Origin of the sequence: Paraburkholderia ultramafica, from assembly GCF_902859915.1 — a bacterium.
Taxonomy (GTDB): domain Bacteria; phylum Pseudomonadota; class Gammaproteobacteria; order Burkholderiales; family Burkholderiaceae; genus Paraburkholderia; species Paraburkholderia ultramafica.
In genome coordinates this window covers 57,672-112,398 of sequence record NZ_CADIKK010000027.1, presented here as the reverse complement: position 1 = coordinate 112,398, position 54,727 = coordinate 57,672, and the positions used below count along the sequence as shown (strand labels likewise).

48 protein-coding genes and 3 pseudogenes are annotated in these 54,727 nt (G+C 64.6%); 21 read left to right on the top strand and 30 right to left on the bottom strand.

The features are described from left to right. Together HV744_RS25660 and pdxH are read right to left on the bottom strand one after the other, a co-directional pair. A partial coding sequence (locus HV744_RS25660) for a class I SAM-dependent methyltransferase (RefSeq protein WP_175152177.1) occupies window positions 1-669 on the bottom strand: 669 nt, incomplete at its 3' end. A 141-nt stretch (window positions 670-810) separates the two neighbouring features. Beyond that, on the bottom strand, window positions 811-1,452 hold the full coding sequence (gene pdxH / locus HV744_RS25655; protein WP_175152176.1) for a pyridoxamine 5'-phosphate oxidase: 642 nt from the start codon (window positions 1,450-1,452) through the stop codon (window positions 811-813). 287 nt (window positions 1,453-1,739) lie between these two features. Between pdxH and tcdA the strand changes: the two genes are divergently transcribed. Next, window positions 1,740-2,597 carry a tRNA cyclic N6-threonylcarbamoyladenosine(37) synthase TcdA gene (tcdA, locus tag HV744_RS25650; protein ID WP_175152175.1) on the top strand — a complete coding sequence of 286 codons (858 nt, stop codon included), beginning with the start codon at window positions 1,740-1,742 and terminating at the stop codon, window positions 2,595-2,597. A gap of 127 nt (window positions 2,598-2,724) precedes the next feature. Here the strand turns inward: tcdA and trxA are convergent, their stop codons facing one another. Further along, window positions 2,725-3,573, bottom strand: coding sequence for a thioredoxin (gene trxA, locus HV744_RS25645; protein ID WP_175152174.1), 849 nt, complete (start codon window positions 3,571-3,573; stop codon window positions 2,725-2,727). A 92-nt stretch (window positions 3,574-3,665) separates the two neighbouring features. Continuing rightward, on the bottom strand, window positions 3,666-4,541 hold the full coding sequence (locus HV744_RS25640; protein ID WP_175152173.1) for a pirin family protein: 876 nt from the start codon (window positions 4,539-4,541) through the stop codon (window positions 3,666-3,668). A 176-nt stretch (window positions 4,542-4,717) separates the two neighbouring features. Between HV744_RS25640 and vapB the strand changes: the two genes are divergently transcribed. The 3 genes from vapB (at window position 4,718) to HV744_RS25625 (ending at window position 6,314) form a co-directional block, all read left to right on the top strand. After that, window positions 4,718-4,951 (top strand): type II toxin-antitoxin system VapB family antitoxin, encoded by a 234-nt coding sequence (vapB, locus tag HV744_RS25635; RefSeq protein ID WP_175152172.1) that lies wholly within the window; start codon window positions 4,718-4,720, stop codon window positions 4,949-4,951. Then, on the top strand, window positions 4,951-5,352 hold the full coding sequence (locus HV744_RS25630) for a type II toxin-antitoxin system VapC family toxin (RefSeq protein WP_175152171.1): 402 nt from the start codon (window positions 4,951-4,953) through the stop codon (window positions 5,350-5,352). Before vapB ends, HV744_RS25630 begins: the two co-directional genes overlap by 1 nt. 80 nt (window positions 5,353-5,432) lie before the next feature. Beyond that, on the top strand, window positions 5,433-6,314 hold the full coding sequence (locus tag HV744_RS25625) for an EamA family transporter (RefSeq protein WP_175152170.1): 882 nt from the start codon (window positions 5,433-5,435) through the stop codon (window positions 6,312-6,314). Window positions 6,315-6,397: 83 nt separating this feature from the next. Here HV744_RS25625 and HV744_RS25620 read toward each other — a convergent pair whose 3' ends face one another. Then, window positions 6,398-8,014, bottom strand: coding sequence for an N-acetylmuramoyl-L-alanine amidase (locus tag HV744_RS25620; protein ID WP_175152169.1), 1,617 nt, complete (start codon window positions 8,012-8,014; stop codon window positions 6,398-6,400). Further along, window positions 7,996-8,568, bottom strand: a complete 573-nt coding sequence (gene tsaE / locus HV744_RS25615) for a tRNA (adenosine(37)-N6)-threonylcarbamoyltransferase complex ATPase subunit type 1 TsaE (RefSeq protein WP_175152168.1) — start codon at window positions 8,566-8,568, stop codon at window positions 7,996-7,998. Before tsaE ends, HV744_RS25620 begins: the two co-directional genes overlap by 19 nt. A gap of 17 nt (window positions 8,569-8,585) precedes the next feature. Here tsaE and queG point away from each other — a divergent pair, with 17 nt between their 5' ends. From queG to xerD, 3 genes are all read left to right on the top strand, one after another. Next, window positions 8,586-9,824 (top strand): tRNA epoxyqueuosine(34) reductase QueG, encoded by a 1,239-nt coding sequence (queG, locus tag HV744_RS25610; protein ID WP_175152167.1) that lies wholly within the window; start codon window positions 8,586-8,588, stop codon window positions 9,822-9,824. A 145-nt stretch (window positions 9,825-9,969) separates the two neighbouring features. Beyond that, window positions 9,970-10,440, top strand: coding sequence for a methylated-DNA--[protein]-cysteine S-methyltransferase (locus HV744_RS25605; protein WP_175152166.1), 471 nt, complete (start codon window positions 9,970-9,972; stop codon window positions 10,438-10,440). After that, window positions 10,437-11,381, top strand: coding sequence for a site-specific tyrosine recombinase XerD (xerD, locus tag HV744_RS25600; RefSeq protein WP_175152165.1), 945 nt, complete (start codon window positions 10,437-10,439; stop codon window positions 11,379-11,381). Before HV744_RS25605 ends, xerD begins: the two co-directional genes overlap by 4 nt. 47 nt (window positions 11,382-11,428) lie before the next feature. On the opposite strand, the gene HV744_RS25595 is transcribed toward xerD, so the two are convergent. Continuing rightward, entirely contained in the window at window positions 11,429-12,991 is a 1,563-nt protein-coding gene (locus HV744_RS25595; RefSeq protein ID WP_175152164.1) for a class I adenylate-forming enzyme family protein, read from the bottom strand. Between the two features lie 246 nt (window positions 12,992-13,237). On the opposite strand from HV744_RS25595, the gene ybaK reads away from it, so the two are divergent. Together ybaK and plsY are read left to right on the top strand one after the other, a co-directional pair. Then, window positions 13,238-13,729 carry a Cys-tRNA(Pro) deacylase gene (gene ybaK / locus HV744_RS25590; protein WP_175152163.1) on the top strand — a complete coding sequence of 164 codons (492 nt, stop codon included), beginning with the start codon at window positions 13,238-13,240 and terminating at the stop codon, window positions 13,727-13,729. Window positions 13,730-13,850: 121 nt separating this feature from the next. Beyond that, entirely contained in the window at window positions 13,851-14,486 is a 636-nt protein-coding gene (gene plsY / locus HV744_RS25585) for a glycerol-3-phosphate 1-O-acyltransferase PlsY (RefSeq protein ID WP_175152162.1), read from the top strand. A 318-nt stretch (window positions 14,487-14,804) separates the two neighbouring features. Here the strand turns inward: plsY and HV744_RS25580 are convergent, their stop codons facing one another. After that, complete coding sequence (locus HV744_RS25580; RefSeq protein WP_007180572.1) at window positions 14,805-15,290, bottom strand: YajQ family cyclic di-GMP-binding protein; 486 nt, start codon at window positions 15,288-15,290, stop codon at window positions 14,805-14,807. 184 nt (window positions 15,291-15,474) lie between these two features. Between HV744_RS25580 and murB the strand changes: the two genes are divergently transcribed. Further along, window positions 15,475-16,542: a UDP-N-acetylmuramate dehydrogenase gene (murB, locus tag HV744_RS25575; protein WP_175152161.1), complete on the top strand. Its 1,068-nt coding sequence runs from the start codon at window positions 15,475-15,477 to the stop codon at window positions 16,540-16,542. Window positions 16,543-16,812: 270 nt separating this feature from the next. On the opposite strand, the gene HV744_RS25570 is transcribed toward murB, so the two are convergent. Both HV744_RS25570 and argF read right to left on the bottom strand, forming a co-directional pair. Then, window positions 16,813-18,039 carry an argininosuccinate synthase gene (locus tag HV744_RS25570; RefSeq protein WP_175152160.1) on the bottom strand — a complete coding sequence of 409 codons (1,227 nt, stop codon included), beginning with the start codon at window positions 18,037-18,039 and terminating at the stop codon, window positions 16,813-16,815. Between the two features lie 246 nt (window positions 18,040-18,285). Next, window positions 18,286-19,215 (bottom strand): ornithine carbamoyltransferase, encoded by a 930-nt coding sequence (argF, locus tag HV744_RS25565; protein ID WP_175152159.1) that lies wholly within the window; start codon window positions 19,213-19,215, stop codon window positions 18,286-18,288. 459 nt (window positions 19,216-19,674) lie between these two features. Between argF and HV744_RS25560 the strand changes: the two are divergent. Further along, window positions 19,675-20,024: pseudogene (locus HV744_RS25560) on the top strand (DUF3579 domain-containing protein). Window positions 20,025-20,247: 223 nt separating this feature from the next. On the opposite strand, the gene rpsT reads toward HV744_RS25560, so the two are convergent. Then, window positions 20,248-20,526 (bottom strand): 30S ribosomal protein S20, encoded by a 279-nt coding sequence (rpsT, locus tag HV744_RS25555; RefSeq protein ID WP_012434165.1) that lies wholly within the window; start codon window positions 20,524-20,526, stop codon window positions 20,248-20,250. Between the two features lie 574 nt (window positions 20,527-21,100). Here rpsT and murJ point away from each other — a divergent pair. After that, the gene (murJ, locus tag HV744_RS25550; RefSeq protein ID WP_175152157.1) at window positions 21,101-22,651 is read left to right on the top strand and encodes a murein biosynthesis integral membrane protein MurJ; all 1,551 of its coding nucleotides are present in this window, start codon (window positions 21,101-21,103) and stop codon (window positions 22,649-22,651) included. Window positions 22,652-22,656: 5 nt separating this feature from the next. Further along, window positions 22,657-23,499 (top strand): SirB1 family protein, encoded by an 843-nt coding sequence (locus HV744_RS25545; RefSeq protein ID WP_175152181.1) that lies wholly within the window; start codon window positions 22,657-22,659, stop codon window positions 23,497-23,499. Window positions 23,500-23,607: 108 nt separating this feature from the next. On the opposite strand, the gene HV744_RS25540 is transcribed toward HV744_RS25545, so the two are convergent. From HV744_RS25540 to lpxK, 5 genes are all read right to left on the bottom strand, one after another. Continuing rightward, window positions 23,608-24,366 carry a 3-hydroxyacyl-CoA dehydrogenase gene (locus HV744_RS25540; RefSeq protein ID WP_175152156.1) on the bottom strand — a complete coding sequence of 253 codons (759 nt, stop codon included), beginning with the start codon at window positions 24,364-24,366 and terminating at the stop codon, window positions 23,608-23,610. 294 nt (window positions 24,367-24,660) lie between these two features. Beyond that, window positions 24,661-25,326, bottom strand: coding sequence for an adenylate kinase (gene adk / locus HV744_RS25535; RefSeq protein ID WP_175152155.1), 666 nt, complete (start codon window positions 25,324-25,326; stop codon window positions 24,661-24,663). A gap of 214 nt (window positions 25,327-25,540) precedes the next feature. Then, entirely contained in the window at window positions 25,541-26,341 is an 801-nt protein-coding gene (gene kdsB / locus HV744_RS25530) for a 3-deoxy-manno-octulosonate cytidylyltransferase (RefSeq protein ID WP_175152154.1), read from the bottom strand. A gap of 162 nt (window positions 26,342-26,503) precedes the next feature. Beyond that, window positions 26,504-26,707 (bottom strand): Trm112 family protein, encoded by a 204-nt coding sequence (locus tag HV744_RS25525; RefSeq protein WP_007180583.1) that lies wholly within the window; start codon window positions 26,705-26,707, stop codon window positions 26,504-26,506. Continuing rightward, the gene (gene lpxK / locus HV744_RS25520) at window positions 26,688-27,704 is read right to left on the bottom strand and encodes a tetraacyldisaccharide 4'-kinase (protein WP_175152153.1); all 1,017 of its coding nucleotides are present in this window, start codon (window positions 27,702-27,704) and stop codon (window positions 26,688-26,690) included. The genes HV744_RS25525 and lpxK overlap by 20 nt, the downstream gene beginning before the upstream one ends. Before the next feature lie 582 nt (window positions 27,705-28,286). On the opposite strand from lpxK, the gene xseA reads away from it, so the two are divergent. The 4 genes from xseA (at window position 28,287) to HV744_RS25500 (ending at window position 33,873) form a co-directional block, all read left to right on the top strand. Further along, a complete protein-coding gene (xseA, locus tag HV744_RS25515) occupies window positions 28,287-29,666 on the top strand; it encodes an exodeoxyribonuclease VII large subunit (protein ID WP_175152152.1) in 1,380 nt (459 codons plus the stop codon). Between the two features lie 219 nt (window positions 29,667-29,885). Continuing rightward, window positions 29,886-30,464 carry a superoxide dismutase [Fe] gene (gene sodB, locus HV744_RS25510; RefSeq protein ID WP_175152151.1) on the top strand — a complete coding sequence of 193 codons (579 nt, stop codon included), beginning with the start codon at window positions 29,886-29,888 and terminating at the stop codon, window positions 30,462-30,464. A 760-nt stretch (window positions 30,465-31,224) separates the two neighbouring features. Then, entirely contained in the window at window positions 31,225-31,776 is a 552-nt protein-coding gene (locus tag HV744_RS25505) for a glycine zipper family protein (RefSeq protein WP_175152150.1), read from the top strand. A 297-nt stretch (window positions 31,777-32,073) separates the two neighbouring features. Then, the gene (locus HV744_RS25500) at window positions 32,074-33,873 is read left to right on the top strand and encodes a PQQ-binding-like beta-propeller repeat protein (RefSeq protein WP_175152149.1); all 1,800 of its coding nucleotides are present in this window, start codon (window positions 32,074-32,076) and stop codon (window positions 33,871-33,873) included. A 306-nt stretch (window positions 33,874-34,179) separates the two neighbouring features. Here HV744_RS25500 and HV744_RS25495 read toward each other — a convergent pair whose 3' ends face one another. Together HV744_RS25495 and clpP are read right to left on the bottom strand one after the other, a co-directional pair. Next, complete coding sequence (locus HV744_RS25495) at window positions 34,180-35,619, bottom strand: NYN domain-containing protein (RefSeq protein WP_175152148.1); 1,440 nt, start codon at window positions 35,617-35,619, stop codon at window positions 34,180-34,182. 372 nt (window positions 35,620-35,991) lie between these two features. Continuing rightward, a complete protein-coding gene (gene clpP, locus HV744_RS25490) occupies window positions 35,992-36,639 on the bottom strand; it encodes an ATP-dependent Clp endopeptidase proteolytic subunit ClpP (RefSeq protein ID WP_175152147.1) in 648 nt (215 codons plus the stop codon). A gap of 261 nt (window positions 36,640-36,900) precedes the next feature. Here clpP and HV744_RS25485 point away from each other — a divergent pair, with 261 nt between their 5' ends. Continuing rightward, window positions 36,901-37,887: a sigma-70 family RNA polymerase sigma factor gene (locus HV744_RS25485; RefSeq protein WP_175152146.1), complete on the top strand. Its 987-nt coding sequence runs from the start codon at window positions 36,901-36,903 to the stop codon at window positions 37,885-37,887. Here the strand turns inward: HV744_RS25485 and HV744_RS25480 are convergent. The 3 genes and pseudogenes from HV744_RS25480 to HV744_RS25470 all read right to left on the bottom strand — a co-directional run bounded on the left by HV744_RS25480 (window position 37,843) and on the right by HV744_RS25470 (window position 41,937). Next, entirely contained in the window at window positions 37,843-39,117 is a 1,275-nt protein-coding gene (locus tag HV744_RS25480; protein ID WP_175152180.1) for an EAL domain-containing protein, read from the bottom strand. The two genes, HV744_RS25485 and HV744_RS25480, sit on opposite strands and share 45 nt — an antisense overlap. 239 nt (window positions 39,118-39,356) lie before the next feature. Then, window positions 39,357-40,445 (bottom strand): annotated as a pseudogene (locus HV744_RS25475) (MFS transporter). Between the two features lie 73 nt (window positions 40,446-40,518). Further along, window positions 40,519-41,937, bottom strand: coding sequence for an aminotransferase-like domain-containing protein (locus HV744_RS25470; RefSeq protein WP_175152145.1), 1,419 nt, complete (start codon window positions 41,935-41,937; stop codon window positions 40,519-40,521). A 200-nt stretch (window positions 41,938-42,137) separates the two neighbouring features. On the opposite strand from HV744_RS25470, the gene HV744_RS25465 reads away from it, so the two are divergent. After that, window positions 42,138-42,443 (top strand): DUF2917 domain-containing protein, encoded by a 306-nt coding sequence (locus HV744_RS25465; RefSeq protein WP_175152144.1) that lies wholly within the window; start codon window positions 42,138-42,140, stop codon window positions 42,441-42,443. Window positions 42,444-42,611: 168 nt separating this feature from the next. Here the strand turns inward: HV744_RS25465 and HV744_RS25460 are convergent, their stop codons facing one another. Continuing rightward, window positions 42,612-43,853 carry a citrate synthase family protein gene (locus HV744_RS25460; RefSeq protein ID WP_175152143.1) on the bottom strand — a complete coding sequence of 414 codons (1,242 nt, stop codon included), beginning with the start codon at window positions 43,851-43,853 and terminating at the stop codon, window positions 42,612-42,614. 140 nt (window positions 43,854-43,993) lie between these two features. Here HV744_RS25460 and HV744_RS25455 point away from each other — a divergent pair, with 140 nt between their 5' ends. Beyond that, window positions 43,994-45,385, top strand: a complete 1,392-nt coding sequence (locus HV744_RS25455; protein ID WP_175152142.1) for a CoA transferase — start codon at window positions 43,994-43,996, stop codon at window positions 45,383-45,385. 32 nt (window positions 45,386-45,417) lie between these two features. Here HV744_RS25455 and HV744_RS25450 read toward each other — a convergent pair whose 3' ends face one another. Next, a complete protein-coding gene (locus HV744_RS25450) occupies window positions 45,418-46,164 on the bottom strand; it encodes a GntR family transcriptional regulator (RefSeq protein ID WP_093635740.1) in 747 nt (248 codons plus the stop codon). A 190-nt stretch (window positions 46,165-46,354) separates the two neighbouring features. Between HV744_RS25450 and HV744_RS25445 the strand changes: the two genes are divergently transcribed. Then, window positions 46,355-47,200, top strand: a complete 846-nt coding sequence (locus tag HV744_RS25445; protein WP_175152141.1) for an aldo/keto reductase — start codon at window positions 46,355-46,357, stop codon at window positions 47,198-47,200. Between the two features lie 48 nt (window positions 47,201-47,248). Here HV744_RS25445 and HV744_RS25440 read toward each other — a convergent pair whose 3' ends face one another. The 7 genes and pseudogenes from HV744_RS25440 to HV744_RS25415 all read right to left on the bottom strand — a co-directional run bounded on the left by HV744_RS25440 (window position 47,249) and on the right by HV744_RS25415 (window position 54,657). Next, entirely contained in the window at window positions 47,249-47,722 is a 474-nt protein-coding gene (locus HV744_RS25440; protein ID WP_175152140.1) for a hypothetical protein, read from the bottom strand. 193 nt (window positions 47,723-47,915) lie between these two features. Further along, the gene (locus HV744_RS25435) at window positions 47,916-50,093 is read right to left on the bottom strand and encodes an ABC transporter ATP-binding protein (protein ID WP_175152139.1); all 2,178 of its coding nucleotides are present in this window, start codon (window positions 50,091-50,093) and stop codon (window positions 47,916-47,918) included. Beyond that, entirely contained in the window at window positions 50,090-50,956 is an 867-nt protein-coding gene (locus HV744_RS25430) for an ABC transporter permease (protein WP_175152138.1), read from the bottom strand. The genes HV744_RS25435 and HV744_RS25430 overlap by 4 nt, the downstream gene beginning before the upstream one ends. After that, the gene (locus tag HV744_RS25425) at window positions 50,953-51,963 is read right to left on the bottom strand and encodes an ABC transporter permease (protein ID WP_175152137.1); all 1,011 of its coding nucleotides are present in this window, start codon (window positions 51,961-51,963) and stop codon (window positions 50,953-50,955) included. The genes HV744_RS25430 and HV744_RS25425 overlap by 4 nt, the downstream gene beginning before the upstream one ends. A gap of 31 nt (window positions 51,964-51,994) precedes the next feature. Further along, window positions 51,995-53,668, bottom strand: coding sequence for an ABC transporter substrate-binding protein (locus HV744_RS25420; protein ID WP_175152136.1), 1,674 nt, complete (start codon window positions 53,666-53,668; stop codon window positions 51,995-51,997). 304 nt (window positions 53,669-53,972) lie between these two features. Continuing rightward, window positions 53,973-54,092 (bottom strand): annotated as a pseudogene (locus HV744_RS37605) (HoxN/HupN/NixA family nickel/cobalt transporter); the annotation flags it as partial. Window positions 54,093-54,141: 49 nt separating this feature from the next. Further along, the gene (locus tag HV744_RS25415; protein WP_175152135.1) at window positions 54,142-54,657 is read right to left on the bottom strand and encodes a cupin domain-containing protein; all 516 of its coding nucleotides are present in this window, start codon (window positions 54,655-54,657) and stop codon (window positions 54,142-54,144) included. Between the last annotated feature and the right edge of the window lie 70 nt (window positions 54,658-54,727).

Sequence of the window (54,727 nt, the reverse complement as noted above, 5' to 3'; positions counted from 1 at the left end):
AATCTCGATCTGGCCTTCCAGCCCCGCGGCTCTCACGCGTGCGGTGGCGAGGTCGAACTGGTTCTGCGAGAGCGTCACGCCCACGCACTTCGCCCCGAACTTCTGCGCCGCACGCAGCACGAGCGCACCCCAGCCGCAGCCGATGTCGAGCAGACGCTGGCCGGGCTGCAACTGGATTTTGGTGAGGATGTGGTCGATCTTCTTGATCTGCGCGGTGGCGAGATCTTCGTTACCGTTCTCGAAGTACGCACACGAGTAGACCATGTTCTCGTCGAGCCACAGCTTGTAGAACTCGTTCGAGACGTCGTAGTGGTACTGGATCGCCTTCTTGTCCGACGCCTTCGAGTGATGGAAGTAACGTCGTACGCGCGCCAGCTTGCTCGCGCTGGTCACGGTGTTGCGCGCCAGCTGATAACTGATATTGATGATGTCCGACAGCTTGCCTTCGATGTCAATCTTGCCCTTCACGTACGCCTCGCCAAGATTGTCGAGACTCGGTTTGAGCAGATAGGGCAGCGCCGTGGCGCTTTTGACATGTAGCGTGACCCGGGGCGCGGCGAACTGCCCGAAATCATGTTGCTGACCGTCCCACAGCACGAGGCGTGCAGGCAGGTTAGCCCTGGTTTTTACGTCGTCCACCCACTGCGCCAGCTTCTTCTCCCAGAACATGCGATCTCTCCGTGTTCGTTGAATTAAAGCAAAGCTTGTGTGGATCGTCGCTCGGTGCGGCGCAACTCCCATGCCGCGAGACGCGATCCGGCCGGCGCGCGCTGCTGCGTTGGCGGCACGCTGCCGACGTTATATTCCGATTCAAGGCGACAGGCGGGAGATTTGCCAGTTGCCGGTTTCGCTCGTACGCGTGTAGAGCAGACGGTCGTGCAGACGCGACGGCCGCCCCTGCCAGAATTCGATTGCTTCGGGGACCAAACGATAGCCGCCCCAGTGCGGCGGACGTGGTGGCTGGTCGCCGTATTGCAGGCGCATTTCGCGCTCGCGCGTTTCGAGCTGCGAACGGCTTTCAATTACCTGACTCTGATTCGATGCCCACGCGCCGATGCGTGAATCGAGCGGACGCGAAGCAAAATACGCATCGCTTTCCGCCGCGCTGGTTTTGACAATGCGGCCCTCGACGCGCACCTGGCGTTCGAGTTCGATCCAGTAAAACAGCAGGCTCGCGTACGGATTGGCGGCCAGTTCGCGGCCCTTGCGGCTTTCGTAATTGGTGAAGAACACGAAGCCACGCTCGTCGACACCCTTGATCAGCACGATACGGGCAGACGGCCGGCCGCGCGGGTCGACGGTGGCCAGCGTCATCGTATTCGGTTCGGGCAGTTTGGCGTCGACAGCCTGTTGAAACCATATGTCGAATTGACGAAACGGGTCGTGGTCGACATCGGCAACGTCCAAAGAACCCAGCGAATAGTTTTTTCGAAGTTCGGCGAGTGAGGTCATGTTCTTATGCGAACGCTACAGTCCAACCAGTATAGCTAAGGAGTCGATTCTTTGCGCGCGAACGGATCAAGACCACACGCCGTGTGGGGTGCGCCGGCGCATGCCGCGGGTGCTTGCGATTGCCGCCATCGGCGTCGCGGCGTCGCTGCGATGCCCGCGGCGATGCGGATCGATACGTTCAGGCAAAATACTGGCTGAATACGTTTGAACCCGCCTGCACCCGCCTGAGCGCCGTCGCTTTCTGTTTTCTGTTTTCTGTTTGCCTGTTTTCAACGAGCCCTGCCACCATGTCCAGCACCACCGCGCAATCCGATCTTACTACCAGCCTCGACGGGAGTGAAACCGCCGACCGCGCGCGGCGCTTCGGCGGCATCGCCCGCCTGTACGGCGCCCCGGCGCTCGCCGCGTTCGAAGGCGCGCACGTCGCGGTGATCGGCATCGGCGGAGTGGGGTCATGGGTGGCCGAGGCGCTGGCGCGCAGCGCGGTCGGCACGCTCACGCTGATCGATCTCGACAACGTCGCCGAAAGCAACACTAACCGGCAGATCCATGCGCTCGACGGCAACTACGGGAAACCGAAGGTCGAAGCGATGGCCGAACGGATCGTGGCGATCAATCCGCATTGCGACGTGCGGCTGATCGAAGACTTCGTCGAGCCGGATAACTTTGCGGCGACGCTCGGCGGCGGCTTCGACTACGTGATCGACGCGATCGACAGCGTGCGCACGAAGACCGCGTTGATCGCATGGTGTGTCGAGCGCAAGCAGCCGTTGATCACGGTGGGCGGCGCGGGTGGCCAGCTCGACCCGACGCGCATTCGCATCGACGATCTCGCGCTGACGATTCAGGATCCGCTGCTGTCGAAAGTGCGCGGGCAGTTGCGCAAACAGCATGGTTTTCCGCGCGGGCCGAACGCGAAGTTCAAGGTGAGCGCGGTGTATTCGGACGAGCCGTTGATCTACCCGGAAGCCGCCGTTTGCGATATCGACGAGCAAGCCGAGCACGTGAGCACGTCGCCGGGTCATACGGGACCGGTCGGGTTGAACTGTGCGGGATTTGGTTCGAGCGTGTGTGTGACGGCGAGCTTCGGTTTTGCCGCGGCCGCGCATGTGTTGCGGGCGTTGGCGAAGCAGGCTGTGGCTTGAGGCGGTGGGTGCCGCGGAACATGCGCGGCATATCTACAGCATATCTACGACATATACGCGGGTAGTGCGCGGCACATTCAGGCGCGGTAGCCGCCTTCGCGGCGACCGCGCCTGAACCCGGCGCCAATCAGAACAACGACGCGCTCAGCTTGCGCCGCCAGTGCGACACCAGCTCCGGCTGATGCCCGGCCAGATCGAACACCGACAACATCGTCTTGCGGCCGATATCGTCGCGGAACGAGCGATCGCGTTGCACGATCGCCAGCAGATGTTCGAGCGCTTCCGAGTATTTGCGGCGCGCGATCAGCGCGCTAGCCAGATCGAAACGCGCTTCGAGGTCGTCCGGATGAGCGGCGACTTTTGCCTCCAGCGCATCCGTCGGCGGCAGATCGGCGGCGGCATCCACCGCGTCGAGCCGCGCCTTGATCGCGTTGAAGCGGGTGTCGGTGCCTTGTGTCGTTTTCGGCGACAGCAGATCGACTTCATTGCGGGCTTCGTCGATCCGGTGGTCTTCGAGCAGCAGTTCGATGCGGTCCATGCGCGCTTCGTCGAAGCCCGGGTCGTAGGCGAGCGCGGCTTGCAGCGCGTCGTACGCATCGTCGCGACGGCCGTCGGCCAACGCGGTCTGCGCTTCGAGGCGCGCGGCATCCGCGCCTTGCGGCACGAGCCGTTCGATAAATTCGCGCAGCTGACCTTCAGGCAATACGCCGACAAACTGATCGACCGGTTGGCCGTCGGCAAACGCCATCACGTGGGGAATGCTGCGCACCTGGAAGTGCGCGGCCAGTTCCTGGTTCTCGTCCACGTTGACCTTCACCAGCTTCCATTTGCCGGCGGCTTCGGCTTCGAGCTTCTCCAGCATCGGGCCGAGGCTCTTGCAGGGGCCGCACCACGGCGCCCAGAAATCGACCAGCACGGGGGCCAGTGTCGACGCCGTGATGACGTCCTGTTCAAAAGTGGCCAGAGTGGTGTCCATTGCGTCCTCGTCGATAAAACGGTTTGACATTAATTGGGGCCGAACGGCACGGATTCAATGCGGCTGGCTTGCGCGCCAACGCTTATTTGCGCTCACTTGTGTTCGGGCAGCGGAATCCAGTCGGTTTCTCCGGGCACTTGGCCCATCTCCTGATTCGTCCACGCGAGTTTCGCGGCTTCGATCTTCTCGCGCGAACTGGCGACGAAATTCCACTCGATAAAGCGCTCGCCGTCCAGTTTCTCGCCGCCGAGCAGCATCACGCGCGCGCCGTGGGTGCTGGCGAGCGTGACCGTTTCGTCGAGCGCGAGCACCGCCATCTGGCCGACTTCGAGCGGCGCGCCGTCGATCTCCAGATCGCCGTCCACCAGATAGACGCCGCGTTCCTCATGCTCCGGTTCGAGCGCGAAAGCGCCGCCCGGCGCGAACCCGGCGGCGACGTACAGGGTGCCGGAGAACGTCGTGACCGGCGAGACCGCGCCGAAGGCCGTGCCCGCTATCACGCGCAGCGTGACGCCGTTGCGCTCGACGACCGGCAGCGTGTCGGCGGCGTGATGCGCGAACGACGGCTCGATCTCTTCGTCCGCGAGCGGCAGCGCGACCCAGGTCTGGATGCCGTGGATGGTCTGGCCGCTCGCGCGATCTTCGGCGGGCGTGCGCTCGGAGTGGACGATGCCGCGCCCCGCGGTCATCCAGTTGACGTCGCCGGGGACGATCTTCTGCTCCGAGCCAAGGCTGTCGCGGTGCATGATCGCGCCTTCGAACAGATAGGTCACGGTGGCGAGGCCGATGTGCGGATGCGGGCGCACGTCGAGGCCGACACCGGGTTCGTGGGTCGCGGGGCCCATGTGGTCGAAGAAGATGAACGGGCCGATCAGGCGCGCCGCCATGGCGGGCAGCACGCGCCGCACGGTCAGGCTGCCGACGTCGCGCAGATGCGGTTTGAGGACTGCTTTGATCGAGGAAGTCATGGGCGGGCTCGGCTGGAATGGTGAGTGGGGATTGGGGTCACTGGACGATTCTACTGCGATTGAGGCGGCGCCCGCATTCCGCGCCGCTCTTGTACACACGTGTATTTACAATGCCGCGATGGGTGGCTATAGTGGAACAATGTACATCCAACGTACATCCGCATCAGGAGGCGGGCATGCTGACCAAGGTTTTTCGTAACGGCAATTCGCAGGCGGTGCGAATTCCCTCTGAATTGGCATTCGACAGCGTCGACATCGAAGTCGAAATTGAGCGTGTCGGCGACGAGTTGCGGATTCGCCCCACACGCCGCCCGCTCGCCGGTGTGCTCAAGAAATTCGCCAGGTTTGGTCCGGATTTCATGACGGAAGGCCGCGGCGAGCATGAGCAGGCCGAGCGCGAGGATCTGTAATGCCGCGCTACATGCTTGACACCAACATCTGCATCTACCTGATGAAGAGCCAGCCGGAGCAGGTCGCGAAGCGCTTTGCGGCATGTTTCGTCGGCGACGTCGTGATGTCCGCCATTACGTTTGCCGAACTCGAATATGGCGTCGCGGTATCGGCGAACCGCGCGCGGGAGCGTCGCAACCTGGCGTCGCTCGTCGAGGATATTCAGGTCATGCCATTCGATAGCGCGGCGGCGAGCGCTTACGGCCCGATTCGCGAAGCGACACGCGAGTGCAAAAAGGACCAGCTCGACAAGCTAATTGCCGCGCACGCGGTATCGCTCGACGTTGTGCTGGTGACCAACAATGAACGCGATTTCGCAGCTTACCCGGGACTGCGGATAGAAAACTGGCTGAACGGCTAACCACGCCTTAACCCGTAACCCACTTGAAACTACGCGACCTCCGCTAAACTGCCGGATCGGACAATCAATTGGAGACCGGGATGTCGCCCAAGGATTTGCTGCTCGCGCTGGTGGTCGTGCTGGCGTGGGGCGTCAATTTCGTCGTGATCAAGGTGGGCCTGCATGGCGTGCCGCCGATGCTGCTCGGCGCGTTGCGCTTCACGCTCGCCGCGGTGCCGGCGGTGTTTTTCGTCAAGCGGCCGAATCTGCCGTGGCACTGGCTGTTCGCGTACGGCGCGACGATCTCGTTTGGGCAGTTCGCTTTTCTGTTCTCCGCGATGTACGTCGGCATGCCGGCGGGGCTCGCTTCGCTGGTGCTGCAGGCGCAGGCATTTTTCACGCTGATGTTCGCGGCGGTCTTTCTGCATGAGCGCTTTCGCTTGCCGAACATCGCGGGTTTGCTGATCGCGGCGGCCGGGCTTGCGGTGATCGGCCTGCAAGGCGGCCATGCGATGACGCTGGCCGGTTTTTCGCTCACGTTGTGCGCCGCGTGCATGTGGGCGCTCGGCAACATCGTCACGAAGAAGGTCGGCAAGGTCGATCTCGTCGGGCTGGTGGTGTGGGGCAGCCTGATTCCGCCGCTGCCGTTTTTTGCATCGTCGTATCTGTTCGAGGGGCCGCAGAAAATTGCCGCGGCGCTGTCGGGCATCAGCGCAATGTCGATTTTCGCCATCGTGTATCTGGCTTTCATCGCGACGTTGATCGGCTACGGGTTGTGGAGCCGCCTGCTGTCGCGCTATCCGGCCAGCCAGGTCGCGCCGTTTTCGCTGCTGGTGCCGATCGTCGGGCTGGCGTCGGCGTCGCTGTTTCTCGATGAGCAACTGTCCGCGGCGCAGATCGCCGGCGCGCTGCTGGTGATGGCGGGGCTCGCCGTGAACGTGTTCGGCGGCTGGGTCGTGCAGCGGCTCACGCTGGCGCGCTGAGCGCCGGTCTTGCGTGCGAACGCATCATGAAATACGGCCGCATCGAGCGGCCGTATTTCATCGCATCGCGGCAAGCAACTGCATCACGTCATGCGGTTCTTCGCCAGCGGCGGATTCGCCGCGAAATAGCGCTTGATGCCGTTCATGATCGCATCGGCCATCTTGTCGCGATACGCGTCGTCGTTCAGGCGGCGCTCCTCGTCCGGATTGCTGATGAACGCGGTCTCCACGAGGATCGACGGAATGTCCGGCGCCTTCAGCACCGCAAACCCCGCCTGTTCGACCGCGCCCTTGTGCAGCTTGTTGATCCCGCCGATTTCCTTCAGCACGAAGTTGCCGTAACGCATCGAGTCGCGAATCTGCGCGGTGGTCGACATATCGAACAGCGCGCGGTTGACGGTGGCGTCGGCGGACTTGATGTTGATTCCGCCGATCTGATCCGACGAGTTCTCCTTGTTCGCCATCCACCGCGCCGCGGCGCTCGACGCGCCATGCTCGGACAACGCGAACACCGACGAGCCCTTCGCCTCCGGCGTGGTGAACGCGTCCGCGTGGATCGACACGAACAGGTCCGCGCCGACGCGCCGCGCCTTTTGCACGCGCACGTTCAGCGGCACGAAGAAGTCGGCGTCGCGCGTCATCATTGCGCGCATGTTCGGTTGTGCGTCGATCTTCGCGCGCAGCTTCTTCGCGATGTCGAGCGCGACGTGCTTCTCGTACGTGCCCGAGCCGCCGATCGCGCCCGGGTCTTCGCCGCCGTGGCCCGGATCGATCGCGACCGTCAACAGACGCACCGTATTGCTCTTGCCGGATTTCGGCGTGCTGAACGCGTAGGTGTCGTCGCCGCCAGCGTCGTCGCTGTCCGGATTGCGCGTGCTGTTGGCGCTATTGGCGCTGTTGCCGCCTTTGTTACGCGCAATCGCCGTGGGCGGCACGAGCGGCGCTGCCGGCGTGGCCGGTTTGCCGGCGATGAGCGGCGCAGTGGGCGTCGGCGTGATATGCACCGGCGGACGCGGCACGCCCGGCGCGGCGTTGCCGGCGGTGTTGCCACCGCCGCCGTTCTGCGCGTAGCGCTCGAAGAAAGCTTCGCTGTTGTCGGCAGCGGGCGGCGTCGTGCCGGGGCCGCTCAGCGTGGCGGGCGGCGCACTGTTCTCTTCGTCGAGCGTCTGTTGCTTGCGTTCGGTCTGCGCGAGCAGGTCCATCAGCGGATCGGGCGCGACCGCCGGATACAGGTCGAACACCAGCCGGTACTTGTACGCGCCGACCGGCGGCAGCGTGAACACCTGCGGCTTCACCGAACCCTTCAGGTCGAACACCATGCGCACCACGTGCGGCTGATATTGCCCGACCCGCACCGACGAAATCTGCGGATCGTTCGGCGTGATCTTCGACACCAGATCCTTCAGCGCCTGATCGAGATCGAGGCCGCTCAGATCGACCACCAGCCGGTCCGGTCCCTGCAACAGATGCTGCGTGTTCTGCAACGGTTGATCGGATTCGATCGTCACGCGCGTGTAGTCGCGCGCCGGCCAGACGCGCACGCCGAGCACCGAGCTGGCCCATGCGAGACGCGGCGCGATGAGGCCGAGCACGAGCGTGGACGCGCTCGCCCGTAAAATCTGCCGGCGCCGCCAGTTATGCGTTGCGGTAGCCGCCGATTCGATCGAGCGGAACGGTTTGATCAACATCTTTCGAGACATGCCTTTCCTGATTCGCTGTAGGCCCGTGCGACGAGTACGCGGCCGTTACCGTCGCCGTCGAGGTCGAGCGAGAAGACCAGATCCGGCACGCCGAGCAGACGCCCCGCGCGTTGCGGCCATTCGACGAGGCAGATCGCGCCGCTATCGAAGTATTCGCGAAAGCCCGCGTCGGCCCATTCGGCCGGATCGGTGAATCTGTACAGATCGAAGTGATAAAGCGCGAGTTCCCCTGCGGGCCGCTCGAGCACATAAGGTTCGACGAGTGTGTAGGTGGGACTGCGTACGCGGCCGGTATGGCCGAGGCCACGCAAGGTCGCGCGCACGACGGTGGTTTTGCCGGCGCCGAGGTCGCCGGCGAGTTGCACCTGCAGCCCGTGGAATGCGTTGCTGCCGCTGGCGCCCGACGCCTGCCGCGTGGCTGCGCGCACGCTTTCGATCGCTTGTGCGAAGCGCTCACCGAACGCGTGCGTGGCGGCTTCGTCCGCGAGCGCGAAAGTGCGTTCGAGCAGGACAGCGGCGGGCGGTTGGATCGCGTGAGCGGGATTGACAGGCATTCTCGTAAAATGGCGTGATGAACCGAAGTCCGGAGTCCCCTGTTTCCAGCACGCCCGCGTCCGTCGACGCCGCGCGTGCCGTGCGTCATTTCGATGAAGCGGCGCTGAATGCGCTCGCGCTGAACATCAAAAGCTGGGGCCGTGAACTGGGTTTCGGGGCGATCGGTATTAGCGACACCGATCTCTCCGCGGCCGAAGCGCCGCTTGCAGCGTGGCTGGAAGCGGGTTGCCACGGCGAGATGGATTATATGGCGAAACACGGCATGAAACGCGCGCGGCCCGCCGAGCTTGTGGCCGGCACGCGACGCGTGATTACCGCGCGCATCGCTTATTTGCCGTTCGAAACGCTGAGCGGCGGCGCGAACCAAACCACCACGCAGGACGGCCCGCTCGCGCGAGAGTGGCGCGCAGCCGAGCATGCGCGGCTCGCGGACCCATCGGCGGCGGTGGTATCGATCTATGCGCGCGGCCGTGACTATCACAAGGTGATGCGTAACCGTTTGCAACAACTTGCCGAGAAGATCGCAGCCGAGATCGGTGCGTTCGGCTACCGCGTATTTACCGATTCGGCACCGGTGCTGGAAGTCGAACTTGCGCAGAAGGCCGGCATCGGCTGGCGCGGCAAGCACACGCTGCTGCTGCAACGTGATGCGGGCTCGCTGTTTTTCCTCGGCGAAATCTATGTCGACGTGCCGTTGCCGACCGACGCCGAAACCTTGCCCGAAGTCGCGCCCGAAATGCCGGGCTCGCATTGCGGCAGTTGCACGCGCTGCATCGGCGCGTGTCCGACCGGAGCGATCGTCGCGCCTTACAAGGTCGATGCGCGCCGGTGCATCTCGTATCTCACGATCGAACTGAAAGGCAGTATTCCCCTGGAAATGCGGCCGCTGATCGGCAATCGTGTGTATGGCTGCGACGATTGCCAGCTCGTGTGTCCATGGAACAAGTTCGCGCAGGCTGCGCCGGTCGCCGATTTCGATGTGCGGCATGGGCTCGATCGCGCGTCGCTGGTCGAGCTGTTTGCGTGGAGCGCGGACGAGTTCGATACGCGCATGCAGGGCAGTGCGATTCGGCGGATCGGCTATGAGAGCTGGCTGCGCAATCTCGCGGTGGGGATGGGCAACGCGCTGAGAACTCCTGCGGGGAGTTTGAGCGCCGAGGCCCGCGAGGCGATCGTGCACGCATTGAGACTACGCGCCGACGACCCTTCCGCCGTGGTGCGCGAGCATGTGGAATGGGCGTTGGAAGCGGCGTAAAGTAGCGTCAGTCCGGCGGCCTTCGTTTTGCAAAGCGGTTTGCGCAAGGTGCTTTGCGCTGAGTGGTTCGCGTAGAACGCCTGCCACTCATGCAGGTACGCTATGTCGCAAACCGGGCCGCCATGCAAGTGAGGAGCAGGCAATCATGTTCAACGCAGTGATCGATGCGCCGTTCGGCAAGGTCGGCATTCGCCTCGAAGGCGAGGCCGTGCGCGAGATCGTCTATCTGCCGGATTCAGTGCCGAGCGTCGCGCCCGACACGCCATTGGCGCGGCAAGCCGTCGAGCAGATCGAGCGATATTTCGAGCGTGCGTCCGCGAAGTTCGAGTTGCCGCTGGCGCCGGTCGGCACCGCGTTTCAGCGGCGCGTCTGGCAGGCGCTCAGCGAGATTCCGCCGGGCGTCGTGCTGACCTACGGGCAGTTGGCGAAACAGTTGGGCAGCGTGCCGCGCGCGGTCGGTCAGGCGTGTGGCGCCAATGAATTTCCGATTGTGATTCCATGTCATCGCGTGGTGAGTTCGAGCGGCATCGGCGGGTTCGCGCATCACGCCGAAGAGGGCTTCTTCCGCAACGTCAAGCGCTGGCTGCTGGCGCATGAAGGCATTCCGTACGCATGAGCGATACCTTGGCTGACGACGCGGGCATCGCGTCACCTTTGTCGCCGCTGCTTCTGACGAGCTCGGCGTCGATCGATGCGTTCTGCGACGCGCTGTGGCTCGAGCACGGCCTGTCGCGTAACACGCTCGATGCGTATCGGCGCGATCTGCGTCTGTTCTGCGAATGGCTCGCGCAGAGCCGCAACGCGTCGCTCGACACCGCCAGCGAAGCCGATCTCAACGCTTATAGCGCCGCGCGGCAGAAGGACAAATCGACCTCGGCGAACCGGCGGCTCTCGGTGTTTCGCCGCTATTACGCGTGGGCGGTGCGTGAGCATCGCGCGACGGTTGATCCGACACTGCGCATCCGTTCGGCCAAGCAGCCGCCGCGTTTTCCGTCGACGCTCACCGAGGCGCAAGTCGAAGCGCTGCTAGGTGCGCCCGACATCGACACGCCGTTGGGTTTGCGCGATCGCACGATGCTGGAACTGATGTACGCGAGCGGTTTGCGCGTCACCGAACTGGTCACGCTGAAGACGGTGGAAGTGGGTCTGAACGAAGGCGTGGTGCGCGTGATGGGCAAGGGCTCGAAAGAGCGCCTGATTCCGTTCGGCGAAGAGGCGCACGGCTGGATCGAACGTTATCTGCGCGATGCGCGCCCGGCGCTGCTCGGCGCGCGCGCGACGGATGCGCTATTCGTGACGAGCCGCGCGGAAGGCATGACGCGCCAGCAGTTCTGGAACATCATCAAGCGTCACGCGATGGCGGCCGATGTGCATGCGCCTTTGTCGCCGCATACGTTGCGGCACGCGTTTGCCACGCATCTGCTCAATCACGGTGCTGACCTGCGCGTCGTGCAACTGCTGCTTGGCCACACTGATATTTCGACCACGCAAATTTACACGCACGTGGCTCGCGAGCGCTTGAAGTCGCTGCATGCGATGCATCATCCGCGTGGGTGATGTGCGCTTGCGTTCGTGCTTGAGCTTGTGCTTGTGCGCTTGTCGTTTCAGACGAACTCACGCAGCCGATGTTTGAGAATCTTGCCGGTCGATGCGGCCGGCAGCGCGGCGAGCACCTTCAATTCGGCCGGCCGCTTGTACGGTGCGAGACGCGCGCCGCACCACGCGATCAGTTCAGCGGGCGTCACTGTCGCCCCCGCGATCAATTCGACGAACGCGATCACTTCCTCGTTGCCCTCGACCGCGCGTCCGATCACCGCCGACTGCACGACCTGCGGATGCGCGTTCAACACATGTTCGACCTCGGCCGGATAGACGTTGAAGCCCGAGCGGATGATCAACTCCTTGCTGCGCCCGACGATATGCAGCGCGCCGTCCGCGTCCTGCCGCGCGAGGTCGCCGGTCTTGAGCCAGCCGTCTTCGGTCACGGCCGCGCGGGTTTGCTCCGGGCTGCGGTAGTAGCCGAGCATCACGTTCGGCCCACGCACCCATAGCTCGCCGATTTCGCCCGGCGCGGCATCCACGCCGTCGAGTCCGACGAACCGCACCTCGACGCCCGGAATGACCTCGCCGACCGAGCAGTCGCTGCGCGGTGCGTCGAGCATCGTGTGCGAAATCGTCGGGCTGCTCTCGGTCATGCCGTAGCCGTTGTGCAGCGGCAGACCGTAGACGGCTTCGACCTGCGCCTTCAACGCGGCGTCGAGCGGCGAGCCGCCCGAATAGGCAAAGCGCAGATGCGGCGCGGACCACGGGTGGCCGTGCGTCTGCAAATGTTCGAGCAGTTTGGCGTGCATGGCCGGCACGCCCTGGAAGATCGACACGCGTTCGTCGGCGAGCGCGCGGCGCACGGCTTCCGGCGCGAAGCGCGGCGCGAGCCGCAAGGTCGCGCCGGCGTGCAGGCTGCCCAGACACACCGATGCGAAGCCGTACACGTGCGAGATCGGCAGCACTGCATACACGACGTCGCCGGGCCCGACTTTGCGCAGGCGGCTCGACACCGCGGCGATGTACAGCAGATTGCGATGCGACAGCATCACGCCTTTCGGTGCGCCGGTGGTGCCGGTGGTGTAAATCAGCGCGGCGCATTGACGGTCGTTCGCGGCTTCGACCGGCTCGGCTTGCACCGTGTTGTCCACCGTGTACGACCACGCGCCGATGTCCGGCTTGATAGCCGGCGCGGCCAACGCCTGGTGCCGCTGCGCATGCTGCTGCGCGTCGCCGGAGCTTTCCACCGCGTACGCGACCACGCGAGGCTGCGCGTGTGCGCGGATCGAATCGAGCTCGGCGGCGGACAGCCGCGCGTTCGACACTAGCGCCCACGCGTCGAGCCTCGCGGTCGCGAACAGCAGCACGATCTGCGCGATGCTGTTCTCCGCGACGATCATCACGCGGTCGCCGCCGCGAACGCCCCATTCGCGCAACAGCGCGGTGGCGGCGTCGACGGCTTGCAGCAGTTGCGCGCTGGTCAGCCGGCGCGCATCCTCGATCAAGGCGATGTGCTGCGGGTCGCGCGCGGCGGCGAGCGCCGGAATCGCGGCGATGCGCGCGGGCAGCGCGGCCAGCAGCGCGGAGATGTCGATCGTGGAACGGGTGGATGAATCGAGGCTCACTGGTGTCTCCTGTCGATCGGAGTTGGCGCTTTAGCGCTTACTCCGATCCCATGCAAAGCGGTCGATCGGAGTTGGCGCTTTAGCGCTTACTGCGATCCCATGCAAATAATGGTTGCTGAAAACGATTCGGTGCGCGGCGTACAGTACGCCGGAAGATTTTCGAACGATCGTGCCACAGTCGCCCGACCCGCACAATTGGCCATTCGGCAAATAGCCGTCGTGCAAACTCGCCATTACAATGCGCCGATGAGCAAATCCAGACACGTTTCCGAAACGCCGGCCACCCAGTTTCTGCGCCGCCATGGCGTCACGTTCGGCGAGCATCCTTACGATTACGTCGAGCACGGCGGCACCGGGGAATCGGCGCGCCAGCTCGGCGTGGACGAACATCATGTCGTGAAGACACTCGTGATGGAAGACGAGCACGCGAAGCCGCTGATCGTGCTGATGCACGGCGACCGTACCGTCAGCACCAAGAACCTCGCGCGGCAGATCGGCGCAAAGCGCGTCGAGCCGTGCAAGCCCGAGGTGGCGAACCGGCATTCAGGCTACCTGATCGGCGGCACATCGCCGTTCGGGACGCGCAAGCAAATGCCGGTTTATGTCGAGTCGAGCATTCTCGAGATGGACCGTATCTGGCTGAACGGCGGCCGGCGCGGTTTTCTGGTCAGCATCGAACCGAAGGTGCTGACCGACTTGCTGGTGGCGAAGGCGGTTCAATGCGCGAGCGTCGATTGACGTTTGCATGAATGTTTTCCGGGCGGGTGCGTTCGGTAGAATGTGCGCCGCCTTGTTCCGAGTTCTCCTGTTGCGGTTGGAGTACCGGGTTTCAGACCGCCGAACCTTATAAGAGTCCCAGATGCAAAACCTGATCGTTGCTGTCGTTGCCTACCTGATCGGTTCGGTGTCGTTCGCCGTGATCGTGAGCGCCGCGATGGGCCTCGACGACCCGCGCTCGTACGGTTCGGGCAACCCGGGCGCAACCAACGTGCTGCGTAGCGGCAGCAAGAAGGCGGCGATTCTCACGCTGATCGGCGACGCCTTCAAGGGCTGGCTGCCGGTCTGGTTCGTCGTGCACTTCGGCGCGCGTTACGGGCTCGACGATACGTCGGTGGCGATTGCGTCGGTCGCCGTGTTTCTCGGCCATCTGTATCCGGTTTTCTTCCGCTTCAAGGGCGGCAAGGGCGTGGCGACCGCGGCGGGCGTGCTGCTCGCGATCAATCCGACGCTCGGCGTCGCGACCTTGCTGACGTGGCTGATCGTGGCGTTCTTCACGCGCTATTCGTCGCTGGCGGCGCTGGCCGCGGCGGTATTTGCGCCGCTCTTCTATGCGTTTCTGTTCGGGCCGCGCGTCATCGCGCTGGCGATCGTCGTGATGAGCTCGCTGCTGGTGTGGCGCCATCGCGGCAACATCGCCAAGCTGATGCGCGGGCAGGAAAGCCGTATCGGCGCTAAGAAGAAGGCGGCCAGTCCGGCGGCGGGCCATGATCTTTGAGGCCTGGATGCGCTGACGTGCCGAGTGCCGCGTGCCGCGGCGGTAATGTGTGCACGCCACGTGGGTCGCTCGCAGAACGGTCGTTGCGGATGCCACTCGCGGGCTGTGCGCCGTTAGTACGAGATGCTATGCAGGTGGCTCGCCGGGAAGCTGCAGGTGCTGACTGGGCGGCGCGCTGGCAAGCTGAGACCCGGCGCGGGTTGTTCGCAAACCTCGCGCGGGGGCATCGGGGGGAGTTGCAGCGGTTGCCTGTTTATGACCCGCTAACCGTCGCCCCGCCGCCCGTTTCCCCGGGCAACATACCCGCGCACCTGAATCTCAGTCGCGGAAGTTGTTGAAGTCGAGCGGCGTGTCGGTCACGTCCTTGCGCAGCATCGCGATCACGCTTTGCAGATCGTCGCGCTTGCCGCCGGTGATGCGCACCGCGTCGCCCTGAATGCTCGCCTGAACCTTGATCTTGCTGTCCTTCACGAGGCGCACGATTTTCTTCGACAGATCGCCGGACACGCCCTTCTTGATCTTGATGACCTGCTTGACCTTGTCGCCGCCGATCTTCTCGATCTTGCCGTAGTCGAGGAAGCGCACGTCCACGTTGCGCTTGGCCATTTTCGACAACAGCACGTCTTTCACCTGGCCGAGCTTGAAGTCGTCGTCGGCGTAGGCGGTGATTTCGTTTTCCTTATGTTCGACGCGCGCGTCCGACCCTTTGAAGTCGAAGCGCGTGGAAATTTCCTTGTTGGACTGTTCGATCGCGTTCTTGACTTCGATCATGTTCGCTTCGCAGACGACGTCAAACGATGGCATTGCATTCTCCCAATAGTGCTGCGGTGCGTGATGCGGCCGGTCGGCTGCTCACGGGGCACTCGCTATAATCACGGACCGGACGTCATTTTACCGACGCCACTCCCTTTTGCCCAAGGCTGCCGCGCATTGTCGCGCGGCCGGGGGCCGATCTGGTCTCATTCGTCGTTTCATTGTCCTCAATCCGATGTCCCAATCCGATTCCGCCGCGTTCCTTGCCGGCTATCCGCTGAAGGCGCACAACACCTTCGGCTTCGATGTCCGTGCGCAGTTTGCGTGCCGGATCGAGCACGAAGCGCAATTGATGGCTGCGGTGCACGATCCACGCGCGGCCGGCCTGCCGCGCCTCGTGCTGGGCGGCGGCAGCAATGTGGTGCTGACCGGCGACTTCGCCGGGCTGGTGCTGCTGGTGGCGCTGCGGGGCCGCCGTATCGTGCGCGAGGACGACCACGCATGGTACGTCGAGGCGGCCGGTGGCGAACCGTGGCACGAGTTCGTCGCGTGGACGTTGTCGCAGGGATTGCCTGGGCTGGAGAATCTTGCGCTGATTCCGGGCACGGTCGGCGCGGCGCCGATCCAGAACATCGGCGCGTATGGGCTGGAGATGTGCGAGCGGTTCGCGTCGCTGCGCGCGGTTGAGCTGGCGACGGGCGCCGTGGTCGAGCTCGACGCGCAGGCTTGCCGGTTCGGCTACCGCGACAGTTTCTTCAAGCGGGAAGGGCGCGACCGTTTCGTGATTACGTCGGTGACGTTCCGTTTGCCGAAGGTTTGGCAGCCGCGTGCCGGTTACGCGGATCTGGCGCGTGAACTGGCCGCGGGCGGTTATGTTGCGAGCGTCGATGGTCATGCCGGTGCCGATAAGCAGCCGACCGCGCAGGCCGTCTTCGATGCGGTGGTGGCGGTGCGGCGCGCCAAGCTGCCCGATCCGCTGGAACTCGGCAATGCCGGGAGTTTCTTCAAGAATCCGGTGGTGGACGCGGCGCAGTTCGACGCGCTGAAGATCAGGGAGCCGGACGTCGTCTCCTATCTTCAGCCGGACGGCAGGGTGAAGCTCGCCGCGGGCTGGCTGATCGATCGATGCGGCTGGAAAGGCCGTGCGATGGGCGCGGCAGCAGTGCACGAGCGGCAGGCGCTAGTGCTGGTGAATCGTGGCGGCGCGACCGGCGCGGAGGTGTTGGCACTCGCGAAAGCGGTGCAGCGCGACGTGTTGGAGCGATTTGGCGTGGAGTTGGAAGCGGAGCCGGTCTGTTTGTAATGCGGCGGGTGAGGGTGTCGGTCAATCGCGGTGGGGCAAGCGGCGTGGGGTTGCGCTAGCGCTCGCAAAAGCGGTTCGGCGGGACATGTCGCTTACGGAGTTGGAATCGAGCCGGCGCGTCGTGACCGGGCAAGCGGGACGCTGAAAATGAAAAAAGCGCCGGGAGAAAACTCCTGGCGCTTTTTTATTGTCCGCGCTTCGGATCTGGTCGCGCCTCACGGCGCTGAACTTTCACTTACGCGAAGTTAGCCTTCACCGAAACACTCACCATCAGCCACGCTGACGTCGCGCGTTCTCGGCAATCCGCATACGCAGCGCGTTCAGCTTGATGAACCCACCAGCGTCGGCCTGGTTGTATGCGCCGCCGTCGTCGTCGAACGTCGCGATGGTCTTGTCGAACAGCGTTTCCTTCGAATCGCGCGCGACCACCGATACGCTGCCCTTGTACAGCTTCACACGCACCCAGCCGTTGACCTTTTCCTGCGTGTGGTCGATCAGCACCTGGATCGCGCGGCGCTCCGGGCTCCACCAGTAGCCGTTATAAATCAGCGACGCGTAACGGGCCATCAGGTCGTCTTTCAGGTGAGCCACTTCACGGTCGAGCGTGATCGACTCGATGCCGCGGTGCGCCTTGAGCATGATCGTGCCGCCCGGCGTTTCATAGCAGCCGCGCGACTTCATGCCGACGTAACGGTTTTCCACCAGATCCAGACGGCCGATGCCGTGCTTGCCGCCCAGGCGGTTCAGCTCGGTCAGCATTTCCGCCGCCGACAGACGCTTGCCGTTGATCGCGACCGGATCGCCGTGCCCGTACTCGATGTCGATGTATTCAGCCTGATCCGGCGCCTGTTCCGGCGACACGGTCCAGCGCCACATATCGGCTTCGGCTTCCGCCTTCGGGTCTTCCAGGTGACGGCCTTCGAACGAGATGTGCAGCAGGTTCGCGTCCATCGAATACGGCGCGCCGCCTTGCTTGTGCTTCATTTCAATCGGAATGCCGGCTTTTTCCGCATACGCGAGCAGCTTTTCGCGCGACAGCAGGTCCCATTCACGCCACGGAGCGATCACCTTGATGCCCGGTTCCAGCGCGTAGTAACCGAGTTCGAAGCGAACCTGGTCGTTGCCCTTGCCGGTTGCGCCATGCGACACCGCTTGCGCGCCGGTTGCACGGGCGATCTCGATCTGACGCTTGGCAATCAGCGGACGCGCGATCGACGTGCCCAGCAGGTACTCGCCTTCATAGATCGTGTTGGCGCGGAACATCGGGAACACGAAGTCGCGCACGAATTCTTCGCGCAGGTCTTCGATGAAAATGTTTTCCTGCTTGATGCCGAGTTGCAGAGCCTTCTTGCGCGCCGGCTCCAGCTCTTCGCCCTGGCCGATGTCGGCCGTGAACGTGACGACTTCGGCGTCGTAGTTGTCCTGCAACCACTTCAGGATGACGGAGGTGTCGAGGCCGCCCGAATAGGCGAGCACGACTTTCTTGATATCGCTCATGGTGAACTCGTAGCTGGAAAAAGCGGGAAAACAACGCGCACCGGCGGTTCCGGAGCGCGGAAAAGCATTATTTTGACACTAAACCGCCGGGCGCCCGCGTTTTTGGGGCAGTGCGGTGGTGTAGCCGGGTCCGCTTGCAACCGGGGACGCCGGTCCGCTGCGCGGCGCTGACGTGGCTGCCTTGCCTCGGATGCAAGGCCCCGCCGCGCTTCACGCAGATGCTGCTGATGGTGAAAAGGGGCGCGCTCAATGATTCAGTTTGCCGAGCAGCAGGTATTCCATCAACGCCTTTTGCACGTGCAGGCGGTTTTCCGCCTCGTCCCACACGACGCTTTGCGGGCCGTCGATCACTTCCGCGCTGACTTCCTCGCCGCGGTGGGCGGGCAGGCAGTGCATGAAGAGCGCATCCGGATTGGCGCGCGCCATCATGTCAGCGTCGACGCACCAGTCCGCGAAGGCTTTCTTGCGCGCTTCGTTTTCGGCTTCGAAGCCCATGCTGGTCCAGACGTCGGTGGTGACGAGATCAGCGCCCGCGCAGGCCTCGTTCGGGTGATCGAATTCCTCGTAGAACGGCGCGCTCTCGGCGGCGACCATGGCGCGGTCGAGCTTGTAGCCCGGCGGCGTGGACAGGCGCAGCTTGAAGCCGAGAATCTGCGCGGCTTCGATCCACGTGTACAGCATGTTGTTGGCGTCGCCGACCCACGCGACCGTCTTGCCGCGAATCGGGCCGCGATGCTCGAAGTACGTGAAGATGTCGGCCAGCACCTGGCAGGGGTGATACTCGTTGGTCAGCCCGTTGATCACCGGCACGCGCGAATTCTCGGCGAAGCGCTCGATGATGTCCTGGCCGAACGTGCGGATCATGATGATGTCGACCATGCGCGAGATCACTTGCGCGGCGTCTTCGATCGGTTCACCGCGGCCGAGCTGCGTGTCGCGGGTGCTCATGAACACGGCGTGGCCGCCCAACTGGAAGATGCCGGCTTCGAACGACAGGCGGGTGCGTGTCGAATTTTTCTCGAAGATCATCGCCAGCGTGCGGTCGTGCAGCGGGTGGTAGGTCTCGTAGCTCTTGAATTTGCGTTTCAGAATGCGCGCGCGTTCCAGCACGTACTCGTAGTCTTCCAGCGAGAAGTCCTTGAACTGCAGGTAGTGGCGAATTTTCTTGGCGGTCATGAAACAAATACGGCGGTCTCACCCGGCAGGATTGCCGGACGGCGCCGCCGTCGTTTGTGGTAACTCAATGCAGCATAAAGGATTTCGCTCCGTTTGACGAGTCGGCCAAAAGGCCAGGAAAGCTGCGTGAAAGCCTCGCGCAACTATCATGCGAAGCTTGTGTGCGCTGCGGAAAAAGGTCCGCTGCGCTATAATCTGCCGGTTCTCCCAAAGCCCGGCAGGCGGGTATTTCGCTTGCGGGACACGGCTCGCGCGGTTCGCAAAGTTTGCTCGCGGTGCGCCGTCATGACAAAGCGCCGAGGCCGCTCAGCCGGCCCATTGCGGTTCTGGCTGCGCGGCTCGCCATCGCGGCGGCGTGTGCAACATGCGCAACATGTGCGGCGACGAGTCAGGCGTTGCAAGCCGGCGTGCCGTCAGCTTTGCCGTCATCCCGCTGGGCAGTCACACAGGTATTCCTACATGGCCGAAGCAGCTCCAACCGAATTTTTCATTCAGGGCATCACGTCGACGGGCAAGAAGTTTCGGCCGAGCGACTGGTCGGAGCGGCTCGCAGGCGTGATGGCATGTTTTGGCCCCGGTGCAAGGAAGGGGCCGAACGCTTATATGCAGTACTCGCTGTATGTCCGGCCGACCATGATCGGCGACCTCAAGTGCGTGATTCTCGATTCGCGTTTGCGCGACATCGAGCCGATGGCTTTCGATTTCGTGCTCAACTTCGCGAAAGACAACGACCTCGTCGTGACGGAAGCGTGCGAGTTGCAACTCGAGCACGCCACGCCACGCGGCAAGCCAAAAGACACGTGATATAGCGCAAGCCAGCCGGATCGGCAAAAACAAAAACCCGCGAGCGCGGGTTTTTTTGTGTTTGATACAAAGGCTCGAGCAGGGCGAGCAGCCGCAACATCACCGCGATCGTATCGATGCGCACGGCCCAGCGTGTCGGCGGCGAGTGCAAAGCAAAAAAGCCCGCCGAAGCGGGCCTTTCTGTGCAGCGGAAACAGGAGGTAGCCCACCGAAGCGGGCTGACCGGAATTACTGCGCTGCGGACGCTTGCAGACCCTTGATGGCTGCAGCGAGGCGGCTCTTATGGCGAGCTGCCTTGTTCTTGTGAACGATGTTCTTGTCGGCGATGATGTCGATGGTCTTCGACGATGCCTGGAAGATTTCAGCGGCCTTAGCCTTGTCGCCGGCGTCGATCGCCTTGCGGACAGCCTTGATAGCCGTGCGGAACTTCGAGCGCAGTGCCGAGTTGTGCGAGTTTGCCTTGGCGGCCTGGCGGGCGCGCTTGCGTGCTTGTGCGGAGTTAGCCATGACGGTTCCTTATCCTGTTCCTGTTTCCAGTACCTGACCTTCAAGTGGTGAGGTGCTGCTTTTAGATCCGAACTCTTGGAAGCGATTGCCCAAGAGCGCAAAAAGTGTCGAAAAAAATCGATCGAACTACGCGAAGGCGGGCCCGTGTTTCCGGGGATTCGCGACTGTTGCCAGGCGGCGTGGCGCCGACCTGAACCCCGTCCAAAAACTGAGCGAGCTTCGAAACCGATGATTATAGCAACAAAATCAGGCACGTGGCAACGGGAATGCACGAGCTAGCCGCGCGCGCCGGTCCGCGCGAAGGTCGGCGCCCTTGCGCGAGCGTTCAGCGGGTTCAGCGGGTTCAGTGGGTTCAGTGGGTTCAGTGGGTTCAGTGGGTTCAGTGGCGCGAGCGTGTCGGCGCGATACCGGAACCCGCGTTCCGGGCCACGTATCAGGAGCAGCAGCGCGCTGCGGCAGGCCGCAAAAAAATGCGCTGATCGGCCCATCGGCGCGAACGTCTGCGCAGCAAATCGGTCCGAATCGCGTTCCGGCTCGTCGTCCGCGCCTGCGGCACCCGTATAATAAGCGCCCCATGAATCTATTCCGAGCCCTGCTGACGGTCAGCGGCTTCACGCTGCTGTCACGCGTGACCGGACTGGCCCGCGAAACGTTGATCGCTCGTGCGTTCGGCGCCAGTCAATACACTGACGCGTTCTACGTCGCCTTCCGTATTCCGAACCTGCTGCGCCGCATTTCCGCCGAAGGCGCGTTTTCGCAGGCCTTTGTGCCAATCCTCGCCGAGTTCAAGAACAGCCAGGGCCACGACGCCACCAAAGCGCTGGTCGACGCGATGTCGACCGTGCTCGCGTGGGCGCTCGCGGTGCTGTCTGTGATCGGCGTGGTGGGCGCGTCCGGCGTGGTGTACATCGTCGCCTCGGGCCTTGCGCATGAAGGCCACGCGTACGAGCTCGCGGTCACGATGACGCGCATCATGTTCCCGTACATCATTTTCATCTCGCTGACGTCGCTGGCGTCCGGCGTGCTGAATACGTACAAGAACTTTTCGCTGCCCGCGTTCGCGCCGGTGCTGCTGAACGTGGCGTTCATCATCGCGGCGGTGTTCGTCGCGCCGCGTCTGCAAACGCCGGTCTATGCGCTCGCGTGGGCGGTGATCGCCGGCGGCATCTTGCAGTTCATCGTGCAGTTGCCGGGTCTGAAGAAGATCGACATGGTGCCGCGCATCGGCCTGAACCCGTTGCGCGCGCTCGCGCATCGCGGCGTGAAGCGGGTTCTGTCGAAGATGGTGCCGGCGATGTTCGCCGTGTCGGTCGCGCAGATCAGCCTGATCATCAACACGAATATTGCGTCGCGCATCGGCCCGGGCGCGGTGTCGTGGATCAACTACGCCGACCGGCTCATGGAGTTTCCGACCGCGCTGCTCGGCGTCGCGCTGGGCACGATCCTGCTGCCGAGCCTGTCGAAAGCGCACGTCGACGCCGATTCGCACGAATATTCGTCGCTGCTCGACTGGGGGCTGCGCGTCACGTTCCTGCTGGCCGCGCCGAGCGCGATCGCGCTGTTTTTCTTCGCGCAGCCGCTGACCGCCGTGCTATTCAATTACGGCAAGTTCGACGGCAACTCGGTCGTGATGGTCAGCCGTGCGCTGTCGGCGTACGGCGTAGGCCTGATCGGCCTGATTCTGATCAAGATTCTCGCGCCTGGCTTCTACGCGAAGCAGGACATCAAGACCCCGGTGAAGATCGGCATCGGCGTGTTGATCGTCACGCAGTTGAGCAACTACGTGTTCGTGCCGGTTTTCGCGCATGCGGGCCTGACGCTGAGCGTCGGGCTCGGTGCCTGTGTGAACGCGCTGCTGCTGTTTTTCGGTCTGCGCAAGCGTGGCATCTATATGCCGTCGAGCGGCTGGCTCAAATTCTTCGTGCAGTTGTTCGGCGCCTGTCTGGTGCTGGCCGGCGCGATGCGCTGGCTGGCCATCAGCTTCGACTGGATCGGCATGCATAGCCGGCCGGTCGACCGGATGGTGCTGCTGGGTGCGTGCCTCGTGCTGTTCGCCGCGCTATATTTCGGTATGCTTTGGCTGATGGGCTTCAAGTACGCGTATTTCAAAAGGCGAGTGAAGTGATCACGATGACGCGGGTTCTCGACTATTTCAGCACGCTCGTCGCCGAAGACGACAGCCTGCCGCTGACCGAGGCGGCGCTCTCGCTCGCGCAGGACGCTTACCCCGATCTCGATCTGCAAGGCACCCTGGCCGAGATCGACGAACTGGTGGTGCGCCTGCAGCGCCGCATGCCGGACGACGCCGACATCCGGCAGAAGGTCGGCATCCTGAACCGGTTCTTCTTTCGCGAGCTGGGTTTTGCCAGCAATCTCAACGACTATTACGATCCCGACAACAGTTATCTGAATGCGGTGTTGAAGAGGCGCCGCGGCATTCCGATTTCGCTTGCGGTGCTGTATCTGGAGATGGCCGAGCAGATCGGCGTTCCGGCGCGCGGCGTGTCGTTTCCAGGCCACTTCCTGCTGCGCGTGACGACCCCCGACGGCGACATGATGCTCGATCCGACCAGCGGCCATTCGCTGACCGAAGCGCAGATGGTCGACATGCTGGAGCCGTACGTGGCGTCGGCGGGCGAGTCGGTCAGCAGGGCGCTGCGCATGCTGCTGCAACCGGCCACGCGGCGCGAGATCATCGCCCGCATGCTGCGCAATCTGAAATCCACCTATCTTCAGACCGAGCGTTGGCAACGCTTGCTGGCGGTGCAGCAGCGTCTCGTGATCCTGCTGCCGGACAATATCGAAGAGGTGCGCGATCGCGGCTTCGCGTACGCGCGGCTCGATTACCTGCGTCCCGCGCTCGAAGACCTCGAAAGCTATCTTGGCGACCGGCCGGATGCCGAGGACGCGACGGTGGTGGAGTCGCAGCTGAATGAGTTGCGTCAACGCACCCAGCAAGACGATCGCGGCTAGCCGCCCCGCGCCTTCGAACCGCGTAAAACAGAACGCCTGCACATGATTCATGTGCAGGCGTTTTTTTTCGTATGTGCGCGCCGCGTCGAGCGGCACGTGGAGGCGCCGTTACTTCGGCTGCATGCGGATTGCGCCGTCCAGACGAATCACTTCGCCGTTGAGCATCGGATTGTCGAAGATCTGCTTGGCCAGCATCGCGTATTCCGCCGGTTTGCCCAGGCGCGGCGGGAACGGCACCATCGCGCCGAGGGCGTCCTGCACTTCCTGCGGCATGCCGAGCAGCATCGGCGTTTCGAAGATGCCCGGGGCGATCGTCATCACGCGGATCGCGTTGCGCGACAGGTCGCGTGCGATCGGCAGCGTCATGCCGACCACGCCGCCCTTCGATGCCGCGTAGGCCGCCTGCCCGATCTGACCGTCATACGCGGCCACCGATGCCGTATTGATGATCACGCCGCGCTCGCCAAGCGCATTCGGTTCGTTCTTCGACATCGCCGCGGCCGCGAGCCGGATCATGTTGAAGGTGCCGATCAGATTGATCGAGATGGTGCGCGCGAACGAATCGAGCGGATGCGGGCCGTCCTTGCCGACCGTTTTGATAGCCGGCGCGACGCCTGCGCAATTGACGAGGCCGCGCAGCGTGCCGAGCTTCGTCGCGGCTTCGACGGCTTGGGTCGCGTCGTCTTCGCGGCTCACGTCGCATTTGACGAAGACGCCGCCGAGTTCCTTGGCGAGCGCTTCACCGGCATCCTGATTAAGATCGGCGAGCACCACCTTGCCGCCGTTCTCGACGAGCAGGCGCGCGGTGGCGGCGCCAAGACCCGATGCACCGCCGGTGATCAGGAACACATTGTCACGAATCTCCATGTCTACTCCTTTGCTACGGTTGTCCAGTCGTGTCTCGATCGAATATTTTTTCGATGATCGATTGTAACGGCTATGCTGCAATGCGGAAAGAAAAGCCGGGCAGCACGCGCGATCCGCGTGCCGCAGGGCAAGCAAACCGCGCAAGCAAACCGATACGGATCTCTAATTAATTGACGCCGGACACGGCGGCTAAGGGAAAGCGGGAGAGGGCGGCCGGTCCCACTCCGTGTGTCCCAATAAAAAACCCGCCGGTAAGGGCGGGTCTTCGTAAAACAGAAGCAGTCGGTGGCGAGCTTACTTCAACGCGTCGAACGCGCGAGCCCGAATATCATCGACGCTGCCGAGGCCCGAAATCCGGCGGTATTGCGGCGCCTTCAGTGCGGTCGACGGATCGCCGTTCTTCGCCCAGCCGTTGTAGTACTCGATCAGCGGCTTGGTTTGCGCCTCATACACGTCCAGACGCTTCTTGACCGTTTCTTCCTTGTCGTCGTCGCGCTGGATCAGCGGCTCGCCGGTCACGTCGTCCACGCCTTCGATCTTCGGCGGATTGAACTTGACGTGATACGTGCGGCCCGAAGCGGCGTGTGAGCGGCGGCCGCTCATACGCACGATGATCTCGTCGAACGGCACGTCGATCTCCAGCACGTAGTCGATCGCGACGCCAGCCTGCTTCATCGCTTCAGCTTGCGGAATGGTGCGCGGGAAACCGTCGAACAGATAACCGCTCGCGCAGTCCGGCTGCTGCAGACGTTCCTTCACCAGGTTGATGATCAGCTCGTCCGTGACCAGTTCGCCGGCGTCCATGAAGCGCTTGGCTTCGAGGCCGAGCGGCGTGCCTGCCTTGACGGCTGCACGCAGCATGTCACCGGTGGAAATTTGCGGAATGCCGAACTTTTCCTTGATGAAGTTTGCCTGAGTGCCCTTGCCCGCGCCGGGTGCACCCAAAAGGATCAAACGCATGTGATATCTCCAGATCTATGTGAATTCTTTGATGAGGTCGCAGCCATCCCACGATTGGTCGAGGGACCCGCATCGGCTGCCGTTGCGGGTCTCGCGCTGCACGTCGAAACACGACGGCGCTGCAAGACGGCAATGGTGCGACGGGGCAAACCCTGGGGTTCGCTGGTGACGGGAGGCGCGCACAACCGTCCGATTATGCCATGGGTTTTTATGCTCAAGACCCGAATAGAGCCTGCACGCGCGCGAGATCGGCGGGCGTGTCGACGCCGGGCAGCGGCACGTCCGGCGTGACGAGCACCGCGATGCGCTCGCCGTGCCACATCGCGCGCAACTGTTCGAGCGCTTCGACCTGTTCGATCGGCGAGATCGCGAGACCAGGGTAAGTGCGCAGGAATTGCGCGCGATACGCGTACAGCCCGATATGCCGATGGACCACCGCGGGCGCCGGCGGCGCCGGCATCGACGCGACATTGGGCCAGTGCGGCTGCCAGGCGTCGCGGGCCCACGGAATCGGCGCGCGCGAGAAGTACAGCGCAACGCCGCGTGCGTCGAGCACGACCTTGACGACGTTCGGATTGAAAATTTCAGCGGGATCGGTGATCGGGTGCGCGGCGGTCGCGATCGCGCAGCCGCTACTCGCCGCGAGGTGCGACGCGACGCCGCACACCAGCGCCGGATCGATCAGCGGCTCGTCGCCCTGCACATTGACGACGATCGTGTCGTCGCTCCAGCCGAACTGCGCCGCCACTTCCGCGAGACGGTCCGTGCCCGACGGATGATCGGCGCGTGTCAGCACGGCTTCGAAGCCGTGGTCGCGCGCCGCGTCGAGCACCGCTTGCGCATCCGACGCGACCAGCACCTGCTGCGCGCCCGACTCGCGCGCGCGTTCGGCGACCCGCACCACCATCGGTTTGCCGCCAATGTCGGCGAGCGGCTTGTTGGGCAGACGCGTCGAGGCGAGTCGGGCCGGCACGACGGCGATAAACGGGGGAGTGGTGGGATTGGCGTGGGTCATCAGAAAGATGCGCGGGAAGATGAGCGAAAAGACGGACCGCGATAAAACCGGAGGAAGCGGCTGCGCATGCCGCGCGGGCGCAAACGGGCAAGACTGCAACGGATGCGGAGCAACGACGCGGGGCGTGGCGCACGGCGGCTGCCCCGCGCGGACAAACCTGACTCAGGCGACCGAGCCCGGATTCAGGTCGACCGGCGTGCCTTCCACGGTCTGCCGCGCTTCGTCGACCAGCATCACGGGAATGCCGTCGCGGATCGGATAGGCGAGCTTGTCCGCGTTGCAGATCAGCTCCTGCGCGGCACGGTCGTAGCTGAGCGGGCCCTTGCAGATCGGGCAGACGAGAATTTCAAGCAGGCGAGCGTCCACGGACTTTCTCCACAACTAATGCAATGAGGCGATGATCGAGCGCGGCTTCGACCGGGACAACCCAGATGCGCGCATCGTGCCAGGACCCTAATTTTACCGCATCCTTTTCCGTTATCAGGATCGCATCGGCGTCCACGTCGGTAAAAGGATTGCGCTCGAACGCGTAGTGATCGGGCAGCGCGCGGGTGGCGGGCGTGAGGCCGGCAGCGCGCAGCGTGGCGAAAAAACGCTCCGGCGCGCCGATGCCGGCCGCGGCCAGCACCCGCTCGCCGCTGAATTGCGCGAGCGGCCGGCGCAGCGCCGGATTGTCCAGATGCCACGCGTCGGCGGGGGCGAGTTGCAGCGCGAATGTGTTCGGCCACGCGGGCAGGGTGCGCGCGTACGGATCGTTGATCAGCGTCGCGTCGCGGCGGCGCGACAGCGGCTCGCGCAGCGGGCCGGCCGGCAGCAGGAAGCCATTACCGCCGAGCCGGTGGTCGAACACGACCAGTTCGGCGTCGCGTGCGAGGCGGTAATGCTGCAAGCCGTCGTCGCTGACGATCACATCGACGTCTCGATGCGCGGCGCACAGCGCCTGCGCGGCGGCCACGCGGTCCGGACAGACCCATACCGGCGCGCCGGTGCGGCGCGCGATCAGCAACGGCTCGTCGCCGCCGACTCGCGCCGTCGACGCGGATGTGACCGGCGTCGGCGTCTTCACGCGTGCGCCGTAGCCACGCGACACCACGCCGGGTTGGAAGCCCGCGGCGCGCAACGCTTCGACCAGCGCGATCACGGTCGGCGTCTTGCCGGTGCCGCCCACGGTCACGTTGCCGACCACCACCACCGGCACACCGACGCGCACGGATTTCAACCAGCCAAGCGAGAAGGCGGCGCGGCGCGCGGCGGTAATTGCGCCGAACACGCACGCGAACGGCGTCAGCGCCCACGCGAACGGACCGTACTGTTGCCACTCGCGCGCAACGCGTGCTTCGAGACGGTCGTTGAGTTTGCTCATGGACAAGTCGCGCGGCCGAGCCGCGTGCCGTTCACCGTCAAGGGGCGGCACGGCGGCGTGGAGGCGCCATGCGCAATACGCGGGGTCTGCATCAACGCGGTTCTCCGGACAATCGAAAGTGAAGCGAAAAATCAGGCTGCGGCGGCGCCCGGCGCTTTCGCGCAATGTACCGCGCAGTGTGCAGTATTGGCGTGCTTCGCCGGGCGTTCGGCATGCCGTGGAACCCGCCACTCTAGCGCGCGGGCGTCCCGCCCGGCAAGTCGCGCGGCGCGCGCCATGCAACGAGTCGCGGCGTCGGGCGATACCTGGCGCCTGTGGATAACTCTGTGGAGAACCTCCCGCCCAACCGGTGGAGAGGGCCGTTCCGAGCCATCCGGATCGGTAACGGTTCCCGTTATTGACATATAAACGCCATATAAATCAACGGCCTGCTTCGAATACGTGGACCTTGGCGGGTGGTCTGGCGGAATTCGTCTGGCCGGTCCCGCCATGTGGACACTTTTAACAATTCGACGACCACGCTGGACGCCGATGGCCACTCGGTCTATCGTCTGTCCGGCCAGTCACAGATACTCCCCTCGCATGAATCCCGAAAGTCCCTTTTTTTCGTCGGCGATGCCCGGCGGTGAGGTCGTCGTTCCCGTTTCCGCGCTCAATCGCGCGATCGGCACGATGCTCGAACGCTCTTTTCCGCTCGTCTGGGTGGCCGGCGAAGTGTCCAACTTCACGCGCGCGGCGAGCGGCCACTGGTATTTCTCGATCAAGGACGCGCAGGCGCAAATGCGTTGCGTGATGTTTCGCGGGCGGGCGCAATATGCCGAATTCACCCCGCGCGAAGGCGACCGCATCGAAGTGCGCGCGCTCGTCACGATGTACGAGCCGCGCGGCGAGCTGCAACTGAACGTCGAAGCGGTGCGCCGCACCGGCCAGGGGCGTCTGTACGAAGCGTTTCTCAAGCTGAAGGCGCAGCTCGAAGCCGAGGGTCTCTTTGCCGCCGAGCGCAAGCGCGCGCTGCCGCTTCATCCGCGCGCGATCGGCATCGTCACGTCGTTGCAGGCCGCGGCGCTGCGTGACGTGCTGACCACGCTGTCGCGTCGCGCGCCGCACATTCCGGTGATCGTCTATCCGGCGCCGGTGCAGGGCGTGGGCGTCAGCAGCAGGCTCGCGGCGATGGTCGAGGCGGCCAGCGCGCGGCGCGAAGTCGACGTGCTGATCGTGTGCCGCGGCGGCGGCTCGATCGAAGACCTGTGGGCATTCAACGAGGAAGTGCTGGCGCGCGCGATTGCGGAAAGCGCGATTCCGGTGGTGAGCGGCGTCGGTCACGAAACCGATTTCACGATCGCCGACTTCGCCGCCGACGTGCGCGCGCCGACCCCGACCGGCGCCGCCGAACTCGTCAGTCCGCAGCGCGTGCTGCTGCTGCGCGAACTCGATCATCGGCACGCGACGCTCGCACGCGGCTTCGGGCGCATGATGGAGCGGCGCGCGCAGCAACTCGACTGGCTCGCACGCAGGCTGGTGTCGCCGGCCGAGCGTCTCACGCGGCAACGCACGCATCTGCAGCAATTGAGCGCGCGGCTCGCGTCGGCGGGCGCGCGGCCGGTGCGTGATGCGCGAGCGCGGTTTTCGCTGCTGCAGATGCGCTGGCAGCGCTGGCGTCCGGATCTCGCCGCCCATCAGACGAAGCTCGGCAATCTCGCGCAACGTCTGGACGCGGCATTGTTGCGCCAGCATGAACGTCAGGTTGCACGCATCGATACGCTTGCCGCACGGCTCGAAGTCCTGAGTCCGCAGCGTACGCTGGAGCGGGGTTATGCGGCCATGATCGATGTACAGAGCGGCCGTGCGGTGCGCGCACCGTCGTCGTTGAAACCGGGGCGGCGCCTGACGGTGCATCTCGCCGAAGGCTCGGCCGACATCGCGCTGGCCGATGTGCAAGCGCGTCTCACCGACGGTTTCTGACACTTCGCCGACGGTCATGGCAGCCATCCGCGTGACTGTCGGATGAGGCGGGCACACGGCATGCGGAGGCACTGACTACGCTATGTGCGCGGCATGTTTTCCGATGCCGGGCATAAAGTCCGTTGGTTTGCGGGGTTATTCCAACTCGCCTACAATCGAGTGCTCAAAAGCGTTATCCGCAGACTCCCCCACAACAGATACAGACAGAAGGAAAGCACCATGGAACATACGCTCCCGCCGCTGCCGTTCGCGAAAAACGCGCTCGCTCCGCACATGTCGGAAGAGACGCTCGAGTTTCACTACGGCAAGCATCACCAGACCTATGTCACCAACCTGAACAATCTGATCAAGGGCACCGAGTTCGAGAACCTGTCGCTGGAAGAGATCGTCAAGAAGGCAACGGGCGGCCTGTTCAACAACGCGGCTCAAGTGTGGAACCACACGTTCTTCTGGAACAGCCTGTCGCCGCAAGGTGGCGGTGCGCCGACCGGCGCACTGGCTGCCGCCATCAACGCCAAGTGGGGTTCGTTCGACAAGTTCAAGGAAGAATTCGCAAAGACCGCAGTCGGCACGTTCGGCTCGGGCTGGGCGTGGCTGGTGAAGAAGGCTGACGGTTCGCTCGACCTGGTGTCGACGAGCAACGCCGCTACGCCGCTGACCACGGATGCCAAAGCACTGCTGACGATCGACGTGTGGGAACACGCGTACTACATCGACTATCGCAATGCGCGTCCGAAGTTCGTCGAAGCGTACTGGAACCTCGTCAACTGGGAATTCGCAGCGAAGAACTTCGCGTGAGATTGCTGGTTGCCGCGTGACGGGATGGTTTGCATCGCCCAATCAGACCTGGGCGACTCGAACCCGGCATAGTGTTTGGCAACCGTTTGGCAACGGTAGTGAAAAACAAAAGCCCTCCTGTGTGAGGGCTTTTGTTGTTTCGGGCTCGGGACTATTGGCCAGGCCATGCGCGTTCAACAGATGCCGGGCCGATTTCAGACGCGAGCTTGTCACAGTTGGTAACCACGGCGCTGTGAGTCGACGTGCGCCACGTGGACCGTTCCAGCTCTAGCCGATCTACGTGCGCGCGGATCAAGGCTGCATCGATGCTCCACCGCCCGTATCGGAATCGGTCGATATCTGTCGATGCCGATGGCCTCGGCCGCCACCGGTGTGCGAGGCGACGCAGGCCACGCCCACAGCGAAAACTAGCCGGTTCATTGAGTTATCCTTCATTTCATGGACATAGGTCGACGTCGGCACGGTACAAGTGCGCGTATCGTCGAGCAGCCGCGCGTCGTCGGGAGCGAGTCCCGCGGCGAGCAGCTTGCGCGATAATCTTTGAAGTCAGTTTAGGCGTCCCAACGCGAAATTTGATTGCCGACCCGCATGCAAGCGTTACCTGATATAACGCCCGCAACAGCGGGTGCCGTGCGAGGCGCGTTCGCGGTTCACACGGCCATGGCGCGCAGTTCGGCGAAAAACTTTCTGTAACGATCCGGTAACCATGGATCACACTAATTGGCCTAACGTTTGAATTCCAATGTTCTGAAGCACTAGCATGATTTCCAGCACTAAATCGATAAGCATTGCGATACCTGCCGCCATTGTTGTGCTCGCGCTCGGCGGCTGTGTGGTGGCGCCGCCAAGCGCCCCGAGTGTGGTTGCGCTGCCGCACCACGGCGAATCACTCGACCAGTTCCAGCAGAACGACTATGTGTGCCGCGACTACGCGAACCGTTCCACCAACCAGTCCGGGGCAGCGCAGGCGGCCACCAACAATAGCGTGAACAGCGCGGCGCTGGGCACGCTCGGCGGCGCGGCAATCGGCGCGCTGTTCGGTGCGGCGGCCGGCAATGCCGGCGCGGGCGCGGCGATCGGCGCCGGCAGCGGGCTGCTGATCGGCGGCGCAAACGGCGCGAATGGCGCGCAATATTCCGCCGCCGGCTTGCAGGCGCACTACGACGCCGCCTACGCCCAGTGCATGACCTCGAAGGGCGACACGATCGCCCAACCGCGGCCTTACTATGTCGCGCCGCAGCCTTACTATGCGCCGCCGCCGGGGTACGTTGCGCCTCCGCCGGTCATGTATGCGCCTTATCCGTACTACTGAGCCGGATTAATGCGCGGACCGGATCGGCATATTTTGCCTTGCTGAAACGAAGCGTTTCCAACGGTGACCGTGCAAAGCGGTCGCTGTAAAGGTTCTGTTATCTCTGGCGGATAGACACGAAACGATGGCGGCAATTCCGCCGGCAAAGGGCGTAGGTTTGGTCGGATGGCGACATCCGACCAGTTGTTTGGTGGTCCTGCGTAGTCAGCGACATCCCGTTCATCCCTGCCGGCACACGACGTTTTTGCCTCCGCCACTCGACGCGCGGAGCGGGCCGGGCACCCCGCTGAGGCGAATATGCGCAGACCGCAAACCGACACGTCTGATCTGAGTGTAGGGACGCGAGTGTGCGCGTGGCTGGCGATTATCTTGCTCGTTTCTTTTTTTGTTTCGTGTGGCGGTGGTGGCGGCTCATCCGGGACAGCGTCGGGTTCAGCGGCCGGTAGTGGCGCCAGCGGCGCGAGTGGTGCAAGTGGCGCAAGCGGCACCAGCGGCGGCACAGGGTCGTCGACGGGAACGGGGAGCGGCAGTGCTGGCGGTAGCGGATCGAACGGGTCGGGCGGCGGCACGTCCACGCCTACGGCAACCGGCGCCTACGCCACCGACGTGTTGATGCATCACAACGATCTGGCCCGCACCGGCCAGATGCTCGCCGAAACGACCCTCACACCCGCCAACGTCAATTCCTCCAGCTTCGGCAAAGTCGCGTTCCTGCCCGCGGACGGCAAGGTCGACGGACAGCCGCTCTTCGTCACCAGTCTGTCGATTGGCGGCACGTCGCACGACGTGGTGTACGTTGTTACCGAACACGATAGCGTCTATGCCTATGACGCCGCCACCTTCGCGCAATTGTGGAAAGTCTCGCTGACCGGCAGCGGCGAAACCCCCAGCGACGACCGCAGTTGCCAGGACATCACGCCGGAAATCGGCATTACTTCGACGCCGGTGATCGACCGCAGTCGCGGGGCGAACGGCGTGCTCTATGCGGTGGCGATGACTAAAGACAGCGGCGGTGGCTACCATCATCGTCTGCATGCGCTCGATCTCGCGACCGGCGCCGAGGTGCTCGGCGGACCGACGGAGATCGGCGCGACGTATCCGGGCGGCGGCGCGGGCAGCGTCAATGGCGTGATCACGTTCAACCCGGCGCTGCACTCGGAGCGCGCGGCACTGACGCTGGTTGCCGGCAACATCTACATGGGCTGGACCGCGCACTGCATGTCGGGCGCGTATACCGGCTGGCTGATGGCGTATAGCGCCGACACGCTGCAGCAGACCGGCGTGCTCAACATCGCGCCGAACGGCAGCCAGGGGTCGGTCTGGATGGCCGGTTCGGGGATGGCATCGGACGGTACATCGCTGTACGTCGTCGATGGCAACGGCACGTTCGGCACGACGCTAAACGCGCAGGGCTTTCCGGTCGACGGCGATTTCGGCAACTCGCTGATGAAGCTGTCGTTAGGCAATTTGCAGGTCACCGATTACTTCGCGATGGATAACGTCGTGGCCGAGGCGAATGCCGACGACGATTTCGGCTCCGGCGGCGTGATGTTGTTGCCCGATCAGACGACTGCGAGCGGCGTGGTCAAACACCTGGCGGTGGCGGCCGGCAAGGACAACCACATCTATGTGGTCGATCGCGACTCGATGGGCAAATTCAGTCCGACGGCCAACAACATCTGGCAGGAACTGATCGGTACGCTGGCGGGCGGCATCTGGGGATCGCCGGCTTACTACGGAGGCGTGGTTTATTACGGCGGTTTGAACGACAACCTGAAGGCGTTGCCGGTCTCGGGTGCATCGCTCGCCACCACCGCTGCGTCGAAGAGTGCGACTACGTTTGCCTATCCCGGCGCGACGCCGGCCGTATCGGCCAACGGTGCGACCAATGCAATCGTGTGGGCCGCGGAGAACGGCACGACCGGCGCGTTGCACGCGTATGATGCCGGCAATCTCGCACGCGAGTTGTACAACAGCAATCAGGCGGGGACGCGCGATCAATGGGGCGCGGGCAACAAGTTCATCACGCCGATGATCGCGCGCGGAAAGGTTTATGTGGGCGCGACGAATGGGGTGGCGGTGTTTGGGTTGCGGTGAGGGTTTGGGTGACGCCAGCTACGGTTGCAGTTGAAGCGGAAGTCAGTGCGTTAGCGGCTGAGCCAGCCGGAGAAGCCGAAGGATTTGTGGTTGTTTTCCACTCGGTAATAGGCTTCGAACTCCGTGCATCTGGCGACGCGCTCTCGGTTTCTCAGCGCGATTGGCGCGCAGTGGACCCGCGATAAAAAGCCCCTGCTCGTGATGATGAACCGGGGCTTTGTGTTAAATGCGCGAGGTGTTCCGTCGCACCCATATTGCTACGGTCCGCGCTGAGCAAATCAGCACGAATCACGCAACGTGAGCGGCTCACTCCACGTCGCTAGTCGTCGCTGTCTTACGCGGACGACGGCTACGCGGCGCGCCTTTACGCGCTGCCTTGCTGGCCGCGACAGGCGCTTCTTCACCTTCGACAGCCGGCGCATGTGCTGGTGCTTCAGCCGGCGCGGCGATCTCCGGTACGTCATCGATCGTTCGCGGCTTGCTCTTCTTTGCTTTCTTCGCGGCCGTCTTGCGCGGTGCGCGCGTCTTGGGACGTTCGGGCTGATTGCCGTCCGCTTCGATGGCGTGTTCGTTGCCTACAGCGACCGGCTCAGCGACAGCATGCTCCGGTGCGACCCAAGTAGCTTCCGGCTGTTCGACAATCGGCTCGCTGGCTGACGGCACTTGCTCATGCAGCTCGTCCTCCTGGGCCTGCACGTTGCCTGCGTGCTCGACCGCGGCTCGCTCTTCGAGAACGGCTTCCTGCTGGCCACGGCCCGCCTTGCGATTGCCGCGTCCTCTGCGACGCGACTCATGCTTGCCACCCGGTTCGGCAACGGCAACTACCGTTTCGGCAATCTGCGCCTCATACAGCTGTTCAGCCGATTCGGATTCCGCAGGCTCATTCACGTTTTCGACAGCCACGTTCGCCGCCGTGCTGCGGTACACATACGCACCTGACTTCTCGTCGCGGCCGAACTCGAGCAGCCCGCGCGCATGCGCTTCTTCCAGCAGATTGCCGAACGCGCGAAAACCGTAGTACGTCTCGTTGAAATCCGGTTTGCGGCGCTTGATCGCGTTCTTCAGCACGGATGCCCAGATCTTGCCGCTGTCGCCGCGTTCGGACGCGAGCGCATCGAACGTTTGCACCGCAATCTCGACTGCCTTGGTGCGGCGTTTTTCCAGATCTTCCTTGGGACGGGTCTTGTCTTCGTCGGGCGCGCGCTTGGCCGCCTGCTGGGTGTTCTGTTGCGGGCGCGCCGACTCGCGTTTGCTAACCGCACGCTGACTTTCGCGCACGAGGTCGTCGTAAAAGAAGAATTCGTCGCAGTTCGCGATCAGCAGATCGGACGTGGATTGCTGCACGCCCACGCCGATCACCTGCTTGGCATTCTCGCGCAGCTTCGATACCAGCGGTGAAAAGTCCGAGTCGCCGCTGATGATGACGAACGTGTTGACGTGCGATTTCGTGTAGCAGAGGTCGAGCGCGTCGACCACGAGCCGGATGTCGGCGGAATTCTTGCCCGATTGGCGCACGTGCGGAATTTCGATCAACTCGAAATTGGCCTCATGCATCGCGCCTTTGAAGCTCTTGTAGCGGTCCCAGTCGCAATACGCTTTCTTCACGACAATGCTGCCCTTGAGCAGCAGGCGTTCGAGCACCAGCTTGATATCGAACTTGTCGTACTTCGCGTCGCGCACGCCGAGCGCGACGTTTTCGAAGTCGCAGAATAGCGCCATGCTGACGGTTTCGTTGGATGACGCCATGTATATCTCCATTGAAGCGATCGTCGAATTCGACGAATCGCGACCATGATAGCGATTCCAGCGAAGGTGAGCAGCTTTTGTGTTCCGGCCGCACCGACGGGGGCGACAAAAGCCGTCGGCGGCGTGAGTGGTCAAGGTGGGCGTTGAGCCCTGTTTTTATTGCTTAAACGGCGTGCGGTGCTTGAGTGACTCGAGCGGAGCGGGTTTGAACGGATCATCGGGTTCGCCTGCGTTGCATTGGAGTGACTCGCTCGACCGCTCGGCCCGGCTTCCGACGGAGCGCCAGTCATTGCGGTGGAAATGCGAGAGCGCGCTGCACGCGAGTCTCGCAGCTCGATGTGTTCAAACCGCAAGAATCGCAGGTTAGCGCCGCTACATGTCATGGTGGCGCATCATGCCGCCCAGCGCCGCGCGCGTTTCCAGCACGTCGTCGATCAAGCCATACCCCTTGGCCTCGGGTGCCGACATGAAGTTGTCGCGATCGGTGTCGCGCGCAATTTCCTCGACGCTGCGTCCGGTGCGCTCGGCCGTCATTGCATTCAGGCGTGCTCGCAGATACAGCACCTCCTTTGCCTGAATCTCGACGTCCGCCGCCGTACCCTGGCTGCCGCCGGACGGCTGGTGAATCATGATGCGCGCGTTCGGCAACGCATACCGCTTGCCGCGTTGACCCGCGCACAGCAGGAACGTCCCCATGCTCGCGGCAAAGCCGGTGCACAACGTCGATACCTCCGGCTTGATGAACTGCATGGTGTCGTAAATCGCGAGGCCGTCGTACACCGAGCCGCCCGGCGAGTTGATATAAAAAGAAATATCCTTGTCGGGGTTCTCGGATTCCAGAAACAGCAGCTGCGCGACAATCAGACTGGCTGACTGCTCGTTGACCGGCCCGACCAGAAACACGATGCGCTCGCGCAGCAGGCGGGAGTAAATGTCGTAGGCGCGCTCGCCGCGGCCGGACTGTTCGATCACGGTAGGCACGAGACCGAGACCGGTGATGGATGGATAGGCTGAGTGCATAGGTGTCTCGTCATTGACGGCGCGGCACGGATACCCGATAGCCACGGCCGATTCAAAAACCGTACGCACCATGCGCCGGTTGTTGCTCTTTTGACGAAGCAGCGCACGGCCGCGTGACAGGAATATTTTTGCGTCCCGCTGTCACATCGCCGAGCGCTCGGGCGTCAAGCTGAAAGGATGCCGACTACGGCGAGCGCCTGGACAATTCCGCAGGCAGGCAAGGCGCGCTTTTTTCACCACGCACGATCTGGAGGTCTACATATGACAGAACAGGGAATCGACAAGGCATCCAGTTTCGAGGCCGTGCGCGCCCGCCTGCTCGCGCTGGCATACCGGATGCTTGGCAGCCGCGCCGAAGCGGAAGACGTGGTGCAGGACGTCTGGCTCAAATGGCATCTGGCCGATACGCAAGCGGTACAAACGCCGGCCGCCTGGCTCACCACGATCACCACGCGCACGGCGATCGACCGATTGCGGCACGTGCAGCGTGAACGCGCGTCGCAGGCCGCGGGCTGGCTGCCGGAGCCGTGGCTCGACGAGGTGGCGCCGTCGGCGGAGGAACTGGCGTTGCGCGCGGCGGAGATGTCCTACGGGGTGATGCTGCTGCTCGAACGCCTGAAGCCGGACGAACGCGCGGCGTTCGTGCTGCACGAAGCCTTCGATTGCGACTACGCGGAGATCGCAAGAATTCTCGAGCGCACGCCGGCGGCTTGCCGGCAGATCGTCCACCGGGCCAAGGCGCGGCTGCAGCGAGCGGGTGCGCCGCTGGAGCGGCCCGATCCCGCCGCGCATGCGCGAATCGTCGAGCGCTTGCGCACCGCGCTGGAGGCGCAAGATCGAACCGGTCTGTTGCGGCTCTTCAGCGACGCGCCTGAAGTCGTCAGCGACGCGCCCGTGTGTGCGCCGGTGTGCGCACGCGAACCGGCAGCGGCAGGGTGGGTGGACACGGTGACGTCGCTGGCGCAGCAGGCGAGCAGCGCCGAAGTGGTGTCGATCGAGGGGAACATGTGCGTCGCCTTGTTCCTGGAAGGCGACGTCGTCGGGGTGCTCGACGTGTGGACACACGGTGTGACCGATGGCTCGACGAAAATCATCTCGTTGCGCATCGTGACCAGCGCGGCGCGTCTGCATGCCGCCAACCGCGTGCTGGGCCGTGCGGCGGTCGCGGAACTGCTGGAGCGGATCCAGCAGCGCCCCGCGCCTTCAATTGCGATGCGCCGCGACTTCCCAGTTGATGTCCACGCATAGCACCTGCGTGCCGTGCGGCGTATGCGCGGCGATCGAGGCGGTCACGCACAGGTGCGCTTCGTTGATCGACAGATAAGGCGGCGTGAGATGCACCTGGCCGGGCACGCGCATCGCCTGGATAAAGTACGGCCGGCGTTCCCAACTCGCGCCTTCCGAATGTAGCAGCGGCCGGAAACGCTTCGCACGTTGCGACGTGCGTCCAGGCGGCAGCACGTTGTCGCCGATCTGCCGGCCAGAACCGTCGAGCACGAAGCAGCGCGCCGTTTCGCCGAGCATGAGCAGCGGCGTGGTGGCCTGGGCGATCGACTCGCCGGCAACCAGTTGAGCGGCAGCCATCTCCAGCGCCGTAGCGTACGGAGCGAGCCGCGCGGATTGCGCACGTTCGCGCGCGGTGACCCGTTCGCGCAGCGCCGCGGAGAGCGAGTCCATCCGGCTGGCCGCCGCTTGCGGCTTGACCGGCTCGACGCTGGGGCCCGCGAAGAACGCGCCCTGCATGAAGTCCACGTTGCATTCGAGCGCGATCAGCGCGTCGCGCTCGGTGCTCAGGCCGCCCATCAGCACCAGTTGCCCCGACTCGTGCAGCAGCGAGACGAGGCCCGGCAGCACGCGTTCGATATGCGAGTGTTCGCTGGCTTGCGCGAGAATGCAGCGGTCGAGCGTGACGATATCCGGGCGCAGATGCCACACGCGGTCAATGTTCGAATGCTTTGCGCCGAAGCCGTCGAGCGCGATCAGGAAGCCGGATTTGCGCAGCGCGTCGATGATTTCGGCGAAGCGCGTGGTTTCGCCGCCTGCCTGCTCGGACACTTCGAGCACCACGCGTTGCGGCGGCAGGCCGAGCGCCTTGAGACCGGCAAGCAGCGCATCGCCGTAGCTGGTGTCCATCAGCGCGGCCGGGTGCAGGCTCAGGAAGAGCCACTCGTCGTGGCTGTCGAACGCGTTGAAGTTGCCAAGATGCAGCGATTCGGCCAACCGGCCGAGTTCCAGCAGGTCGCCGCGCCGCGCGGCCTGGGTGAAAACCTCGTGCGACGGCACTTGCAGCGCATGTTCGTCGTGGGCGCGCAGCGACGCGTGGTAGCCGATCGCGCGTCGGTGCGAGACCGAGAAAACGGGCTGAAACACGCTGAAAACGGTGTAGCCGCCGTACAGAACGGTGCGCCGGGAGCCTTCGTCGCCGGCCATCGGGCGCGGCGGCTGGAAGCCGGGAGGATCGAGTTCGATCATGCTCATCATGTCAGTCGTGTGGAGGTGGCCGCGCGCCTGGATGCTCGATACGAATGCGCACGCTCAAAACGAGAGTTTATAGGATAGGCGAGCAAGAACTATGCGCGTGCGCAAACACAGCGTGCGCGTGGAGCAGCCACGCTCTGATACGACGATTGTGCGCCAGCCTGGACGCGAAGGCGATGATTCGCACTTCGCTGGTGCGGCCCGCGCTCCGTTGCGGGTCGGTGGCGGGGTCAGGCGAGTCAGGTCCGCTCGGACGGATCGGTCTTTTTCGCCGGCGTGCGGATGTCCGGCGACAGCTGCGCGAAGATCCACGACGAGCACGCGGTGATGATGCCGACACACAGGAACGTCGCATGAAACGCGGGTAGCGAGTTGATCGCGGTCACCTATTGCAACAGGCCGGTGAAGGTCACGAGCAGCGCGCCCGCCACGGTCATGCCGAGACTCATCGACAGCATCTGGACCAGCGAAAACAGGCTGTTGCCGCTGCTCGCGCCGCCGGTGCCCAGGTCCTTGAGCGTCAACGTGTTCATCGCGGTGAACTGCATCGAGTTGACGGCGCCGAACAGCGCCAGTTGCACGAGCCGCAGCCACAGCGGCTGACTCGTGCTGGTGAGCGCGAAACTCGCCATGGTCAAGCCGACCAGCACCGTGTTGACGATCAACACGCTTCGGTAGCTGTACTTGACGATCAGCTTCGTCACGAGGCGTTTGGACGCCATCCCCGCAGCTGCCACCGGCAGCATCATCAGGCCGGCTTCGAATGCGCTATAGCCGAGACTGACCTGCAATAGCAGAGGGATCAGGTACGGCATCGAGCCGCTGCCGATCCGCGCGAACAGATTGCCAGGCAGGCCGACGCTGAACGTGTGGATCTTGAAGAGGTCGAGCGGGAAGATTGGCGCGGGTGCGCGCACCGCGTGCAAACCGTAGGCGACGAAGCAGGCGAGGCTCAAGATGAGCAGCACCAGCACAGTCGCGTGCTGAATGCCGAACTCGGTGCGGCCGTCGAGCGCGAACGAAATCGCCACCATGCCGACGATCAGCAGCAGGTAGCCTTTCATGTCGAACTTGCCGGTGCGTTCGTTGCGGCTATCCGGCATGAAGATGAACGTGGCGATGCAGCCCACGATACCCACCGGCATGCGCAGCGGCAACTCGCCGAGGCTCGTCGCCATCGCGGGGAGCGCGGTGCTGACGATGGTCGAGTCGAGCGTCTGCATGAAGAAGCCAGTGGCGACCAGCCACAGCATCACGGTGAGGGAGCGGGCCGAAGGGCCCGCGGGGGCGTTGACAGCGGAGTCGGGCGGAGTCGGCGTCGTGGACATGGGGGGCGGCTGGGCGCGCGGGGACGGGCTGGGACTCGACAACCCCCTCAAGCATGCAGCTCAAGCCACCGTCTCAAACATCCCCCGGCAACGCCGCCGCCGCGTGAAAAAACGCCTGCGCCCGCGGCTCATTGCCGAAGGCCACGTGAATCCGGATCCACGGGCTCACTTCCATGTTCGGCCGGAAGTAGCTGCCTGGCGCCACCGTCACGCCCAGCGGCGCACCGCACGCCACCAGCCGTTCGGCGTTGGCGACATGCGGCACGCGCGCCCACACGAACTTGCCGCCCACAGGCTTTTCGAAAATCTCCCAGCCCGCGTCTTCGAGCGTCTGGATCGTCGAGCCGAGCGCGTCGCGCATCCGGCGGCGCAGGCGTTCCAGATACTTGCGGTATGCGCCGCGCTCCAGCAGCGACACCGCGACCGCTTCGGCAAAGCGCGAGCCGCCGATGCTCGTCAGCATCTTGATGTCGACCAGATCCTTGATGATCGCGTGGCTCGCCACCACGCAGCCGATCCGCAGCGACGACGACAGCGTCTTCGACAGACCGCCTATGTAGATCACGTGTTCGAGCTGGTCGAGGGTGGCGAGGCGGTCGGTGAGCTCGGTTTGCAAGTCGGCGTAGATGTCGTCTTCGATGATCGAGAAGCCGTGCTCGCGCGCCAGTTGCAGAAGCCGGAACGCCACCTGCGGCGCGACCGTGGTGCCGGTCGGATTGTGGAACACCGTGTTGATGAACAGCAGCTTGGGCCGGTGCGACTTGAGCTGCGTCTGCATCACGTCGAGGTCGGGGCCGTTGCGGGTGCGCGGAATGCCGACCAGCTTCACGCCGTGCAGCTTCAGCAGGCCGTACAGATTGTAGTAACCGGGGTCTTCGACAAAGATCGTGTCGCCGGCCTTGAGCATGTAGCGCATCAGCAGATCGAACGCCTGGCTTGCGCCGTTGGTGATCAGGATCTGCGACGCGTCCGCCTGAATCCCCAGCTGGCCGATCCGGCCTTGCAGATGCTCGCGCAAGCTCAGGTTGCCGAGCGGTGTAGCGTAATCGACCATGCTCGCCGGGTCGGTGCGCGACACGTGGCGGATCGCCTGCGCGATGCTGTCCAGGTCGCGCCAGCTTTCCGGGATGAAGCCGCTGCCGAGTTTGAGCGTTTCGCCGGGGTGGTTGAACTGCTGCAGCAGATGTCCCGATTCGTCCTCGGCGCGGCGCGGGTCCGACGTGCCCTGGCAACGCGTGACCGCCGGCTGACGATCGGCGACATAGAAGCCCGAGCCGTGGCGCGAATCGACATAGCCGAGCGACACCAGCCGGTCATAAGCCTCGATTACCGGAAAGCGGCTCACGCCGAAGTCGGCGGCGAACTGGCGGATCGACGGCAGCTTCGAGCCGGGGTGCGCGGTGCGCGAGCGGATCCACGCGGTGACGCCCGCGACGATCTGCTCGGTGAGCGGCACGCCGTTGTCGCGATCGAGTTGGATGTCGAGTTTCATGCGGATGCTTCCTTCGCCAGATGACGTGCCGCCGAGTGCGGCCGAGCACAAGGCCCGTACTCGCGACGCATCAGTTACGCCAACTGTCCGGTTTTTCGACTGAACAGTTCCGATGAAAGTGTTCGGAACTGTGCATGGGTCTCCGATCATCGCACGTCAATAATCGGTCCAACAGAAAAGTTCTTTGAAGGAGAACGGCAATGCGTGAAGTCCGGATTTTCGAATTGGAACATGGCGAGCCCGCGGCGGCCTGGCGTGTCGCGCGCGCGTCGAGCTTCAAGGTGATCTCGGGCGAGATCTGGCTGACCATCGAAGGCGACAGCAAGGATCATTGGCTCGCCACCGGCGAGTCGATCGAGCTGCCGCGCCGGGCGGTCGCGTGGATCAGCGCGGGGCAGGCCGGGGCGCGCTTTTCGCTGGCGAGCGGCTCCGAGCGCGGGGCGCCGAAGCCGATGCCTGGGTGGCCGGTGTTGAACCGGTTGCCGCGCTGGCTCGGTGTGGCGTGAAGAAGTCTTGATTAGTGGTCGCTAACGAGCCGCTGACACGACGCTAAGCGGCAGTTCAGCAACAGACGGGCGCGAGGCGAGCGGCAGACAAGCTGCCCGCCATACGCTCAGCGGCTGCCCGTCAAGCGCCCAGCGGCCGCCCGCCAAACGGCCACGCGTACGGCGGCCTTAGCCCGAAGCCGCCGCTTCATATTCCCCGATATAACGCGCCCGTGGCCGGATCAACCGGCCATCGCGCGTTTGTTCCATCGCGTGAGCGATCCAGCCGACCACCCGGCCCACCGCGAACAGCGTGAACGCGGCGCCGGCCGGCAGCCCAAGCACGCGCTCGATGGCGGCGAGCGCGAAGTCGACGGTCGGCTCCGCGCCGGTCGTGTCGCGCACGGTGCGCGCCAGCTTGAGCACTTCACCGACCGGCGAGCGAGCCGGCGCGCAGTCGGCGAGCATCGCCAGCAGCAGCCGCGCACGCGGGTCGCCGTCCGGATAAAGCGGGTGGCCGAAGCCCGATAGCACCGGCCCATGCGCGCCGTGTTCATGGCGCGCGAGTCGGTTCGCCAGATAGCGGTCGAGATCGGGCGCGCGCGACGCTTCGTCGAGCAGCGCGGCGATGCGCACGGTCTCGCCGCCATGACGCGGGCCGGCCAGGGCCGCGAGTCCTCCCGCCACCGCGCCGAACAGGTGCGTCCCCGTCGACGTGATACAGCGGACCGTGAAGGCCGATGCATTCAACTCGTGATCCGCGCAAGCCACCAGCGCCGCGCGCAGTAGCCCGGCCTGCTGCCGGTTGCGTACCTGCCACGCCAAGGCCAGTTGCCGATGCAGCGGCTCGTTCGACGGCGCCGCCGAGATCATCGCGGCGGCCAGCAGCCGCATGACGGCGCAGGCGGTATCGAGTTGCGCGTCGCGGCCGAGTGCCCAAACGCGCGGCATTTGCGCGGCGGCGGCCGGGAGCAGCACGAGCGCGCGATCGAGCGGCGTGCTGTCGCTCCAGAGCTTGAGCCATGCGGCCCACTGAGCGGCGGCGAGCGGCACGGCCGGCGCATCGGCAATGCGCCGCGTGCTGCATTCCCACAGCAACGCCGCGATGTCCTCGAGCGACGCGGCGCGCGCCAGTTCCATCGCATCGTGCCCGCGATACAGCAGGCGGCCGTCGGCGACCAGGGTGATCGACGATTCGAGCACCGGCACGCCCCAGTCCAGCACTTTCTGCGCGACCTTGCCGGCCCGCTTGCCGTCTTCCTTGCGGCGCGCGAGGCGGCGCACCTCGGCGGCGTCGTAGAGCCGGCGCTTGCCTTGCGCATCCGGCGACGAGCTCAGCATGCCGCGGCTCACGTACGCATACAGCGTGGGCAAGCTGATGCCGAGCGTGGCGGCGGCTTCAGTTGCACTGAGGAAAGTCGAGGTCGGCATGGAAACGCGGAGAAACCGAAGAAATCAGTATATGTTGATTATCATAATCAAGATTGATTGCAGCGGGGCGGAATTCTAGACTCGGTTCACTTCGCCGCTCACTTCGCGGTTCCATTTCCTCTTGCTCCGATATGAACGCCATGACGCCTGAACTCGCTCTCCAACATATCTGGACCTTCGCGGGATGCGACCCGAGCGCGCTGCGGTCCGTGTCGCTGACCGGCGCGGACCCTGGCTTGCCATCGGTCTACCGGGTCGGCAGCCTGGCCTCGGCGACCATCGCCGCCTCCGGCCTGGCGGCGGCCGAATATCATCGGCTGCGCACGGGGCGCAGGCAGCAGGTGTCGGTGCAGATGCGGTGCGCGCTGGCGGCGTTTCGCAGCGAACGCTATTTGCGCATCGACGATGGCCCGCCGCCCGCGTTGCGCGATCCGGTCACGGGTTTCTACGAGACGCGGGACGGTCGCTGGATCCAACTGCATACGAATTTTGCGCACCACCTGCAGGGCGTGCTGAAGGTGCTCGGTTGCGACAATGGTCGAGCCGCGGCGGCCGCTGCGATTCGCGGCTGGGACGGCGCGACGCTCGACCAGACGCTCGCCGACGCGAGCCTGTGCGCCGCGTTGATCCGCACGCCCGACGAATGGGCCGCGCTCGACCAGGCGAAAGCGCTTGCGGGATTGCCGCTGTTCGAGATCGAGCGCATCGGCGCCGCGCCGGCCGAGCCGCCGCGGCGGGGCGGCGCGGACCGGCCGCTGACGGGTGTGCGGGTGCTGGACCTGTCGCGCATCATCGCGGGGCCGGTGGCCGGGCGAGCGCTCGCGCATCATGGCGCGGACGTGTTGACGATCAACGGGCCGCATCTGCCGAACATTGCGCCGCTGGTGATCGACAACGGACGCGGCAAGCGTTCGGCGGTGCTCGATCTGCGCGACGCCGCCGGGCGCGAGACCTTGCGCGGCCTGGCTGCCGATACCGATGTGTTTCTGCAGGCGTATCGTCCAGGCGCGCTGGCGGCGCGCGGCTTCGGTCCCGAGGAACTGGCGCGGATGCGGCCGGGGATCGTATATGTGTCGGTGTCCGCGTATGGACACGAGGGGCCTTGGGCGCAGCGGCGCGGGTTCGATAGCCTGGTGCAGTCGGCGAGCGGGATCGCCTTTACCGAACGGCAGGCGGCGGGCTGCAACGAGCCGAGGCATCTGCCGTGCCAGGCGCTCGATCATGCGACCGGCTATCTCGCCGCGTTCGGTGCGATGGTTGCGTTGACGCGCCGGGCCACCGAAGGCGGAAGCTGGCACGTGCGGGTTTCGCTCGCGCAAACGGGGCGGTGGTTGCGGTCTTTTGGGTTGCTGCCCGACGGCTGGCAAGCCGCCGATGTCGCGCTCGACGATGTGCGGGATTGCGTCGCGACCGTGCAGTCGGAGTTTGGACGCGTTCTGGCGGTGCAGCCGGCCGAACAGATGGAAGAGACGCCCGCGTTCTATGCGCTGCCGCCGGCCCGGATCGGTGCACATGAAGCTCGCTGGGAGTGATCGCTTTTAGTCTTCGCGGCGCGGCAACCCAACTACTTCCTCAACTCCGCCACAAAATCGTAGTAATCGTTGCGGCAGTACGTGTCGGTCAATTCGATCGCGCGCTGATCGGCGGTGTAGCCGACGCGGGTGATCAACAGCAGCGCCTCGTTCGGGGCGATGCTCATCTGCTGCGCGATTTCGTCATTCGCGTTCACCGCGCGGAAGTGCTGCAACGCGCGCACGATCGTCAGTCCGCGATTTTCCAGGTACGTGTAAAGCGAATCGCCGATGGCCTGCGGATCGGGAATCACCGCCGCCGGAAACGTGGAGTTCTCGACCGCCATCACGATGCCGTCGGCCAGTCGCAAGCGCCGCAGCCGCGTCACCGCCGCGGCCGGCGACAGGCCGAGCTGAATCACCTCGTCGCGATTGGCCGGCGAAATCTCGCGCGACAACCACTTCGAGCTCGGCGTAAAGCCGCGCCGCCGCAGCATTTCGCTGAAGCTCGACAGACGCGACAGCGGATCTTCGTAGCGCGGCGTGATGAAACTGCCGGCACCCTGAGTGCGGCGAATCAATCCCTGTTCGACCAGCAGCGCAATGGCCTTGCGCGAGGTGATCCGCGATACGCCGAGCGCTTCGGAGAGCACGCGCTCCGAGGGCAGCGCCTCACCGGCGTTCCAACGGTTTTCGTGGATGGCGCTGCCGAGCTTGCGAGCAAGTTGCAGATATAGCGGCGTGTCGTTTTCCGGGTCCGGGCGCAGGTCGCGCCAGCGGTCTTCCGAGGCAGAGGTCATGGGGCTCACGCAAGATGGGCAAGCGGCAATTCTATGACATCGGCGCGCCGCGTTATAGCGGGCTTTTGCCTGGGGCCGGGTCGATTGCGCGCCGAGCCGCTAAACTCGTCGCTGGGATTTTCGCAGCGGGCGCCGCGCATCGCCCGGCGCCGCTGCATCCGTTTGGATCGAGCCACTTCGAGGAGTCAGCATGACGAGCGATATTGCAAGCGTAAGCCTGCCCGACGGCGAGCGCGTCCCGGCACTGGGGCAGGGCACCTGGGAGATGGGCGAAGCGCCGGCGCGGCGCGCGACGGAAATCGCCGCGTTGCGCTGCGGCATCGAACTGGGCATGACGCTGATCGATACGGCGGAAATGTACGGTGACGGCGCGACCGAAGCGCTGCTCGGCGAAGCGCTGGCCGGATTGCGCGACCAGGTGTTCCTGGTCAGCAAGGTGTATCCGCATAACGCCAGCCGGCGCGGCGTGATCGCAGCCTGCGAGCAGAGCCTGAAGCGTTTGAAAACGGACCGGCTCGATCTGTACCTGCTGCACTGGCGCGGCTCGGTGCCGCTCGCGGAAACCGTCCGCGCGTTCGAGGCGTTGCGCGCGGCCGGCAAGATCAGGCATTGGGGCGTCAGCAACTTCGACACCGGCGACATGGAAGAGTTGGCCGCCACGCCTGGCGGCGACGCGTGCGCGACCAATCAGATTCTCTACAACGTCGCGCGCCGTGGAGCGGAATTCGACCTGCTGCCGTGGCTCGCCGCGCGCAAGATGCCGGCGATGGCATATAGCCCGGTCGATCACGCGCGCCTGCCAAAGCGCTCGCCGCTCGACGATATCGCCGACGCGCGCGGCGTCTCGGTGTTTCAGGTGGCGCTCGCGTGGGTGTTGCTGAAGCCGGGCGTGTGCGCGATTCCGAAAGCGGGCCGTGTCGAGCACGTGCGCGACAACCATCGTGCGTCGCAACTGCGACTGACCGGAGACGAACTCGCGGCTCTCGACGCGTACTTCAAACCGCCGCGCAGCAAGCGTCCGCTCGAAATGCTGTAAGCGCGGCGGCGATCGCTTGCGGCACGGCGGCTCGCCGCGCCGGGGTCGTCAGGTGCAGGCGTGGTGCATGTGCACGGAACCCAGCACCGCGACTTCGGCGGGGGTGTGCTTGAGGGCGTCGTCGTCGACGGTGGCGGCGTCCGCGAGGAAATCGTCGACGATCGACGACACCGGTACGTCGCGCAGACACAGCGACACGCGCTGCGTCTCGTTGGCCGGCAGCATGCCGCGCTGGCCGAGGAACAGCACGCCGTATTGATAACCGTGGATGATGCCGCGAATCGCGCCGACGCATTGGCCTTGCGCGACGTTGTCGTGTCTCTGCTTGCAGCTCTGCACGAGCGAGTAGGCCGAGAAGCTGGGGTCGACCGGCGGTGCGGCTTGTGACATGGTCGGCGACATCGGCCTTGCCGCGGGTTGCGCCGGTGTTTGCGCATGAGCGAGCGATGCGAGGCCCAGAGCGGCAGCCATCAGCAGGCCGGTGGCCGCGCGCGCCGCGGAGGGTTGAACGTATCGTTGCATGTTGTGGGCCCTCGTGTCGAACGTTGAATCTGATATGAGGCTATCACCTCGGATTGGTTCCATAACACTTGTGCGCGGCCGGTGGTTTTATTTGCTTGCCGGATGCGGCGCGGTTGGCGTGTGGTTGGCGGCGGTTTGTCGTCGAGATTACAGCGCGCTTAACGTGGCTTGTCCGATGCCGCATTAAGCCGCGTTATTCGTTACGCCCGGCGTTCTGCGGCGTGTTGGCGGAGTTGTCGTCCGGGACTTTGCCCGCGTCGTCGCGAGCGGCGGTTTGCAGCGCGCGCAAGGTGTCGACAGGGATATGGCAGCGGATCCGATGCGCGGCCGTGCGGCCAGCGTTGTCATCGTTATTGCCGGCGTCGAGAAAGGGCGGGTCCTGCTGCTCGCAGATCGCGCCGAGCTTGCGCGGGCAGCGTGCATGAAAGACGCAGCCCGACGGCGGCGCTGCGGCGCTCGGCAGATCGCCGGACAGGCGGATGCGGGTCGGGTGGTCGTGAGCGTCGAGAGTCGGCACCGAAGAGAGCAGCGCTTCGGTGTAGGGATGCTGCGGCCCGTCGAACACCGCGGCAGCCGGCCCGATTTCCAGCAGCCTGCCGAGATACAACACCGCGATCCGATCCGCCAGATAACGCACCACATGCAGATCGTGCGAGATGAACACATAACTGACGCCGCGCTCGCGTTGCAGATCGGCGAGCAGGTTGAGGATCGCGGCCTGCACGGAGACATCGAGCGCGGAAGTCGGCTCGTCGCAGACCACCACGCGCGGCTCGCCGGCAAACGCGCGGGCAATCGCGACGCGCTGTTTGAGTCCACCCGACAACTGCCGCGTGCGCGAGCCGAGATAGCGTTCCGGCAAACGCACGGCGGCGCTCAGCGTGGCGAGCCGTTCGTCGATCGCGGGGCCGCGCAACGCCGTGAGGCGCGACAACGCGCGGCCGATCAGCCGCTTCACCGAATGCGCGCGATTGAGCGCCGAGTCGGGATTCTGGAACACGATCTGCAGCGACTTGACCTGCTCGTCGCTGCGCCGCGTGACACGCGCGGCGAGCGGCGCGCCGTCGAGTTCGAGCACGCTGCCCGCATCGGGCGTGAGCAGGCCGAGCATCAGCTTGGCGAGCGTGGTCTTGCCGCTGCCCGATTCGCCGACCAGGCCGAGCGTCTCGCCGCCGACGAGATCGATCGAGACATCGTCGACCGCGCGCAGCGATCCGCCGGAGACGTGGAACGTCTTCGAGAGTTTCCGCGCGCGCAGCACGAGCGTCGAAGGCTTGTCTTCCAGCGAGCCGCGCTGATCCTCGGACAATGCTTCCGGGGTCGCGCGCGGCAGTTCGATCGCACGCTCATGGTAATGGCAACGCGACATCTGATCGCCGTGCGCGGCGCTAAGGCGGTACGGCGGCGGCGCGTCACGGCGGCAGCGCTCGTCGGCGAGGCGGCAGCGGTCCGCGTAAATGCAGCCTTGCGTGACCGAGCCCGGCGCCGGCAAGCCGCCTGCGATCGTATCGAGCCGCTCGGTGTCCTTGCTGCGCCCGGTGGTGGGCAGGCAGCGCAACAGTCCGACCGTATAAGGATGACGCGGCCGCGTGAAGACGTCCTGCGTCGCGCCTTCTTCGACCAGCTTGCCCGCGTAAAGCACGCCGACGCGCTCGCACATGCGCCCGATCACCGCGAGGTTGTGGCTGATGAAGAGCACGGCGGTGCCGAGTTCCTCGCGCAGCTGCGCGACGAGGTCGAGCACTTCCGCTTCGACGGTGGCGTCGAGGCCGGTGGTCGGTTCGTCGAGAATCAGCAGCGCGGGGTTCGACGCGAGCGCCATTGCGATCACCACACGTTGCTGCATGCCGCCCGACAATTGATGAGGATAGCTGTCCATCACCCGCTCGGGCGCGGGGATGCGCACGCGCTTGAGCATGTCCAGCGTGCGTTGCAACGCTTCGGCGGGCGCGATGCCGGCGGCTTCGAAGGCTTCGGAGACTTGCCGCGCGACAGTCAGCGACGGATTCAACGCGCGCGCCGGATCCTGATAGACCATCGACACCGTCTTGGCGCGCAGGTTGCGGAGCGCGTCGGCGTCGAGCTTCTGCACGTCCGCGCCGGCGATCGCGATCTTGCCCGCCTTCACTTTGCCGTTGCGCGGCAGGTAGCGGACCGCCGCCATCGCGACCGTCGATTTGCCGCAGCCCGATTCGCCGACGAGCCCGTACGCTTCGCCGCGCCGCACGCGAAACGAGACGTCCTGAAGCACTTCGCGATCGCGTCCGCGGATCCGGTACGTGACCGTCAGGCCGACGATCGTCAGCGCATCCGTGCGATCGCTCTTCGAGACGTCGAAGGCGGCGAACGAGGAGAGCGGCGCGACGCTCATCGGTCGAGTACTCCTTGCACGCTGTCGGCGATCAGATTCACGCCGACCACCAGCGTCGCGATCGCGCCGGCCGCGAACACCACGGTCCACCATGCGCCGCCCGCCATCAGCGTGTACGACTCGGATAGCGCGAGACCCCAGTCGGCCGAAGGCGGCTGAATGCCGAAGCCGAGAAACGACAGCGTAGCCACTGCGAAGATCGCGTACCCGAGCCGCACGGTCGCCTCGACGATGATCGGCGGCAACACGTTCGGCAGGATCTCGACGAACATGATGTACGGCGCGCGCTCGCCGCGTAGTTGCGCCGCGGCGACGTAGTCGAGATGCCGTTCGGCGAACACGGCGGCGCGCACGGTGCGCGCGGTGATCGGCGTGAAGGTGATGCCGATCACGAGGATCACCGTGACGTTGCTTGCGCCGACCGCTGCCAGCGCGAGCAACGCGACGATCACGAGCGGCAGTGCGAGCACCGCGTCGATCGCGCGGCCGACCACGTTGTCGACCCAGCCCTCGAAGTAGCCGACGATCAACCCCAGCGCCGTGCCCGCCGCCGTGCCGAGCAGCGTCGCCAGCGGCGCGATGGTGAGGATGTCGCGCGCGCCGACGATCACTCGCGAGAACACGTCGCGGCCGAGCTGGTCAGTGCCGAACCAGTGCGTGCGATCGGGCGGCATCAGCGAATTGAGCGGATCGGATGCGTACGGGTCGATGCGCACGATCCATTGCCCGGCGAGCGCACAGACGACCCACCACGCGACGATCACCACGCCCACCACGAAGGTGGGCGAACGCAGCAGCACGCGCAGTTGATCGAAGCGCGGTTCGGTGGCCGAAGCTTGAGTCGGCGGAACGATGGTGCTCATTCGGCGCTCCTCACCCGCAGCCGCGGATTGAGCAGCACGTGCAGCGCATCGGCGACAAGATTGGCGACCGTGTAGACCACGCCGATCGTCAGCACACCCGCTTCGAGCATCGGAAAGTCCTTGGCCTTGGCGGCGTTGTAGATCAGCGAGCCGATGCCCTGATAGCGGAACAGTGTCTCGACCACCACGAGTCCGCCGATCATGTAGCCGAGCTGCGTCGCGGCGACCGTGATGGTCGGCAGCAGCGCGTTGCGCAACACGTGCCGCCAGATCACGATGTGGCGCGGCAAGCCTTTGAGAATCGCGGTGCGCGTATAGTCGGCGTCGAGCGCTTCGACGGTGCCCGCGCGCGCCATTCTCGCGATGTAGCCGAAGAACACCAGCACCAAAGGCAGCACCGGCAGAATCAGATACCGTAGCTGTTCGAGCGCGCTGGCTTCGGGTGGATACGACGCCTCGATCGGCAGCCAGCGCAGCCACACGCCGAATACCAGAATCAGCACGATCGACGAAACGAACTCCGGCACCACCGTCGCCGACAAGCCGGCAATGCTGATCGTGCGATCGAGCCAGCGCCCCGCGTGCATCGCCGACCACACGCCGCCCGCAATGCCGAGCGGCACGACGACGATGAACGCAAGCAGGCCGAGCTTCGCCGAATGCGCGAGCGCGTCGGCGATGAACGGCCCGACCGGCGCGCGATACGCATAGGAGAGCCCCATGTCGCCGCGCACGAAATGGGTGATCCAGTCGACGTATTGCGTGACCAGCGGGCGGTCCGCGCCGAGCTGATGATTGAGCGCGGCGACCGCGCGCGCGTCGGCGAGCGGCCCGAGCACCGCGCGGCCGATATCGCCGGGCAACAGTTGGCCGCCCGCGAACACGATCACCGACAACAGCCACAGCGTGACCACCGACAAGCCCGCGCGCGTGGCCAGAAACCGCGCGACGCGGCCCGCGTTGCCGCTCGATAGGCGGGAGGCGGAAGAGGACGCCGTGGCCGACATCGTGAGCTCCTGCCGAAGGCTGCGCCGGCGCCTACGCGCTCAGCACGGCGCGGTCGAAATAGAGTTGCGCGAGCGCGGTGAAGCGCACGCCGTTCACCCCCTTGCGCATCGCGATCAGCTGATCGTAGAAGAACGGAATGATGATGGGGGTTTCGTCGAGCAGCAGCGTCTGGATCTGCGCGGAGATTTTCTTCTGCGAGCCGAGGTCGATCGCCGCGACGAATTGCGCGACCAGCTGATCGTATTGCGGATTCCTGAAGTGCGCGGCGTTCCACGTGCCGGTGCTGGTGAGCGGCGCGTTCAGAAACACGTTCGGCACGCCGCGATGGCCGTAGTCGGTGATGCCGAGCGGCGAGTCGAGCCAGTCGGATTTGCCTGGCGTGCCCGCGCCGTAATACAGCGACTGGCTCTCGACCTTCAGATTGATGCGCACGCCGATCGCCTTCGCCGCGTTCTGCACGACCACCGCGAGATCGGGAATCTCCATGTACTTTTCGGTGGTGAGTGTCACGTCGAAGCCGTTCGGCACGCCTGCTTGCGCAAGCAGTTGCTTCGCCTTCGCGATGTCGATCTTGCGTTGCGCAACGCCTGCATCCGATGACGGAAACACCGGCGCGAACGGACTGTCGTTGCCGAGTTGCGCGCGGCCTTTGAAGAGGCCGCGCACCAGCACGTCGCGATCGAGCGACAACGCCAGCGCCTGGCGCACCCGCTTGTCCTTGAACAACGGATTGTCGTTGCGCATATGAATCTGCCGATGGGCGCTCGACTTCACCCCGACCGCCTTGTAGTCCGGATTGTTCAGAATCCCGGCGCCGCCCTGCACGGTGAAGGTGCCCATCACATCCGCCTGATGGCCTTGCAACGCGAGCAACTGCGCCTGTTCGTCGGCGTAGAACGAAAACTGTACGCGTTGCGGTAACGCTTTATCGCCCCAGTAGTCGGGATTGCGTACGAACGATGCGCCGACCTTCGGCTGATACTTCTCGAATCTGAACGGACCCGTGCCGATGAAGGCTTTTTCATAACCGCCCGCATAGTTCGCGGGCAGGATCACGGCGTTGTAATTGTCCGAGGAAACGTAGTACGGGAAATTGCCGTTCGGCGCATCCAGATGAAACGCGACTGTGTGCTCGTCGACGACTTTCGCGCCGCCTTTCGACAGCACACCCTTGAGCACCGAGAGCGCCGCCGAACCGCTTGCGGGATCGGCGAGACGGTCGAAGGTGGCGACCACGTCTTTCGCGGTGAACGCCTGGCCGTCGTGGAACTTGACGTTCGGGCGCAGCGTGAAGGTCCACACGTCGCCCTTGTCGTTCGGTTTCCACGACAGCGCGAGCGCTGGCTTCAGCATGAGCTTTTCGCCGTCGTCGTCGATCAGGAACTCGCCGGTCTGGTTCAGCAGCGCGAGACTGGCGGCATCGGTCACGGTGAGTGGATCGACTGCGCCGGCGGGTGTCAGGTGGGCGACGCGGATCGTCTGGTTGGACGCAGCCGCAGCACCCGCCGCGCCCTGCGCTCGCGCTCGCGGCGCAGTCAGCACGCCGCCGCCGGCCAGCGCCAAACCGATCACGCTCGCATGGCGCAGCAACTCGCGGCGCGTGATGCGGCCGGCAAAGAATTCGTCGATGGCGTGATTGCCGTAGGCGTCGGCGGTGAGGCGGGCTGCGTCGAGTGCGAAAAATCGGTCCGCGGGAGTTTTCATCGATGGAGAGTCCAGTCCGTTCTGTTGCCGGTTCTGACGAGCCGCGCCGGATGCGCGCGACAGGGTGACTGTAGCGCGACGCACGCCTTTGACGCAAAGCTGCGATGACGTAAGCGAAAAGCCGCGCAAAGCGGCTTCAGTGTAAGCGATTGCTCACGGACCTGGCATGCTTGCCGCGCTGCGGGGACGCCGATTGGCCGATAAAAGAGCCGCTGTGTATCGTCATCACAACGTTCGACGCACGCGCGTCGCGAGACGTGCAGCATTCGCGCGCGGCGGACGCGGCGCTCGCAATGAGCTGGATTTACCGCGCAACCGCACCCGGACGCCGCCAGCGATGGAACAGCACCGAGCCGATCCAGCACATCATGAAGGCCGCGACGATGCCGTAGCCCAACGCGCCGAAGTGCTCGTTTGCGAGAGCAGGCGAGGGCGCAGCGAAGCGGTCGGCGTCATGAGTCGCGGATGAAGCGTTAGCGATCGTGCGGATGCTTGTGAATCGGATCGACCCAGTAGACCGCTTCAGGCGTTTCCACCGCTTCGATGTTCAGATTGACCACCACCGCTTCGTTGTCGCTGCGCACCAGCACGCATTCGAGCGGGTCGTCGGTGCTCGCGTTGATCTCCTGATGCGGCACGTACGGCGGCACGAAGATGAAGTCGCCGGGGCCGGCTTCCGCGGTGAACTCCAGGTGTTCGCCCCAGCGCATGCGCGCGTGGCCGCGCACCACGTAGATCACGCTTTCAAGCGCGCCGTGATGATGCGCACCGGTCTTCGCGTTGGGATGGATCGTCACGGTGCCGGCCCAGATCTTCTGCGCGCCGACCCGTGCGGCGTTGATCGCGGCGGCGCGATTCATGCCAGGCGTTTGCGCGGTGTTGCTGTCGAGCTGGTCGCCCTTGATGACCTTCACGCCGTGCTCGCGCCAATCGACGGGCGCGGCCGGTTGATCGGCGCGGTAGTGCGGGTGTTCGTGATCCTGGCTCATGATGTCTCCTCCTGGGCATGGCTCCCGGCGATCGGCTCGGCGCCGTCAGGCATTTTTGCACGTTCAAAAA

What these genes read in the sequence shown, in the direction of transcription:
- pdxH (WP_175152176.1), bottom strand. Translation starts at nt 1,452, where the DNA reads ATGACCTCACTCGCCGAACTTCGAAAAAACTATTCGCTGGGTTCTTTG.
- tcdA (WP_175152175.1), top strand. Translation starts at nt 1,740, where the DNA reads ATGTCCAGCACCACCGCGCAATCCGATCTTACTACCAGCCTCGACGGG.
- trxA (WP_175152174.1), bottom strand. Translation starts at nt 3,573, where the DNA reads ATGGACACCACTCTGGCCACTTTTGAACAGGACGTCATCACGGCGTCG.
- HV744_RS25640 (WP_175152173.1), bottom strand. Translation starts at nt 4,541, where the DNA reads ATGACTTCCTCGATCAAAGCAGTCCTCAAACCGCATCTGCGCGACGTC.
- vapB (WP_175152172.1), top strand. Translation starts at nt 4,718, where the DNA reads ATGCTGACCAAGGTTTTTCGTAACGGCAATTCGCAGGCGGTGCGAATT.
- HV744_RS25630 (WP_175152171.1), top strand. Translation starts at nt 4,951, where the DNA reads ATGCCGCGCTACATGCTTGACACCAACATCTGCATCTACCTGATGAAG.
- HV744_RS25625 (WP_175152170.1), top strand. Translation starts at nt 5,433, where the DNA reads ATGTCGCCCAAGGATTTGCTGCTCGCGCTGGTGGTCGTGCTGGCGTGG.
- HV744_RS25620 (WP_175152169.1), bottom strand. Translation starts at nt 8,014, where the DNA reads ATGTCTCGAAAGATGTTGATCAAACCGTTCCGCTCGATCGAATCGGCG.
- tsaE (WP_175152168.1), bottom strand. Translation starts at nt 8,568, where the DNA reads ATGCCTGTCAATCCCGCTCACGCGATCCAACCGCCCGCCGCTGTCCTG.
- queG (WP_175152167.1), top strand. Translation starts at nt 8,586, where the DNA reads ATGAACCGAAGTCCGGAGTCCCCTGTTTCCAGCACGCCCGCGTCCGTC.
- HV744_RS25605 (WP_175152166.1), top strand. Translation starts at nt 9,970, where the DNA reads ATGTTCAACGCAGTGATCGATGCGCCGTTCGGCAAGGTCGGCATTCGC.
- xerD (WP_175152165.1), top strand. Translation starts at nt 10,437, where the DNA reads ATGAGCGATACCTTGGCTGACGACGCGGGCATCGCGTCACCTTTGTCG.
- ybaK (WP_175152163.1), top strand. Translation starts at nt 13,238, where the DNA reads ATGAGCAAATCCAGACACGTTTCCGAAACGCCGGCCACCCAGTTTCTG.
- plsY (WP_175152162.1), top strand. Translation starts at nt 13,851, where the DNA reads ATGCAAAACCTGATCGTTGCTGTCGTTGCCTACCTGATCGGTTCGGTG.
- HV744_RS25580 (WP_007180572.1), bottom strand. Translation starts at nt 15,290, where the DNA reads ATGCCATCGTTTGACGTCGTCTGCGAAGCGAACATGATCGAAGTCAAG.
- murB (WP_175152161.1), top strand. Translation starts at nt 15,475, where the DNA reads ATGTCCCAATCCGATTCCGCCGCGTTCCTTGCCGGCTATCCGCTGAAG.
- HV744_RS25570 (WP_175152160.1), bottom strand. Translation starts at nt 18,039, where the DNA reads ATGAGCGATATCAAGAAAGTCGTGCTCGCCTATTCGGGCGGCCTCGAC.
- argF (WP_175152159.1), bottom strand. Translation starts at nt 19,215, where the DNA reads ATGACCGCCAAGAAAATTCGCCACTACCTGCAGTTCAAGGACTTCTCG.
- rpsT (WP_012434165.1), bottom strand. Translation starts at nt 20,526, where the DNA reads ATGGCTAACTCCGCACAAGCACGCAAGCGCGCCCGCCAGGCCGCCAAG.
- murJ (WP_175152157.1), top strand. Translation starts at nt 21,101, where the DNA reads ATGAATCTATTCCGAGCCCTGCTGACGGTCAGCGGCTTCACGCTGCTG.
- HV744_RS25545 (WP_175152181.1), top strand. Translation starts at nt 22,657, where the DNA reads ATGACGCGGGTTCTCGACTATTTCAGCACGCTCGTCGCCGAAGACGAC.
- HV744_RS25540 (WP_175152156.1), bottom strand. Translation starts at nt 24,366, where the DNA reads ATGGAGATTCGTGACAATGTGTTCCTGATCACCGGCGGTGCATCGGGT.
- adk (WP_175152155.1), bottom strand. Translation starts at nt 25,326, where the DNA reads ATGCGTTTGATCCTTTTGGGTGCACCCGGCGCGGGCAAGGGCACTCAG.
- kdsB (WP_175152154.1), bottom strand. Translation starts at nt 26,341, where the DNA reads ATGACCCACGCCAATCCCACCACTCCCCCGTTTATCGCCGTCGTGCCG.
- lpxK (WP_175152153.1), bottom strand. Translation starts at nt 27,704, where the DNA reads ATGAGCAAACTCAACGACCGTCTCGAAGCACGCGTTGCGCGCGAGTGG.
- xseA (WP_175152152.1), top strand. Translation starts at nt 28,287, where the DNA reads ATGAATCCCGAAAGTCCCTTTTTTTCGTCGGCGATGCCCGGCGGTGAG.
- sodB (WP_175152151.1), top strand. Translation starts at nt 29,886, where the DNA reads ATGGAACATACGCTCCCGCCGCTGCCGTTCGCGAAAAACGCGCTCGCT.
- HV744_RS25505 (WP_175152150.1), top strand. Translation starts at nt 31,225, where the DNA reads ATGATTTCCAGCACTAAATCGATAAGCATTGCGATACCTGCCGCCATT.
- HV744_RS25500 (WP_175152149.1), top strand. Translation starts at nt 32,074, where the DNA reads ATGCGCAGACCGCAAACCGACACGTCTGATCTGAGTGTAGGGACGCGA.
- HV744_RS25495 (WP_175152148.1), bottom strand. Translation starts at nt 35,619, where the DNA reads ATGGCGTCATCCAACGAAACCGTCAGCATGGCGCTATTCTGCGACTTC.
- clpP (WP_175152147.1), bottom strand. Translation starts at nt 36,639, where the DNA reads ATGCACTCAGCCTATCCATCCATCACCGGTCTCGGTCTCGTGCCTACC.
- HV744_RS25485 (WP_175152146.1), top strand. Translation starts at nt 36,901, where the DNA reads ATGACAGAACAGGGAATCGACAAGGCATCCAGTTTCGAGGCCGTGCGC.
- HV744_RS25480 (WP_175152180.1), bottom strand. Translation starts at nt 39,117, where the DNA reads ATGAGCATGATCGAACTCGATCCTCCCGGCTTCCAGCCGCCGCGCCCG.
- HV744_RS25470 (WP_175152145.1), bottom strand. Translation starts at nt 41,937, where the DNA reads ATGAAACTCGACATCCAACTCGATCGCGACAACGGCGTGCCGCTCACC.
- HV744_RS25465 (WP_175152144.1), top strand. Translation starts at nt 42,138, where the DNA reads ATGCGTGAAGTCCGGATTTTCGAATTGGAACATGGCGAGCCCGCGGCG.
- HV744_RS25460 (WP_175152143.1), bottom strand. Translation starts at nt 43,853, where the DNA reads ATGCCGACCTCGACTTTCCTCAGTGCAACTGAAGCCGCCGCCACGCTC.
- HV744_RS25455 (WP_175152142.1), top strand. Translation starts at nt 43,994, where the DNA reads ATGACGCCTGAACTCGCTCTCCAACATATCTGGACCTTCGCGGGATGC.
- HV744_RS25450 (WP_093635740.1), bottom strand. Translation starts at nt 46,164, where the DNA reads ATGACCTCTGCCTCGGAAGACCGCTGGCGCGACCTGCGCCCGGACCCG.
- HV744_RS25445 (WP_175152141.1), top strand. Translation starts at nt 46,355, where the DNA reads ATGACGAGCGATATTGCAAGCGTAAGCCTGCCCGACGGCGAGCGCGTC.
- HV744_RS25440 (WP_175152140.1), bottom strand. Translation starts at nt 47,722, where the DNA reads ATGCAACGATACGTTCAACCCTCCGCGGCGCGCGCGGCCACCGGCCTG.
- HV744_RS25435 (WP_175152139.1), bottom strand. Translation starts at nt 50,093, where the DNA reads ATGAGCGTCGCGCCGCTCTCCTCGTTCGCCGCCTTCGACGTCTCGAAG.
- HV744_RS25430 (WP_175152138.1), bottom strand. Translation starts at nt 50,956, where the DNA reads ATGAGCACCATCGTTCCGCCGACTCAAGCTTCGGCCACCGAACCGCGC.
- HV744_RS25425 (WP_175152137.1), bottom strand. Translation starts at nt 51,963, where the DNA reads ATGTCGGCCACGGCGTCCTCTTCCGCCTCCCGCCTATCGAGCGGCAAC.
- HV744_RS25420 (WP_175152136.1), bottom strand. Translation starts at nt 53,668, where the DNA reads ATGAAAACTCCCGCGGACCGATTTTTCGCACTCGACGCAGCCCGCCTC.
- HV744_RS25415 (WP_175152135.1), bottom strand. Translation starts at nt 54,657, where the DNA reads ATGAGCCAGGATCACGAACACCCGCACTACCGCGCCGATCAACCGGCC.